Source organism: Thioalkalivibrio sp. HK1, assembly GCA_000583135.1.
In the GTDB taxonomy this organism is placed as follows: domain Bacteria; phylum Pseudomonadota; class Gammaproteobacteria; order HK1; family HK1; genus HK1.
In genome coordinates this window covers 1-55,265 of record JFBG01000040.1, presented here as the reverse complement: position 1 = coordinate 55,265, position 55,265 = coordinate 1, and the positions used below count along the sequence as shown (strand labels likewise).

The 55,265-nt window shown below is 58.1% G+C and carries 51 protein-coding genes and 2 pseudogenes; 24 read left to right on the top strand and 29 right to left on the bottom strand.

Going from position 1 to position 55,265, the window contains the following annotated elements:
- The coding region (locus BF99_RS20825; RefSeq protein WP_156013287.1) for an SDR family NAD(P)-dependent oxidoreductase at positions 1-276 on the bottom strand (276 nt) is incomplete at its 3' end.
- 383 nt (positions 277-659) lie between these two features.
- Between BF99_RS20825 and BF99_RS0111585 the strand changes: the two genes are divergently transcribed.
- Both BF99_RS0111585 and BF99_RS0111580 read left to right on the top strand, forming a co-directional pair.
- Positions 660-2,027, top strand: a complete 1,368-nt coding sequence (locus BF99_RS0111585; protein WP_025770982.1) for a selenium-binding family protein — start codon at positions 660-662, stop codon at positions 2,025-2,027.
- Between the two features lie 4 nt (positions 2,028-2,031).
- The gene (locus tag BF99_RS0111580) at positions 2,032-2,370 is read left to right on the top strand and encodes a 2Fe-2S iron-sulfur cluster-binding protein (protein ID WP_025770981.1); all 339 of its coding nucleotides are present in this window, start codon (positions 2,032-2,034) and stop codon (positions 2,368-2,370) included.
- A 69-nt stretch (positions 2,371-2,439) separates the two neighbouring features.
- Here BF99_RS0111580 and BF99_RS0111575 read toward each other — a convergent pair whose 3' ends face one another.
- Positions 2,440-3,657, bottom strand: coding sequence for a Fic family protein (locus BF99_RS0111575; protein WP_025770980.1), 1,218 nt, complete (start codon positions 3,655-3,657; stop codon positions 2,440-2,442).
- A 92-nt stretch (positions 3,658-3,749) separates the two neighbouring features.
- Here BF99_RS0111575 and BF99_RS22985 point away from each other — a divergent pair, with 92 nt between their 5' ends.
- Positions 3,750-3,989 carry a hypothetical protein gene (locus tag BF99_RS22985; RefSeq protein WP_156013286.1) on the top strand — a complete coding sequence of 80 codons (240 nt, stop codon included), beginning with the start codon at positions 3,750-3,752 and terminating at the stop codon, positions 3,987-3,989.
- On the opposite strand, the gene BF99_RS0111565 is transcribed toward BF99_RS22985, so the two are convergent.
- The 3 genes and pseudogenes from BF99_RS0111565 to BF99_RS0111555 all read right to left on the bottom strand — a co-directional run bounded on the left by BF99_RS0111565 (position 3,982) and on the right by BF99_RS0111555 (position 6,145).
- The gene (locus BF99_RS0111565) at positions 3,982-4,161 is read right to left on the bottom strand and encodes a hypothetical protein (protein WP_197019116.1); all 180 of its coding nucleotides are present in this window, start codon (positions 4,159-4,161) and stop codon (positions 3,982-3,984) included. The genes BF99_RS22985 and BF99_RS0111565 overlap by 8 nt on opposite strands.
- Before the next feature lie 53 nt (positions 4,162-4,214).
- Positions 4,215-5,462: pseudogene (locus tag BF99_RS22540) on the bottom strand (DDE-type integrase/transposase/recombinase).
- Between the two features lie 44 nt (positions 5,463-5,506).
- Complete coding sequence (locus BF99_RS0111555) at positions 5,507-6,145, bottom strand: type I restriction-modification system subunit M N-terminal domain-containing protein (protein WP_025770977.1); 639 nt, start codon at positions 6,143-6,145, stop codon at positions 5,507-5,509.
- A gap of 413 nt (positions 6,146-6,558) precedes the next feature.
- Between BF99_RS0111555 and BF99_RS0111545 the strand changes: the two genes are divergently transcribed.
- Positions 6,559-7,635 carry an HlyD family secretion protein gene (locus BF99_RS0111545; protein WP_025770975.1) on the top strand — a complete coding sequence of 359 codons (1,077 nt, stop codon included), beginning with the start codon at positions 6,559-6,561 and terminating at the stop codon, positions 7,633-7,635.
- Between the two features lie 121 nt (positions 7,636-7,756).
- Here the strand turns inward: BF99_RS0111545 and BF99_RS22980 are convergent, their stop codons facing one another.
- The 9 genes from BF99_RS22980 to BF99_RS0111490 all read right to left on the bottom strand — a co-directional run bounded on the left by BF99_RS22980 (position 7,757) and on the right by BF99_RS0111490 (position 15,544).
- Positions 7,757-8,725, bottom strand: coding sequence for a hypothetical protein (locus BF99_RS22980; protein WP_038098180.1), 969 nt, complete (start codon positions 8,723-8,725; stop codon positions 7,757-7,759).
- Positions 8,726-8,845: 120 nt separating this feature from the next.
- The gene (locus tag BF99_RS0111535; protein ID WP_025770973.1) at positions 8,846-9,784 is read right to left on the bottom strand and encodes a 3-keto-5-aminohexanoate cleavage protein; all 939 of its coding nucleotides are present in this window, start codon (positions 9,782-9,784) and stop codon (positions 8,846-8,848) included.
- 126 nt (positions 9,785-9,910) lie between these two features.
- Positions 9,911-10,819, bottom strand: a complete 909-nt coding sequence (locus BF99_RS0111530) for a hypothetical protein (RefSeq protein WP_025770972.1) — start codon at positions 10,817-10,819, stop codon at positions 9,911-9,913.
- Positions 10,820-10,822: 3 nt separating this feature from the next.
- Complete coding sequence (locus tag BF99_RS0111525; protein WP_025770971.1) at positions 10,823-11,488, bottom strand: LutC/YkgG family protein; 666 nt, start codon at positions 11,486-11,488, stop codon at positions 10,823-10,825.
- Positions 11,485-12,918: a LutB/LldF family L-lactate oxidation iron-sulfur protein gene (locus tag BF99_RS0111520; RefSeq protein ID WP_025770970.1), complete on the bottom strand. Its 1,434-nt coding sequence runs from the start codon at positions 12,916-12,918 to the stop codon at positions 11,485-11,487. The genes BF99_RS0111525 and BF99_RS0111520 overlap by 4 nt, the downstream gene beginning before the upstream one ends.
- Positions 12,915-13,724 carry a (Fe-S)-binding protein gene (locus BF99_RS0111515; RefSeq protein ID WP_025770969.1) on the bottom strand — a complete coding sequence of 270 codons (810 nt, stop codon included), beginning with the start codon at positions 13,722-13,724 and terminating at the stop codon, positions 12,915-12,917. The genes BF99_RS0111520 and BF99_RS0111515 overlap by 4 nt, the downstream gene beginning before the upstream one ends.
- Positions 13,725-14,305: 581 nt before the next feature.
- The gene (locus BF99_RS0111505; protein ID WP_025770968.1) at positions 14,306-14,602 is read right to left on the bottom strand and encodes a hypothetical protein; all 297 of its coding nucleotides are present in this window, start codon (positions 14,600-14,602) and stop codon (positions 14,306-14,308) included.
- Between the two features lie 87 nt (positions 14,603-14,689).
- A complete protein-coding gene (locus tag BF99_RS0111500) occupies positions 14,690-15,013 on the bottom strand; it encodes a hypothetical protein (protein WP_025770967.1) in 324 nt (107 codons plus the stop codon).
- A gap of 315 nt (positions 15,014-15,328) precedes the next feature.
- Complete coding sequence (locus BF99_RS0111490) at positions 15,329-15,544, bottom strand: DUF4177 domain-containing protein (protein ID WP_025770966.1); 216 nt, start codon at positions 15,542-15,544, stop codon at positions 15,329-15,331.
- Positions 15,545-15,874: 330 nt separating this feature from the next.
- Here BF99_RS0111490 and hisB point away from each other — a divergent pair, with 330 nt between their 5' ends.
- Positions 15,875-16,468: an imidazoleglycerol-phosphate dehydratase HisB gene (hisB, locus tag BF99_RS0111480; RefSeq protein WP_025770965.1), complete on the top strand. Its 594-nt coding sequence runs from the start codon at positions 15,875-15,877 to the stop codon at positions 16,466-16,468.
- Entirely contained in the window at positions 16,468-17,145 is a 678-nt protein-coding gene (gene hisH, locus BF99_RS0111475; protein ID WP_025770964.1) for an imidazole glycerol phosphate synthase subunit HisH, read from the top strand. The genes hisB and hisH overlap by 1 nt, the downstream gene beginning before the upstream one ends.
- Before the next feature lie 208 nt (positions 17,146-17,353).
- On the opposite strand, the gene purD is transcribed toward hisH, so the two are convergent.
- The 7 genes from purD to BF99_RS0111425 all read right to left on the bottom strand — a co-directional run bounded on the left by purD (position 17,354) and on the right by BF99_RS0111425 (position 25,633).
- Entirely contained in the window at positions 17,354-18,745 is a 1,392-nt protein-coding gene (purD, locus tag BF99_RS0111465) for a phosphoribosylamine--glycine ligase (RefSeq protein WP_025770962.1), read from the bottom strand.
- Positions 18,746-18,866: 121 nt separating this feature from the next.
- Positions 18,867-20,528 (bottom strand): bifunctional phosphoribosylaminoimidazolecarboxamide formyltransferase/IMP cyclohydrolase, encoded by a 1,662-nt coding sequence (gene purH, locus BF99_RS0111460; protein WP_038098176.1) that lies wholly within the window; start codon positions 20,526-20,528, stop codon positions 18,867-18,869.
- A 237-nt stretch (positions 20,529-20,765) separates the two neighbouring features.
- A complete protein-coding gene (locus BF99_RS0111455) occupies positions 20,766-20,948 on the bottom strand; it encodes a hypothetical protein (protein WP_025770960.1) in 183 nt (60 codons plus the stop codon).
- Positions 20,933-21,217 carry a hypothetical protein gene (locus BF99_RS0111450; RefSeq protein WP_025770959.1) on the bottom strand — a complete coding sequence of 95 codons (285 nt, stop codon included), beginning with the start codon at positions 21,215-21,217 and terminating at the stop codon, positions 20,933-20,935. Before BF99_RS0111450 ends, BF99_RS0111455 begins: the two co-directional genes overlap by 16 nt.
- 215 nt (positions 21,218-21,432) lie before the next feature.
- Positions 21,433-22,431 carry a tRNA dihydrouridine synthase DusB gene (gene dusB / locus BF99_RS0111440; protein WP_025770958.1) on the bottom strand — a complete coding sequence of 333 codons (999 nt, stop codon included), beginning with the start codon at positions 22,429-22,431 and terminating at the stop codon, positions 21,433-21,435.
- Between the two features lie 188 nt (positions 22,432-22,619).
- Positions 22,620-23,729, bottom strand: coding sequence for a hypothetical protein (locus BF99_RS22975; RefSeq protein WP_156013285.1), 1,110 nt, complete (start codon positions 23,727-23,729; stop codon positions 22,620-22,622).
- A 2-nt stretch (positions 23,730-23,731) separates the two neighbouring features.
- Positions 23,732-25,633 (bottom strand): DUF3696 domain-containing protein, encoded by a 1,902-nt coding sequence (locus BF99_RS0111425; protein WP_025770955.1) that lies wholly within the window; start codon positions 25,631-25,633, stop codon positions 23,732-23,734.
- Positions 25,634-26,197: 564 nt separating this feature from the next.
- Between BF99_RS0111425 and BF99_RS0111420 the strand changes: the two genes are divergently transcribed.
- From BF99_RS0111420 to mce, 6 genes are all read left to right on the top strand, one after another.
- The gene (locus BF99_RS0111420; protein ID WP_025770954.1) at positions 26,198-28,093 is read left to right on the top strand and encodes a propionyl-CoA synthetase; all 1,896 of its coding nucleotides are present in this window, start codon (positions 26,198-26,200) and stop codon (positions 28,091-28,093) included.
- 172 nt (positions 28,094-28,265) lie between these two features.
- Entirely contained in the window at positions 28,266-30,425 is a 2,160-nt protein-coding gene (gene scpA, locus BF99_RS0111415; RefSeq protein WP_025770953.1) for a methylmalonyl-CoA mutase, read from the top strand.
- A 158-nt stretch (positions 30,426-30,583) separates the two neighbouring features.
- Complete coding sequence (locus BF99_RS0111405) at positions 30,584-32,116, top strand: acyl-CoA carboxylase subunit beta (RefSeq protein ID WP_025770952.1); 1,533 nt, start codon at positions 30,584-30,586, stop codon at positions 32,114-32,116.
- 24 nt (positions 32,117-32,140) lie between these two features.
- Positions 32,141-34,135, top strand: coding sequence for an acetyl-CoA carboxylase biotin carboxylase subunit (locus tag BF99_RS0111400; protein WP_025770951.1), 1,995 nt, complete (start codon positions 32,141-32,143; stop codon positions 34,133-34,135).
- The gene (gene meaB, locus BF99_RS0111395) at positions 34,132-35,136 is read left to right on the top strand and encodes a methylmalonyl Co-A mutase-associated GTPase MeaB (protein ID WP_025770950.1); all 1,005 of its coding nucleotides are present in this window, start codon (positions 34,132-34,134) and stop codon (positions 35,134-35,136) included. Before BF99_RS0111400 ends, meaB begins: the two co-directional genes overlap by 4 nt.
- Positions 35,133-35,537 carry a methylmalonyl-CoA epimerase gene (mce, locus tag BF99_RS0111390; protein ID WP_025770949.1) on the top strand — a complete coding sequence of 135 codons (405 nt, stop codon included), beginning with the start codon at positions 35,133-35,135 and terminating at the stop codon, positions 35,535-35,537. The genes meaB and mce overlap by 4 nt, the downstream gene beginning before the upstream one ends.
- A gap of 28 nt (positions 35,538-35,565) precedes the next feature.
- Here mce and BF99_RS0111385 read toward each other — a convergent pair whose 3' ends face one another.
- The 4 genes from BF99_RS0111385 to gatC form a co-directional block, all read right to left on the bottom strand.
- On the bottom strand, positions 35,566-36,957 hold the full coding sequence (locus tag BF99_RS0111385) for a hypothetical protein (RefSeq protein WP_025770948.1): 1,392 nt from the start codon (positions 36,955-36,957) through the stop codon (positions 35,566-35,568).
- 87 nt (positions 36,958-37,044) lie between these two features.
- Complete coding sequence (gene gatB / locus BF99_RS0111375) at positions 37,045-38,514, bottom strand: Asp-tRNA(Asn)/Glu-tRNA(Gln) amidotransferase subunit GatB (protein ID WP_306699770.1); 1,470 nt, start codon at positions 38,512-38,514, stop codon at positions 37,045-37,047.
- A 36-nt stretch (positions 38,515-38,550) separates the two neighbouring features.
- Entirely contained in the window at positions 38,551-40,005 is a 1,455-nt protein-coding gene (gene gatA / locus BF99_RS0111370) for an Asp-tRNA(Asn)/Glu-tRNA(Gln) amidotransferase subunit GatA (RefSeq protein ID WP_025770946.1), read from the bottom strand.
- A gap of 132 nt (positions 40,006-40,137) precedes the next feature.
- Positions 40,138-40,425 carry an Asp-tRNA(Asn)/Glu-tRNA(Gln) amidotransferase subunit GatC gene (gatC, locus tag BF99_RS0111360; protein ID WP_025770945.1) on the bottom strand — a complete coding sequence of 96 codons (288 nt, stop codon included), beginning with the start codon at positions 40,423-40,425 and terminating at the stop codon, positions 40,138-40,140.
- A 456-nt stretch (positions 40,426-40,881) separates the two neighbouring features.
- Here gatC and BF99_RS0111350 point away from each other — a divergent pair, with 456 nt between their 5' ends.
- The 7 genes and pseudogenes from BF99_RS0111350 to BF99_RS23790 form a co-directional block, all read left to right on the top strand.
- Positions 40,882-41,931 carry a rod shape-determining protein gene (locus tag BF99_RS0111350; RefSeq protein WP_025770944.1) on the top strand — a complete coding sequence of 350 codons (1,050 nt, stop codon included), beginning with the start codon at positions 40,882-40,884 and terminating at the stop codon, positions 41,929-41,931.
- Positions 41,853-42,911, top strand: a complete 1,059-nt coding sequence (mreC, locus tag BF99_RS0111345; protein WP_156013284.1) for a rod shape-determining protein MreC — start codon at positions 41,853-41,855, stop codon at positions 42,909-42,911. The genes BF99_RS0111350 and mreC overlap by 79 nt, the downstream gene beginning before the upstream one ends.
- Positions 42,908-43,405 carry a rod shape-determining protein MreD gene (mreD, locus tag BF99_RS0111340; RefSeq protein ID WP_025770942.1) on the top strand — a complete coding sequence of 166 codons (498 nt, stop codon included), beginning with the start codon at positions 42,908-42,910 and terminating at the stop codon, positions 43,403-43,405. Before mreC ends, mreD begins: the two co-directional genes overlap by 4 nt.
- Positions 43,406-43,583: 178 nt before the next feature.
- The gene (mrdA, locus tag BF99_RS0111330; RefSeq protein ID WP_081759234.1) at positions 43,584-45,593 is read left to right on the top strand and encodes a penicillin-binding protein 2; all 2,010 of its coding nucleotides are present in this window, start codon (positions 43,584-43,586) and stop codon (positions 45,591-45,593) included.
- A complete protein-coding gene (gene rodA / locus BF99_RS0111325; protein WP_081759239.1) occupies positions 45,593-46,726 on the top strand; it encodes a rod shape-determining protein RodA in 1,134 nt (377 codons plus the stop codon). Before mrdA ends, rodA begins: the two co-directional genes overlap by 1 nt.
- A 48-nt stretch (positions 46,727-46,774) precedes the next feature.
- A complete protein-coding gene (gene mltB / locus BF99_RS0111320; protein WP_197019115.1) occupies positions 46,775-47,821 on the top strand; it encodes a lytic murein transglycosylase B in 1,047 nt (348 codons plus the stop codon).
- Positions 47,799-48,476, top strand: a pseudogene (locus tag BF99_RS23790) (septal ring lytic transglycosylase RlpA family protein); the annotation flags it as partial. The gene mltB and the pseudogene BF99_RS23790, both read left to right, overlap by 23 nt.
- Here the strand turns inward: BF99_RS23790 and BF99_RS23785 are convergent.
- Together BF99_RS23785 and BF99_RS23780 are read right to left on the bottom strand one after the other, a co-directional pair.
- On the bottom strand, positions 48,428-48,979 hold the full coding sequence (locus BF99_RS23785; protein ID WP_231471387.1) for a hypothetical protein: 552 nt from the start codon (positions 48,977-48,979) through the stop codon (positions 48,428-48,430). The pseudogene BF99_RS23790 and the gene BF99_RS23785 sit on opposite strands and share 49 nt — an antisense overlap.
- A complete protein-coding gene (locus tag BF99_RS23780; protein ID WP_231471385.1) occupies positions 48,931-49,110 on the bottom strand; it encodes a hypothetical protein in 180 nt (59 codons plus the stop codon). Before BF99_RS23780 ends, BF99_RS23785 begins: the two co-directional genes overlap by 49 nt.
- A 17-nt stretch (positions 49,111-49,127) precedes the next feature.
- Between BF99_RS23780 and BF99_RS23775 the strand changes: the two genes are divergently transcribed.
- The 5 genes from BF99_RS23775 to BF99_RS22970 all read left to right on the top strand — a co-directional run bounded on the left by BF99_RS23775 (position 49,128) and on the right by BF99_RS22970 (position 53,227).
- Positions 49,128-49,409, top strand: a complete 282-nt coding sequence (locus BF99_RS23775; RefSeq protein ID WP_231471381.1) for an SPOR domain-containing protein — start codon at positions 49,128-49,130, stop codon at positions 49,407-49,409.
- Between the two features lie 125 nt (positions 49,410-49,534).
- On the top strand, positions 49,535-50,740 hold the full coding sequence (locus BF99_RS0111305) for a D-alanyl-D-alanine carboxypeptidase family protein (RefSeq protein ID WP_051482886.1): 1,206 nt from the start codon (positions 49,535-49,537) through the stop codon (positions 50,738-50,740).
- A 62-nt stretch (positions 50,741-50,802) separates the two neighbouring features.
- Complete coding sequence (lipB, locus tag BF99_RS20805; RefSeq protein WP_025770936.1) at positions 50,803-51,525, top strand: lipoyl(octanoyl) transferase LipB; 723 nt, start codon at positions 50,803-50,805, stop codon at positions 51,523-51,525.
- Positions 51,526-51,561: 36 nt separating this feature from the next.
- Positions 51,562-52,605 carry a beta-N-acetylhexosaminidase gene (gene nagZ, locus BF99_RS0111295; protein ID WP_025770935.1) on the top strand — a complete coding sequence of 348 codons (1,044 nt, stop codon included), beginning with the start codon at positions 51,562-51,564 and terminating at the stop codon, positions 52,603-52,605.
- 418 nt (positions 52,606-53,023) lie between these two features.
- The gene (locus BF99_RS22970; RefSeq protein WP_156013283.1) at positions 53,024-53,227 is read left to right on the top strand and encodes a hypothetical protein; all 204 of its coding nucleotides are present in this window, start codon (positions 53,024-53,026) and stop codon (positions 53,225-53,227) included.
- Between the two features lie 323 nt (positions 53,228-53,550).
- Here BF99_RS22970 and coaE read toward each other — a convergent pair whose 3' ends face one another.
- Positions 53,551-54,204 carry a dephospho-CoA kinase gene (gene coaE / locus BF99_RS0111280; RefSeq protein WP_197019114.1) on the bottom strand — a complete coding sequence of 218 codons (654 nt, stop codon included), beginning with the start codon at positions 54,202-54,204 and terminating at the stop codon, positions 53,551-53,553.
- Positions 54,205-54,253: 49 nt separating this feature from the next.
- A complete protein-coding gene (locus BF99_RS0111275) occupies positions 54,254-55,087 on the bottom strand; it encodes a prepilin peptidase (protein WP_025770933.1) in 834 nt (277 codons plus the stop codon).
- Between the last annotated feature and the right edge of the window lie 178 nt (positions 55,088-55,265).

Genomic DNA, 55,265 nt, shown 5'->3' with positions numbered 1-55,265 from the left:
GATATCGATGCATCCGAGGTCTTGCACCGCCATGGCAAAGGCGCTCATCACCGCTTCGGCGTCGGTGACATCCACCGCCGAATGCCGCAGATCGCCCTCCCTGCCTTGGCGGGAGGCCAAGATCTCCTGCGAGGCGCTCTCGGCCAAGTCTCGATCCTTATCCCAGATCATCACCCTCGCCCCGGAATCGAGCAGACGCTCGGCGATGCTGCGCCCGATACCTTGAGCCCCACCGGTGACGATGGCATTGCGCGTTCGAAGATCGATGGTGTTCATCTTTTTCTCCTCCTTCTTCGCCCGCCCATATCGATCGGCAGGCATTGCCGGTGTCCCCTTCGAATGGGGATCTTGTCGCAAAGATACGATTTTCCCGCCCCTCTCGCCCGAGAGTGCCCCGAGAATGTCTCGATGATCATACACCCGACCGCCGATGTGCCCCGACGTCGTTTTTCGCTACTATCGGCAGATAAAGTCGGCCTTGCCATCCATCCACCGAACCATCCACCGAAAAAACGCGGCGCGATTTCGGTTTTTTCATGGCGTATGAATGTCGTCGGGTATGAACCGGGCCTTGCCCGAGTGCAGGCTCTCGATTTTTTTCGCCGTCGAACGATCCGCTCGGCGCATCGTTCACGAAACCCATTCAAGGAGAAGAAGCGATGAGCGACAAAGAATGTTGTGGACCGGGCTACGCCTCACCGAAGGCGGCGATTGCCGCGTCTCGCGAAAAACTGCTTTATACCACCGCGCTTTACGTAGGCACCGGCGTGGAAAAACCGGATTATCTGGCGACGATCGACGTCGACCCCGAAAGCCCTACCTATAGTCAGGTGATTCATCGTTTGGAGGTCCCCGGCATCGGCGACGAGCTGCATCATATCGGCTGGAATGCCTGCTCATCGTGCCACAAAGATGCGTCCAAGGAGCGGCGATATCTGATTGTGCCGGGGGTGCGTACCACCAATTTGCATATCGTGGACTGCGCGACCGACCCGCGTGCCCCGCGCTTGCATAAAGTGATCGACGGTGCCGAAATCAAGGCCAAAACCGATCTGTCGGCGCCGCATACGGTGCATTGTTTGGGGGCGGATATCATCATTTCGATGCTCGGCGATGCCAAAGGGGAAGCCCCGGGCGGCTTTTTGCATATCGACGAGAACTTCGAGATCGTGGGAAGGTGGGAAAACGATATTTCGCCGATGAAGTTCAACTACGATTTTTGGTATCAGCCGCGCCACAATATGATGGTCTCGTCCGAGTGGGGCGCTCCCAATACATTCATGCCGGGTTTCGATCTGGAGGATGTGAAGCAGGGAAAATACGGCGATCAAATTCACTTTTGGGATTTCGCCGAAAAGAGCATCGTCAAGACCGTCCAATTGGGCGAGGAAGGGATGATTCCCTTGGAAGTGCGCTTTCATCACGATCCCGATTCCACCCATGGTTATGTCGGCGCCACCCTATCGTCCAATATTTTTCACTGGCACAAGAACGGTGGCGGCGACTGGGAGGTCAACAAGGTGATCGATGTGCCATCGGTGAAAATCGATGGCTGGCCGATTCCGGTGCCGGGGCTTATCACCGATATCTTGGTATCGATGGACGATCGCTTTTTGTATTTTTCCAACTGGCTGCAAGGAGATGTGCGGCAATACGATATCTCCGTGCCGAGCGAACCTCGACTCGTAGGGCAAGTGTTTTTGGGTGGTCTGCCGGGGGCGCCGGGGCGCGTTAGCGAGGTCAACGGTCGTCCCGTCGCCGGTGGACCGCAGATGATTCAACTATCCTTGGATGGTCGGCGTTTATATGTGACCGACTCGCTTTTTTCCACTTGGGACAATCAGTTCTATCCGGATATGAAGGAAAAGGGCGGCTGCATGATTCAGGTGGATTGCGATATCGAAACCGGTGGCCTCAAGATCAACCCCGATTTCTTCGTGGACTTTTCGAAAGAGCCGAACGGTCCTGCCAGGTGCCACGAAATGCGCTATCCGGGTGGTGATTGCACATCGGATATTTGGCTGTAAGTGGATGTCCGCGCCTTGCTATCGGGTGACTTTGCGCAATCGCGGCGGGAGGGAATTTTCGGTATCAGCCGAAGATCCTTTGTTGGACGCCTTGGAAGCGAAAGGCATGGTGTTGCCTTATGGCTGTCGCTATGGCGGGTGTATGACCTGCGCCGGTCGATTGATATCCGGTGTGGTCGATCAGAGCGAGGGCGTTGCATTGAAGGAGGATCAAATCGCCGCGGGCTATATATTGTTATGCATCGCCCGTCCCCGCGGCCATTGCGTTTTGGATGTCGGAGTGGAAAGCCACGACGATTTATATCGCAATCCATTCCGACATCCACGCCCGGCGAGAGATTGATGGATGAATGAATCGTTATCGTTTCTTTTTTCGCCGTTTGTCGCGCTTCGCCGAGACTGTCCTTATTTGCTATTTGCTTGGAAAGAGGCCGGGCATCCAGCGCTCTGCGAGTTTTGCGGGAAAAGCGAGTTGCAATGGGGCGCGCGTGCTTGTTGATCGAAGGGCGCCGATCTCCAGCAGGGCGGATGTCACTCGGCGCGCGGTTCTTTGTGTGGCGCCCAAGATCGATGGGACTTCCGCACGGGGGATCGAACCTTGCATCGATACGGCGCGCAGAACCCTATCCGATCCGGTCGGCAGGTTCTTCGAGCGTATTTCTTCCTCGGCCCAGATCAAAATGCGATCTTGCAAACGATCGATCTTCATCAAGTCTTGCATGAAAGCGATCTGATCGATGCAAGTTTCTAAGAAAAAAGCCGTGAAGTCGGCAAGCGCGGCTTCGCTCAACGCCCCTCGCCCGTCGTGATCGCCTCGCCGGGGTTGATCGCAGGCGGCAAGATGGCTTTTATATTCCGCTTCGTTTTTCGCAAGACCGCGGGCAACCGACCAAAGCCCTTTGGTGTCGAGCGCTTGTCGTAACATCGCATAAGACATCAATCGGGCGACACGACCGTTTCCATCCAAAAAGGGATGGACCCAGAGCAAGCGGTGATGCGCACACCCGGCGGCGAGGATGGATTCGATTCGCCCCGCATGACGGTAGGCATCATGCAGCCTACCGAGAAAGCGGGGGATCGAACCGGGAGTGACCGCTACATGGTGGTTGACCTTGACATCTCGCCTTCTGATCTCTCCGGGTACCACAGGGATGCGCTCGCCGGTCGAAGGCATCTCGACGAAGAGGAGATCGTACGAGAAGAGATCGAGTGGCACCGCTTGATAAAAACGGCGATGGATCTCCCGGATCATCTCCGGCGAGGTCGGGCTTTCGCTCAATCCGCCCTCGTCGATCCATCTTTGAACGGTAATGTGCGCCTTGGCTTCGAGTTGCAGATCGCGCTTTTTCGGATCGTCGCTGTAGTCGTCATTCAGCGCCCGTTCGATATCGATCGGGTGGGTATGATGCCCCTCGATCAGGTTGCTGTAATAGCAATTCATCGAGCGGATCAGATCCGCCAGAGCGTCGGCGATGGATGCAGGCAGGCTGCCGACGAAACGAGCCGAAGCCGTTGCCAGTTCAAGCGCCATGTCGTTGAGCGGCGGGCGCATCGAAGAGCCTTCGCTGACCATCAATGGCTCGAACAGGCTGACGGTTTCGCCATCGTCCCGGGTGATTTCGTCGCTCATTGTGTCCGCTTTTCCGTCCGTGAGATAAATCGCCAATATCGTAATAATATCAGATAGATATGCATAAAGTCAGTAGCGTGATGTCCTGAAAAATGTCCGCTTATCTGTCCGCTTCGTCATTCAAGGCGAAGCATCGACAGCCGAGCCGGGTGTTTTCGGTGGGAGGCGATTTGACGGCGATGATCGATCGAAGTCGTGCGCGGGAGACCCCGGGCGAGAGCGGTTTTTCGATGGTGGCGTCGGTGTTTCCCAAGCGGCGCATTCAAGGCACTTGGGAAAAGACGGCGAGAGACAGTTCGCCCTTCGAAACGCTACGAGAGTGCGCTAGATAGGAGGCTCCTTGGGATCGGGCGGGTTTTGCGAAAAACGCTTGTAGATCTGCTCCCCCAGATACTTCGATACAACCTCTTGCAATTCAGGTTGACTCATATAGTCGGTGAATAGCTTCTCGTTCAACTCCATACGCTCTATGAAAAGCGAATTCAACTCATCTTTGAATACCATCTGAAATTTATCCATCTGTAGCGCACTAGGGTTAATGGGACACTGATTAAGGCTTACGCGGCGATCGGGGTTTCATCCATCTCGTCGCGTATGAACTGGCTTGGCGAGCGCTGTCCGTGGCGCTCGATCAGCCACTTTTCGTTGTACTCGTCCTTGAATCGCTGGAGGGCTCTTTGCAGGTCCTCGATGCACGAGTACGCTTTCAGCCAGAGCAGATTTTCCTTGGAAAAGCGGATGAATCGCTCGGCGCAGCCGTTGCCTTACGTTAGCGAACGAAGGATGGTGACGATTCGATTCCCAGCCAACGGATTTCGTCTTGGAAGGCATGGCTGACATACTGCGACCCGTTGTCGTGGCGGATGGGCAAGGCCCACAGCCACGCCTTCGCCGATGGCACCGAAGCGCTCCTTCACCCCTTGGCGAACGGGCTGCAACGCTTCGAAGCGCGTGCCTCTCTCAGGCTAAGTGCAGCCCGACGCAACTCGCCGAGAGATGGTCGATGGCCACGAAGACGGCGATTAAGCTTTCCGGTACTCAAAGCGGTTGTCGTCATGTCGGTGCCCCACATCTCATCGACTTATCGGCGGGGATGATGGTTCCGTCGTGAGCACGCGGGCCACGAGCCGGTCCCCGACAGGATTTGGCGAGCAAGCCGTTGTTCCACGCATGAGCCGCAAGACCCGCACCGGCGATGTGCGAATATCCTTGTATCGCAGGCGCGCGTGCACCTTGCGATACCCTTCACCATGGAACGGACTCCCCTCGATCACCTGCTTGATGGCTTGGGTCATCTGCGGATCGGGCATCGCGCCGTTCGGCCCTCGCCGACGACGAGGCGGCGAGTCGCCCGATGCCTCTTTCAGATGGCGATAGACGGTAGAACTGCTCATCCGCCAACCCTCGCAAACCCGTTCCACACCGTAGGGCTTTTTCCCGAAAGATCGAAACGACGAGACTCATCGCTTTGACCTCCTGCGCACAAAAGGGCGGCCGTTCTCCCAATCGCTCGATCTTCTCATCTCGGAGCTCGAGGATCATGGTGAGTTCCCCCACCTTGGACTGAAGTTCCTTGATCTGCAGGTCCCTGCCGTCGCACTCACTGTCTTTCAAAGCCCCCAGAACCGCGTAGTCCGCCTTACTTCAGCCAGCGACTGACATCGGCCGCGGGTTACATCGAAGCTTCGAGCCACCAGTTCGATGGGCTCACCCCGGTCAACTCGTTTGACAGCCTCTTGCTTGCGCTTGGCCGTCATGCGCTTTCTGCGAGTCGAACCCGGTTTCTCATCCTTCTGAATGGTCATGGAACACCTCCGTTGTCCCATAAAATCAGGGTTGGGATCAGGTCTTAAATAGTGTCCCAAATAACCCTAGGGCGGGGGAGTGCCAGCAATAGGTTAACCATAAGGCGGATCACCTCGCGCGGGGTGAAGTGATCGCCCGCCGTCTCGTTGGCGGCTTCGTTGAAGCGTCGGATCAGGTCCTCGAATACCAGCCCCATGGTGATGTTATCCACCGTCTTGGGGTGCAGATCGATCTCGGCGAATCTGGAGACCACCAGATAGAGGCGGTCGGCTTCCGCCATCTTCTCGATCTCTTTTTCGAATTCGAAGTATTCGAATATCTTGCGGATATTCTCCGAGAAGCCGCTGATGTAACTGATCAAGTTTTGCCCGATATTATCCGGATCGCCTCTGAGCGATTGGAAGTCCAAGGCGCTGTGGTTGTGAAAACCCAATGATCTGCCATCTTCGTCTTTGGCCCGATTGTTCAATATTCCATCGACGAGCTGGCTATCTTTATGTCGGTGCTTCTCGTATTCGGCGAGGACGGCCTTCTTGGAGGGGCTCAGTACGCATTCGAATCGGCGCAGCACCGTCATGGGCAGCATCACCCGCTCGTACTGCGGCGGACGGTAGAGGCCGCGCAGCAGATCGGCAACATCCCAGATGAAGTTGGAGAGTCGTTGGAAGTCGGCAGTTGTCATGGGGGAGGAATTCGGCCTTGTCGTTCAACCGGCGAAGCGGTGTTTTTTGGTCGTTCGCATCGGTCAATCTCGGTTTCGGATGGCTTTCGTGGGTGCTGGGTATAGACTAACCGAGACCGGCCGATCGACCGGACACCTGCTCGCACCGGCAAAGAGTGAGAATCATCGGCGGAAAAAACGGGAATCGAAGAGGGAATCGGCTTGCAAGGGTACATCAATCTTCGCCGAAAACGCCCTTATCGTTCGCCGATTGATGGCTCGGGGATTGGCGGGGATGGGAAATCCGATGGATTTTTGACGAGATCCGAAGAGATGCTCCGAGGTTCGGCGATGATAGAACCTGCTACCCGGCTCCCTTGCCGTCGCCCCTCGAAGTCGCTTGCCGCCAAAGAACAACGATAAAAGGAAGGACATTGCCGCTGATTCCGCGCCTTCGGCCTCGAACGCTGCGCATACTGCTGCTGGGGGTGATCCCGTGCCTTGCGGTTCTTCTATCGCTTTATTTCTACGTCAAGAGCGGGCGATATATCACCACCGAGAATGCCTACATCAAGTTCGGCATCGTCGCGATCAGCGCCGATATTTCCGGGCGGGTGGAGTGGGTCGGAGTGAGGGATAACGCCTTCGTTCGAAAGGATCAGCCGCTTTTTCGGATCGATCCAAGGCCTTTTCAGATCGCCCTCGATCAAGCCGATGCCGAGTTGGATCTGGCACGGAGCCGGATCGCCCATCTGCGGGCCGATTATCGAGAGGCGTTGGCGCAAGAAGCACAGGCGAGGGAGCGGGTGGACTTTCTTTCTCGTCGGCTCGATCGGGGCGGCGATGAGGATCGCGAACAGGCCGTGCACGAACTCGCTTTGGCGAGGGCCAAGCATCGCCTTCTATCGCAGCAGGTGGAGCGGGCTTTGAGCGATCTAGGGGGCGATGTCGAGATGCCGACCGAGACGCATCCGGCATTCTTGCAGGCTCAGGCGCTGCGGGCCAGGGCGAGTCTTGATTTGGAAAACACCCAGGTGCTCGCTCCGGCCGACGGGATCGTCAGCAATATGAGCTTGGAGCCCGGGGAATATGTGGGCGAAGGCGAGGCGATATTCAGCCTGATCGAGAAGGGAAGGGTTTGGGTCGAGGCCAACCTGAAAGAGACCCAGCTGACCCACATCGCCGAGGGTCAACCCGCCACGGTGAAGATCGACGCCTACCCCGACCTCGTTTGGAAGGCGAAGGTGAGCGCCATCGCCCCGGCGACCGGGGCGGAGTTCTCGATCCTCCCGCCGCAAAATGCCACCGGTAACTGGGTGAAGGTCGTCCAAAGGATACCGGTTCTGTTGGAGATGATACCGAGCCCGGATTTACCCTCCGATGCCGATTCGCCCGACTCCGGATATCTCGAATCCGGTTCTTTAAGGGCGGGGATGAGCGCCCGAATCTCCATCGACACCGGCCAGGAATTCGATCCGCTCCATCGCTTGGGTGCCTTTTTTCGTCGTTGATGGCCGATGCCACCAAGGAGGGCAAAGAGAGTTCCGTTAACCTTTATGGTTTGGCTGATTAACTCATGCTGAATTGGAGAGAGTAAACCCTTCGGTTGAATGACCAACTTGGAGCAATCGGTCAACGACGATAAGCCTTATCGTAGGCCCTATGAATCAAGGGTTTTGCCCGTTCGATATCTCGATCGGATCCGATGATCACTTGCAGTTTTCCGATACCCCAATGTCCTTTTCCAGTTAGGTCTCGAGTGAATCCATCTTCCAATTCCGGGATATCCCATTTTGGATCCAAACTTAAAGAGACATAAATCTGTCGTCGTCGATTCATCAATTGCAGGCTGGCGAATTTTTTCTTATTTCGGGAAAAAACTTCGATTTTGACTTTTCTGGATTGCACAATATCGGTGCCAAGAGATTGTAAGAAATCTTCCAAAACTCTATAGCGTCCGGCTTGTTCCGGGTCCATCTCTGCGTGGTGTTCTGCATGGGTTTTATCTCGGGTCATTTTTTGCTTTGATGGAATACTTTCCACGCGTCGTTGGTTGATCGAGGGTAATTCGATTTTAGAACGTTTGGTTTTAGTGCTGTCATTGTTGCTGGGCGGTCGATTCATAAATTCAAGCAGCATCAATTCATTACCGTATTTTCTGTATTTGATTAGATCGATATTGGAAATCTCATTTGACGCTCCAACATCGTACTTTCCAAAATCCGCCGCTATGCAAATTAAACGAGGCGCCGACCATTCGATGAGATCGGCTGTCTTTTTATCGATTCGACTAAAAACTTCGAAATAAAAGTCTTTCTTATGCCTTACGAGCCAATTTCTATAAGACAATCCTTGATTTATACTATGCGAGGTCATATTCCTTTTATACTCTATGATCACCGGGTTGTTCTTCTCATCAAGTCCCAGCGTATCAATACGGCCATCTCCTGCTTTAAATTCACTGCATATAAAACGAATATTCAACAGCGTATCCAGATGGTTTTCAAATAGAGTTTGAATGTCTCTTTCGAGATTCGCGGTTTTCCCGGAAATCTCCTGGACGATGGTCGATGTCGCTACGAATAGTTTGATTTCGCTCATTTTCATTCTCCGGATAGTCGGTTTTTGTTGAATACATCCGTGCCGCCGATTAGTTTACACCCAAGTTTCGCAGACTATGAAGGAAGGTGAGGTAGTTCCCTCATCGTCTGTTTTTTTGGGTCAAAAGCCCACATCATCGCCGCCTTTGAGGGCGAGCATTTCTCGGGCCTCGTTGGGGGTGGCGATATCGAGGGAGAGGTTTTCCAAGATCGAGCGTACGATCTTCACTTGTTCGGCATTGGACTTCGCGAGTTTTCCTTTGTAGGCATAGAGGCTGTCTTCCAAGCCGACGCGGACATTGCCTCCCAAAATCGCGCCCATGGTGACGAATCCGATCTGGTGTCGGCCGGCGGCGAGAACGCTCCAATGGTAGTCGTCGCCGAAGAGTTTGTCGGCGATGCGCTTTTGATGGAGGAGGTTTTCCTGGTCGGCGCCGATGCCGCCGAGGATGCCGAAGATCGTTTGTACGAAGAGCGGGGGTTTGACGAGTCCGCGATCCAGGAAATGGGCGAGGTTATAAAGATGTCCGGTGTCGTAGCATTCGAACTCGAAGCGGGTTCCGTGGGTCTCGCCCAGCTCTTTGAGCACGCGCTCGATATCTTTGAAAGTGTTGCGAAAGATGAAGTCGCGGCTGTTTTCGAGGTGGGTCCGCTCCCACTCGTATTGAAAGTGCGGGTAGCGGTCCAGCATCGGATAAAGCCCGAAATTCATCGAGCCCATATTGAGCGAGCTCATCTCGGGGCGGGCTTGCAGCGCTCCTGCCATCCTCTCTTCGAGGCTCATGCCGTGGCCGCCGCCGGTGGTGATATTGACCACCGCATCGCAGCCTTGTTTGATGCGGGGCAGGAATTCCATGAAGACTTGCGGGTCCGGTGTGGGGCGGCCATCCTCGGGGTTGCGGGCGTGCAGATGGATGATCGCCGCCCCCGCTTCGGCGGCATCGATCGATTGGCGGGCGATATCGCCAGGGGTCAGCGGCAGGTGCTCGGACATCGTCGGGGTGTGGATCGAGCCGGTGGTGGCGCAGGTGATGATCACTTTTTTCTGTTTGGCGGCCATGGTCGTTCTCCCAAGTGGTCTTACAAGCAGGTGGTCTTATAAGCAAGTGGTCTTATAAGCGGTCGATGGCGTGGGTCTTTCCCGGGTTTCCCCGGTAGCGGGACGGCGGGATCGAAAATCGCGGCTTTAGCGCCCGTCCAGAAGGCGAAAGGATTCGATGGCGTGGCGCATCGCGGCCAAAGATCTTTTCGCGAATCGCCGGTGATCTTCGAGCCGGATCAGGATCTCGCTTCGATCCCGGTAGGCGATGCGAATCTCCCCTTGCCTGTTCGTGCCTTGGCTGGCTCCCTCCCAAAGGGCGCGATGAAAGGTGATGGCCCCTTCGATGATCGCCGGCTTTTCGACGATCGCAAAACCGCGATGGCTTTTCGAGATGGTATCGAGCAGTTCCCCTAACTTGGACGCCCGCGCCTCCTCGTTCGTCTTTTCATGCGGATCGACTCGCCGGATCGTGATTTCGAGCAGCGCCGATGATTGTCGGTCGGCGTGGATGCGTTGGAAGGCGTAGCGCTCTCGATGCGTATCGATATCGCGCTCTAGCAGCAAAAATCCCGGGGGCAGGGCGATGGTGAAGCGGCCGAAGCGTTGAGGTCTCGAAAGCCGATCCGGTGGGGTATCGTCGAAACTCCCGACGCTATCGCAGCGATCACGATTGCGTATGGCGCGCCCGAAGAGCGGGATGTCGTCAAGGGATTCGCCGCGGGCGGCGCGTTGGGCCAAGGTCTCGAGTTCTTGGGGCTCGCCCTCCATGCGAAAGCGCGCGGCGGCACAGGTGCACCAAGCTTGACCCAGAAGATAGTCGTGTCCGCGGCGGCTGCGATGCCGAAGACAGCCTTGTCGGTACTGCTCCAAGAAGCCCTCCACCGTCGGGCTGTCGGCATGAGCGGGACTTGCGATCGATATCGCCATCGATGCCACCATCAAAGCCGCGCAGGCGATCGACCAAGGTGCGAGCAGGCAATGAATGAGCGGCGCAAGTCGCCTCGGCGGGGCGGGGCCGGTCTTGGGGGACCGTCGGGGATCGATATCCGGCAAGGTTCATTCTCGAACGAGGATGACGTGTAGCCGCCTCGGGCCGTGGGCGCCTTCCAAGATCGTGATCTCGATATCCCCGGTTTTCGAAGGCCCGCAGATCAAGTTGACGGTGCGCGGCATCGATTCTCGCTCCCGGCGCAGCATCGCCCAAGCGTCTTCGAGATGGGGGACGATGCGCGATTCGGCAAGAACCACGAGGTGATCGTCGGGAAGGAAGTTGAGGGTGGTCGGGCTGATCGCGCCCGAAAGGAGCATCACGCTGCCGGTTTCCGCGATCCCCGCAAAGGCGCCGGTGACACTGATTCGATCCTGCGCGGTTGCCGCCCGAGCCTCGACGGATAAACGGTTGCTCCACGGCAAATCCGAAATCTCAGGTGCGATCGCGATGGTGTTTTCGAGATCGTGCTCCTCAATATGTTGCAGCACGATATCCGAAACACCGGCGCGATCCGGCGCTCTCGAGACCTTGGTATGCACGATATCGGCTTTGCGCATGAACAGATCGATCGGATCCTCGGCAAGGGTCGGGCGCGGGTTGGGAGTCGGGTGCGTGATGCGACGATCGAGGGCGGAAACGACGCTCGAAGGCAAAGGGCCGGTGCGGCGCAAGGAGCGTCGCACCGAGCCCAGGATGGATTCCCGGCTGCCCTCGATTCCCTTTTCGCTCATCTCGTTTCGCCTTGCGTCCCGCGATCGCCTGCGGCCCAAGCGGAGATGAAACTGCGACCTTGGGGAGCGGGGAAGTCCCGGCTACCGGTCCAGCCGGAGGCGAAGGGCAGGCGGCGGAAACGACCGCGTTTTTGTCCCAAACGGCCGAGGAGGGCGGCGCCCCAGCGGCTCGCAAGCCGGTAAAGACGCGGTCTTCTCGCCACGAAACCCCAAGCCCGCAAGCCCAAGCGCACGCGCGGCGGATGCAAGCGCTTTTGGAATGAGCGTTGGCGCAGGTTGCGCATCAGATCCGGCAGGGGGATCCCCATCGGACACACCGACTTGCAGCGGCCGTTGAGGGTGCAGGCCTCGGGCAGGTCGCGCGCTTGATCGAGCCCGACCAGCAGCGGGGTCAGCACCGAACCCATCGGTCCCACATAGACCCAGCCGTAGGCTTGACCGCCGATCGCATGGTAGACAGGGCAGTGGTTCATGCACGCCCCGCAGCGGATGCAGCGCAGCATTTCGTGGAATTCGTTGCCGAGCATCTGCGAGCGACCGTTATCCAGCAAGACCACGTGGTATTCGCGCGGCCCGTCGAGGTCCTCGGCGCGCTTAGGTCCGCTCGATAGGGTGGTGTAGACGGAAGCTTCCTGTCCGGTCGCATTGCGGGCGAGAACCCGCAAGATGGTGCTCAGATCCTCCAAGTTCGGTATCACCTTCTCGATACCGGCGGTGACGATATGCACATCGGGCAGGGTGTTGGTGAGGTCGCCGTTGCCCTCGTTGGTAACGATGACGCTCGATCCGGTTTCGGCCACCAGAAAATTGGCGCCGGTGATCCCGACATCGGCGCTCGTGAATTTTTCCCGCAAGACGGAGCGGGCCTCGGCTACGAGGGCTTCCGGTTCGGTTTGACGCTCGTAGCCGTGGGGGGCGTGGTGAAGATGGAAAAGGTCGGAGACTTGATCGCGGGTCTTGTGGATTGCCGGTGCGATGATATGGCTCGGCGGCTCGTCGGCGAGCTGGATGATGTATTCGCCCAGATCGGTTTCGATCACCTCGAACCCGGCCCCTTCCAAAGCCTGGTTGACGGCGATTTCCTCGCCGACCATGGACTTGCCCTTGGTGATGCGTTTCGCCTTCGCTTTTTTGCAGATATCGACGATGATGGCTTGGGCTTCGGCGGGGGTGGCGGCCCAGTGCACTTGCCCGCCGTGTTCGCGCACCCTTTCTTCGAAGCGTTCGAGGTAATGGTCGAGATGCGAAAGGGTGTGCTCCTTGATTTCCTGGGCGCAGCGACGCAGCTCGTCGTATCCCGCCAAGGCATCGACGGCATTCGAGCGGCTGTCGATGAATCCCTTGCGCGCTCTTCCCAATGCCACCGCAAGGTTGCTGTCTTGCAGGCTTTCTCGCGCGCGGGCTTGGAAGTCGACGGCCACGGGTTTCATCGCTGTTCCTCTTTGCTGTCGGCGCGCTCGCCGATTCCGGCCCCGGCCATACCCGCAAGCACCTCCGCCGTATGCAGCACCCGCATCGGTTGACGATTGCGGGCGAGTCGCCCGGCGATATTGAGAAGGCAACCCAAGTCGCCGCCGAGCAGCAGATCGGCGCCGGTGGCGGCGGCGTTGCGGCATTTTTCGTCCACGAGTCGGGTCGAAATTTCAGGATATTTGACGCAGAAAGTGCCCCCGAAGCCGCAGCAGGCATCGGTATCTCGCATCTCCCGCAGGCTGAGCCCTTCGACGGATTCGAGCAGTCGCCGAGGCTGGGATTTGACGCCGAGCTCCCGCAAGCCGGAGCAAGAATCATGATAGGTGGCGCAGGCTTGGAGTCGCACCGGGACTTCTTTGACTTCGAGGATATCGGTCAGGAAACTTAGCAGTTCGTGGCTACGCTTGGCCAGGTTCAAGGCTCGATCGCGCCATATCGCGCTGTCTTCGAAGAGTCTTGGATAGTGCTCGCGCAGCATCCCGGCGCAGGATCCGGAAGGGGCGACCACGAAGTCGAAGGGCTCGAAGATTTCGATCGTGCGCTTGGCGATCGCCCCGGCGGTGGCCGAATCACCGCTGTTCCAAGCCGGCTGCCCGCAGCAGGTTTGGGCGATGGGAACCTCCACCCGGCAGCCGGCGTTTTCGAGCAAGCGCACGGCGGCGAAACCGACTTGCGGCCGAAAGAGATCGACCAAGCAAGTGGCGAAAAGCCCGACCTTGGGAGCGCGAGCGGGGATGTCGGGGGTGGGGGATTTTGATATCAAGTCGACGCTCTCGATGATGTTTTCGATGGAAATCGGAAGAGGGTTGTTTTTGTCGGGTGCGCAGATCGTTCGAAAAAGGGGATCATTCGAAAAAGGGATTGTCAGGCCGAGTCATCGGCATCGGCCAAGTTTGCAAAGTCATTATCCTATCTTGATAGCATACGCAGGTCATTCTTGATCATAATTCGGATAGGCGATCCCGAGGTTTTGCCCGCACCCTTTATACCATACCCATATCCCACCCCCTCTCCCGCACTCGGTCCGACGCTCTCGTTCGCTCGATCCTCGATGATCCTCGAGATTTCGGCACGATTCACCGAATGCATCTTCCGGCAATCATTGCCTCGACAACGCGCTTTTGCAGGTGGTCAAAAGCTCATGGTCTTTGCTTGCTTTTGCATGTCGGACGGGTGGGCTTTTCCGTCTTCCCCGATACATCGCTCGATGAGGGTTCAAGTGGCATTCTCATCCGAAGGTCGTTCGAAAAACTCCGTTGCGCCGAGGGTGGTTCTCCTTGGCTTTTTCTTTTTCATGACACGCTCTGCCCGTGGCTGTCCCCGATTGACCCAAGAATCACGATCTCACATTGATTTCATGATGGTTCCTATCAAAAATTCGACGAACCCTATCAGGAACATAAAGATGAAAACCAGGATTCCAAGGAGCCAAGTCATCCGCAAACGAGTCCTCCGAGTCTCTGCGATCACTACCCTCATAAAATCGTTATGGTTTTTGTATATAGAGAGAATCTCTTCTCGGGGCATTGCCCCCAGGCCGTAGTCGCGAAAGTCGTCAGAGCCCGCTCCCGAGTCGGTGGCTTCGTCTTTGCGGTCCGCACGAGCACCGGATGTTGCGGCATCGGCATTATCGGCATTCATGATCGTTCTCCCAATCTATCTCGGATGTTGTACTTCGATTTCTTGCGATGGGACGACGGGACAGACGATGATCTTCTTCTTGGGAGATTATCCCCCGAAGAAGCGGGTGATGGCATCCGGAAAGCCGAGCCATAACCCCACCACTCCGATCAAGATAGAGCCGACGCCAACCCCAATCCCCGCTCCCCAAAAGAACACCGACCGACTCGCTCGGGCTTCTGCGATCCATGTCGCTCTCATGATATCGCTGTCTTTGTTCGAAGCGATGACATCGGCTCGGTTGCGCTCATAAGAGGTCCGGGTGCGCTCGTTGGACGCGATGATATCGGCGCGCAGGTCGGCAAAGGCCACCCGCAGGTCGGCGGACTCGTCCTTGGAAATCGGACGAGAGCCCGATGTTTGTGCATTCATGATCGTTCTCCCAATCTATCTCGGATGCTGTGCTTCGCTTGCGAGGGGACGACGAAATCGGTCGAGACGGATAGCCGACGATTGCACCTTCGAGCGCCCCGATGCTCGTTCGGCGCAAAACCCGGTCCGATCACCGTATTTCGACGGGATGATATCGCCATCTCTCGTGCTTCGTCTTACGTTCCATCGGTGAAATTCCCTCGAAATTCGTCTCTTGGATGCGAAGATGGATGAACGAGTTGCAATCTTTTGAAAAGGACTGATCAAGGCACGAAAAAGGGGAAGGCATCGGTGTTCTTGGCGGATCTCCAAGTGCTAAGCGCGTCCGAAGGTAAGGATCACCGTTTCCATGCTCCAAAAGAGAAAGATTCGGCGACTTTCGATCAATTGGAAGACGATCTGCCAGCCATCTTGCGCTTCTTGGTTGAGGGTACGTTCGATTTTTTCAAGCGGCAGGGCCGATGCTCCGAGCAACACCGAGCCGACCATGCCCTCCGACAGGGCGATGACCTTGTATTCCTTGTATTTCATCGATAAGACTCCTCTCGGTCGGTGTGAACATCGGCTCGAATAGGATCAGTCAAACGAGCCTTGCTGACGAACCCTCGAAGAAGAGGGCGGGAAAGAACGCAGGCGAAGGGTACGATGCCCGCCCGAGGCTTTCGTGTTCATGTCGATACTCGTTTATGATCTATTTGGACTATCGAAGCGGGAAAATGCTCCGAATATCCTCACCGGGCTTCCCAAGCGGTATCGCCGGCGCCAAAGGCCTTTCAGGTTCTTCCGCTCCCCGATCCGCTTCTCGGCCTTCGCATCGTTCGCCAACCCCATCGTCGAAACTCTCTTAGGGAAAACCCTCTCGTGTCCTCACGCACCGCTTCGATCAAGCGCAATACCAACGAAACGCAAATCGCGCTGACCCTCGATCTGGATGGTCAGGGCAGCGCCGTTCTCGCCACCGGCATCCCCTTTTTCGAGCACATGCTCGATCAAATCGCCCGCCATGCGGTGATCGATATCGATATTCAGGCCGAAGGAGATCTGCAGATCGACGATCACCACACCGTCGAGGATATCGGCATCGTATTCGGGCAGGCGATGGCGCAATCTCTCGGCGACAAGCGCGGTATTTTCCGCTACGGCCATGCCTATGTTCCGCTGGACGAGTCGCTCTCTCGGGTGGTGATCGACTTTTCCGGTCGCCCCGGTCTTTTCTACCGCGCGACCTATCCTCGGGCTCGCATCGGGAATTTCGATGTCGATTTGATCCGGGAGTTCTTCCAAGCCTTCGCCAATGCCGCGCAAGCCACCGTGCATATCGATTCGTTGCAGACCGGCAATACCCATCATGTGGCGGAGACGATCTTCAAGGCGTTCGGTCGCGCCCTGCGCATGGCGACGGCATTGGACGATCGGGTCGCCGGGATCGTGCCTTCCACCAAGGGCGTGCTTTGATGCCCTTGGGAATCACGGTGGTCGATTACGGGATGGGGAACCTGCGCTCGGTGGCGCGGGCGGTCGAGCATGCAGCGCAAGGTCGGGCTCGGGTGGAGGTCAGCGATCGGGCTCGGGCCATCGGGCAAGCGGATCGGATCGTGCTTCCCGGACAAGGAGCGATGCGCGATTGCATGGCCGAACTCCATGCCCGTCGGCTGATCGATCCGATTCGCGAATGCCTCGGTCGCAAGCCCGTTTTAGGGATCTGCATGGGTCTGCAAGTGCTTTTCGAGTTCAGCGAGGAAGATCCCGATACCGAGGGATTCGGTTATTTGAAGGGCGATTCGGTGCGTCTTGATCCCGGGATCGACGCATCCGGTTCGCCGGTGCGAAAAATCCCCCATATCGGTTGGAATCGGGTGAGGCAAGCGAGGATCGGGTCGGGCGCCGGCGCATCCGCTGTTCATCCCTTATGGCGAGGGATCGCCGACGATGAGCGCTTTTATTTCGCGCATAGTTATCGGGTGCGCCCGAAGGATCCGGACTTGGTTGCAGGCGTTTGCGAATACGGCGGGGAATTCGCTGCCGCCGTCGCCGCCGAGCGTTTGTTCGCGGTGCAGTTCCACCCGGAAAAGAGTCAGCGCGCCGGGCTTGCGTTGCTGACCAATTTCATCGATTGGACGGGAGAGATCTGACAAGTCGCTCGGCGAGGGGTCGAGGGCCAAAGCGGGGGCTTTCGCCGAGAAGGGCTCGCCGGGGCGCGGTTACGAAGCCGAAGACAAGCGATCGAATATGAGCCGGTCGAGCGCTTTTTTGGATCCATCTTAAAAGAGAGATTTTCAGTCCGCCGGCTATCCGATATCGCTCGGATAGCGCCTCGTCCGACATCGCCCCATCCGGCAACTATCCGATTTTCTTGGCCCGCGCCTCCTCTCGGGCGATGGCGCGGTGGCCGATATCGCGGCGAAAGAAGGCGCCGGGCCATTGAATCCCGTCGGCCCGATCAAGGGCGATTCGCCGGGCTTCGCTGACATCCTTGCCCAGCGCGCAGATACATAAGACGCGTCCTCCGGAAGTGACCACCCTATCGCCTTGAAGTGCGGTGCCGGCGTGGAAGACTTTGGTGACGGGGTTATCCACCTCACCGCTTTTTCCCGATCCGCCGCTTTCCTCTCCGATGCCCTCTCCCGTTCTTTCCTGCGACTCATCGAGACCGTGGATCACATCCCCTTTTCGAGGCTTTTCGGGATAGCCCTCGGAAGCCATCACCACCCCCAACGAGGCGCGTTCGTCCCATTCGGGCGGGTTTTTAGCGGGATCGCCGGCCAATGCGGCCTCGATCAGATCGAGAAGGCTCGAGCGTAGTCTTAGCAAGATCGGCTGGGTTTCGGGATCCCCTAGCCGACAATTGAATTCGATTACATGGGGGGCGCCGTCGGGGTCGATCATCAAACCTGCGTAGAGGAATCCGGTATAGGGCATCCCCTCGGCGGCAAGGCCTTGCAGGGTCGGGTGGATGATCTCGCGCATGATGCGATCCGATAGGCGGGCATCGACCACCGGAGCCGGGGAGTAAGCGCCCATGCCGCCGGTATTCGGGCCTTCATCGCCATCCAAGAGGGTTTTGTGATCTTGCGCCGATGCCAAGGGCACCACGCCTTGGCTTCCGGCGACGCAGATGAAACTCGCTTCTTCGCCCGCCAAAAAATCCTCGATCACGATGGTGCGTCCGGCTCCCCCGAAGGCCCCGCCTTCGAGCATCTCGCGGGCGGCTTCGATGGCTTGGTTGTTCGAGCGAGCCACGATCACCCCTTTGCCCGCGGCGAGTCCGTCGGCTTTGATGACGATCGGCGCTCGGCGCTTTTCGATATAGGCCTTGGCATCCTCGATGCGGGTGAAAACGCCATGGGCGGCGGTGGGGATGCGGTGGCGGGCGAGGAAATCCTTGGCGAAGGATTTCGAGCCCTCGAGACGAGCCGCTGCCGCGCTCGGCCCGAAGATGCGAAGCCCTTGGGCCGAGAAATGATCGACGATCCCCGCCACGAGGGGTGTTTCCGGCCCGACGACGGTCAGATCCACCTTGCGCTCTTTCGCGATCAGCGCCAAGGCCTCGATATCGTGATCAGCGATGGGCAAGTTTTCGACCTTGGGCTCGTTCGATGTGCCCGCATTCCCCGGAGCCACCAACACCCTTGATACCTCGGGGCTGCGGGCCAAGCTCCACACCAGTGCATGTTCTCGCCCGCCGCCTCCGATCACGAGAAGGGTTCGGGCTCGATGAGGGGTATTCGACACGGGCGCGATTCTCCGGGGGTTCGTTTCGAATATCGAAGAGGGATCGGGATGGCGTGGGGGAAGGAGCGCTATCGACGGGGGGTTGTTCGTCTTCACCCCCGCCCTCGTCTTCAAGCACCGATCAGTGGCGGAAATGGCGAACGCCGGTGAAGACCATCGCCAGATTGTGCTCGTCGGCGGCGGCTATCACTTCATCGTCGCGCATGGAACCGCCGGGCTCGATCACCGCTTCGACTCCGGCGGCGGCCGCGGCATCGATCCCGTCTCGGAAAGGGAAGAATGCGTCCGATGCCAAGACCGACCCGCGCACCGAAAGCCCCTCGTCCTCGGCCTTGATGGCCGCGATGCGGGCGGAGTAGACCCGGCTCATTTGCCCCGCCCCGACGCCGATGGTCATCCCCTCTCGACAATAGACGATGGCATTCGATTTGACGAAGCGAACGACCTTCCAAGCGAAGAGGAGGTCGCGGATCTGATCGTCGGTTGGCGCACGTCGGGTGACGACCTTCAAATCCGAAGCCTCGATGATGCGCAGGTCACGCTCTTGCAATAAAAGCCCGCCATCGACCCAGCGGGTTTCGAGCGCTTCGACCGGGGTTGCGGCCGAAGAGGCCGAAGCGCTCTCGATCGGCAATCCCCCGCCGTCCAATAGGCGGACATCGCGTTTTTGTTTGAAGATGTCGGCGGCATCGGCATCGACTTCGGGGGCGATGACGACTTCCGCGAACTGCCGCTCGACGATCTCCTTGGCGGTGGCCCCGTCGAGTCGTCGGTTGAAGGCGATGATGCCGCCGAAAGCGGAGGTCGGATCGGTGCGAAAGGCGCGTTCGTAGGCGGTCTTGATATCGGAGCCGATGGAGACCCCGCAAGGGTTGGCGTGTTTGACGATGACGCAGGCGGGCTCGGTGAAAGTAACAACGCAGCCCCAGGCGGCGTCGGTATCGGCGATATTGTTGAAAGACAGCGCCTTGCCTTGGAGTTGCCGCGCGCCGGCGATATTGGCGAAGGTTGCATCGGCGTTCCCCGGTCCGGCGTAGAAGGCCGCTCTTTGGTGGGGGTTCTCGCCGTAGCGCATCCTTTGCTTCATCCGATACTGAAAGGTCACGGTTTCGGGGAATATCTCCTCTTCGCTCCCCTTGTCGTTATCGGCCTCTTTGCCTTCCTGCCCCCCGCTCTTGGCCACCCGAGCGCCCAAGTAGTTGGCGATCATCGCATCGTAGCCGGCGGTGTGCTCGAAGGCTCGGGTCGCGAGCATGAACCTGGAGTGATCGCTCACTCTTCCATCGCGCTCCAGTTCATCCAGCACCCGCTGATAGTCGGCGCTATCCACCACCACCGTTACCCAAGCATGATTCTTGGCCGCCGCCCGCAGCATCGCCGGCCCGCCGATATCGATATTTTCGATGGCGGTGGCCAGATCGCAATCCGGGCGGCGAGTGACGCTTGCGAAGGGATAGAGGTTGACCACGAGAAGGTCGATGTCGTCGATATCATGTTCGCGCATCGCCGGGGCATCGATATCCCGACGCCCTAAAAGTCCGCCGTGGATCTTCGGGTGCAGGGTCTTCAACCGCCCGTCCATCATCGCCGGAAAGCCGGTTCTTTCGGATACCTCCACCACCGGCACCTTCGCTTCCTCCAATAGCCGGGCGGTGCCGCCGGTGGAGATGATTTCGATGCCGAGCCGGTGCAACTCGCGGGCGAATTCGGCGATCCCGCTTTTATCGGAGACGCTGATCAATGCTCGCTTGACCGAGCCTTTGGTGCTTTCGGGGTGGGTCACGGTGGGGGTGTCCTGTTTCCAAGGGGCTTCGTTCGAATCCGAGGATGCGTGCCGGATGCATGCTGCGGAGGGAAGCCGGATGACGATGGTGCTGCCTTGCGGAATTGTAAGGGGTCGATGCTGGCTGATGGTGACGATGGCGATTCCGGCCAAGATCGGTGCGGCGAAAGATGAGTGCTGCGATGCTCGCCCCCGATGCTTGTATCGGGGGCTTAAAAGGGTGCCTTTATCGAAGCCTTATCCGTCGCCCTCTTCCTTGGGGGGACGACGCAAGACCGGAAGTCCGCCGCGTTGCATCAGTTTCGCCAATGAACCATCGATGCGTCTCACCGACGATAAAAGCGTCAAGACAAGCCATAACTGAAGGATGAAAATCCCCAAGGCAATCGCAACGAGTAGCAAAATCATTGCGTTGGACATGATTTTGTCTCCTCGTCTTCCAAGGGATTCGCTCGATGTTCTCTTGACTCCATCAATGTGCGCTCGATGCGTGTGGTCGATTCTTTGAGCGTGTAGACGTACCAAAGGGGGAATAAAAACACCGCCAAGGCAAGGGGAAAGAGGATGAATAATATCGCCCCGAGCGGCTCCGGTGGATCGAAATTCCAACTTATACCCGGTATGAAGTCGGTGATGCCTACTAATTTGTCGAAATCGATGGATATGGACCACGAGGTTTCAGTGCTCATGATCGATCCTCCCTACCTTCCATTTCCCCGGGCGAGTCCATTTGATCGTTCATCTTTGACAATATGCGCTCGATACGAAAAACCGACGCCCGCAGCGTAAAGAGCATCCATAAAAAGATGAGTTCGATACCCAGGTGACTATCAAACCTATCCAGTCCCCGATTTGCATTCCAAGTATCACTTATGTCTCTCCATGATTGATTTGTCGCCGGATGCTATGCCGCAGCCATCGAATCGGACTGCGACTCGTCCATCTTCTGGCGGAAAAAATCGCGGGTCAAGGCGATCTGCCGCTGCGGGCATTCGACATGATTGATACGCCGCCAGAATTCCTCACCGCCGGCATAAGCCCGGCAATGCCAAGAAAGATGCTTGCGGGCGATCTTCGCCCCGGTCCTTTCGCCGTGGAAATCATGCAGCGCGCGCAAGTGCTGGATCAGCACATCGGCACGCTCTTGCAGGCTAGGCAGGGGTAGAAGTGTTCCATCGTGCAAGAAGCGAGCGATTCGCCCGGGCAGCCAAGGATCGCCTTGGGCCGCGCGCCCGATCATCACCGCATCGGCACCGGTGAACCGAAGCACCCGCTGCGCTTGTTCGGGGGAGGTGATATCCCCGTTGGCGATGATCGGTATCCTCGCCTGCGCCTTGACCTTGCGAATGGTCTCGTACTCCGCCTCGCCCCGAAAGGCGCACTGACGGGTACGACCGTGGATCGCAAGCGCCCGAATACCGGACTCTTGCGCGATATGAGCGATGCGCAGCGCGTTGCGTGTTCCCGGATCGGGGCCGGTACGAATCTTGAGAGTGACCGGAGCATCGATCGAGGCCACCACCTTCTCCAAGATGCGGGCGACCAAAGCCTCGTCCGAGAGCAAAGCCGACCCCGCCGCCACATTGCAGACCTTCTTGGCCGGACAACCCATATTGATATCGATGATATCGGCCCCGCGATCGATATTGAAGCGAGCCGCATCCGCCAGCCAATCCGGATCCGCCCCGGCGATCTGCACCGACCGAGGCAAGGGCTCCCCCACATGATCGATCCGCCGCAAGGTCTTGACACTCCCCCGAAGACGAGGGTCGCTGCTCACCATCTCCGAAACCGCCAGATCCGCCCCCAACCCCCGACAAAGCGACCGAAAGGGCCGATCCGTTACCCCCGCCATCGGCGCGAGGATCACTTTGTTCGAAGCGAAAAACGAGTCGGTTAGCATGGCGCGATTCGATGTTTTGGAGTTCGAAGATAGGCTACGAGCGGTTTTTGGCGGATGTTTCGATATTTTACAAGAATCTGCGGAAAGTAGGGAATTGTTGGTGATTCCCTCGATTCCGATAATTGATCAATTGACACTCAAGTGCAATTCCATAGGCTTTCTATCGATCGATAATCGATAAGATCGGATTATCTTCGAATGGATTCATGACTATGAGGTCCTATAGAATCTAGACTAATATAGCCGTCACTTTTCTGCCAATAATGAAGACGATATCCAGAGTAAACGTTGGCGCGCTGTGCTTTATCTCGCTGTGCTTTATCTCCTGATAGGCGGGTGCGTTGAGATCCTCCTTTTTTATTTTTTTTGAGTGCATGTTTGTTACGAGTTTTGTGTTCTTTTGCGTTAAGACCGACAACGATATCTGCGATGGTACGGAACATACTAGGCATGACTTTTTTCCAGCTTTTCTCGCTTTTCTCGCAACATTTCTTGGCGCTTTCGATAAATTTTGAATCCCATAACACAGGCACGTCTATTGGCCAATCGACTTTGACGCTTTGATCAAAAGGATACTTAAATTTGAATATGGAAAATTGTAACGCCGTTTCGAAATTAGTGTTTGGATCAGATTTCCAAAATTTTGCTATATCTATCCAATCAATCGACTTAAGTAATCCAGAGAGGCTATCGCAGATAAGAATATCACCTTTGAATGTATCAGGTTGAAATGGGACATTTCCCATGTCGTCACGTTTGGGTTCAATACTACGAATAGATGCTTGGATTTCAATTTTTCCTGAATCAGGGGTATTTTTAACAAAGAGACGAATACCGCTAGTGTTGCAATAGCAATGTAAGATTGAAGCCAAGACTACACATCGCTCAAAACTTTGATCATGTACGGATGCTTCCGTCAAGCCTAATAGATCTGGGTTGGATCTGAAGTCATAGTCACGAACACAGGCATTGAAATATTCTTCAAAATGAGGCGAAGAGAATAGTAGCGAAGGAATTTTCTTGGTAGCCCAAGCAATTGTTTGCTCGTCAAATGTCTGTATTCCGTGAATTTTGATCGCTGATCGAATTGTATCCGTAGGAGAGATAAATTTACCTGCTTCATCCACAAAAACATCCCAGGAATTTTCTCTAAGTCGTACAGAAATCCATGGTTGAATTAACAATTCTCTCAAGTGTCGTAATGTATCTATATACTTATGAAAACGAGAAGGCTTGTCATTTGGGCAAGGTGGAGCGAGAATTCCTGCATCTATCAAAACTGTCAATGTCGCTTGCATGATTAGTTACCTTTGTGTGTTCTTGCACGTTTTTTGTTGATAGCTTCTTTGAGGATATTTTCGGCTTCTATGGTTGATTCATCAAAGAATCCTACAGGCCAGTTTTGAACGGCACCGTATTCATTGATGACAACTTCTTTGAATCGGGACGTTCTTTCTTTTTTCTCAACAAAGTAAATTTTCGAAATATCAGTCAATGGTTGCTCAACCGATGCTGCGGCTACACGAAATCGTATTCTATTGATTAAATGCTCGCTATGCGTCTCGACGATGCATTGTCTATTTAGTAACGCTATCGAGATAAAAAAATCGGCAAGCCTTGTCTGCACTAGCGGATGTAGATGAAGTTCCGGCTGCTCGAAAATCAGTGTCGTATCTTCTTTTGACAGAAGACCCATTACTAGAATGGGCAATACTTGGCTGACGCCTACTCCAACATGCGTCAGGTCTTGTTCCTCTGAACCATTACCTAAATCGACCTTGATCTCATGTCCTAAATTCCCACGATCAGATGTTTGTATATCCTCAGCAACTCCAAGATATTGTGCCCAGTCTCCCACCGCTTCTGCGAGTGATGTACTGGCGGTCGTCCTGTTGATTTCTGATGATTCAGAATTCGCCTCAGGGAAATTTGTCGTAGGTAAGTAGGTAACAGATGTATTACAATGAACTTGTAAAACTGCCGCGGTTTGCTCTCCTCTTAGTCCAACATCTGCAGGATCGGCCAAAGTGCCTAATGGATACAAGGCTTTTGGTTCATCCCGAAGTGGACCGAGGTATTTCACTTTCTCCGAGAAAAAACGATCGATATGTCTCATAGCAATTGGCAGATTCGAAGTGGGCCTATGAGAAATGAGTTTACGAGAAGTGATGCCTTGAGACGACATTAAATTTTCTCGTATTGTCTCGATCATTTTATTTTCTATTGAGTTGTCTGATCGAAGTCTATTACGAATGCCCTCTTTCGCTTTTGAAGAAATACTTCTAACGTAGCTAATCCAAGACATAAGGGAGATTTTTTCATCGGCGGTATCCCTAAGTTTTTTCTGTAGAGTATTATGCAGTTCAAATTGTCCATCATCTATTTTATCAAGAAAATCAATAGACTTAAGGAGTGTTGCGGGTGGTACCACTTCTTCATCCATTTCAATAGAGTGTCTCCAATGTAGATTGTATTCATTGGTGAGAGTAGAAATGAATGCCTGAGCTATTTCGGCTGCTGGATCGATATCCAGTGTCATAGCAGCAGGCAAAAAATGATGAAATTCACAACCTACGATTTCAGCGGTAGGCAGCTCTGCTCGGATTCCCGCTAAAGAATTATCATCGATATTTATATTAACTGATAGCGTATTTCTTGTTTCATCGAATCCTTCGATTTTATTAAGCAGAGATATCTTGTCTTTTTCAGCATCGATATCCAAAGAAAAAGCCTGTATCGATATGTTTTCTAGAGAATTTTCTCTATGAAGAGAATGAGAACGATCCCGGAAAAATATGTGATTTTGAATGCTAGCAGTCAAATCTAAATGGCGAAGTCGAGGTTGTAGCTGATAAATGGCTCCATCAGCAGAGCTTGGATTTGCATCAAATGACAGTTCACACTCGAATGAATCGATACGTTTTTCGCTTGGCTCGCAATACCAGCCGACTAATATGTGATCCACACCTGTCCCGTTGGATTTCAGGTCGTCGAATTTACCGAGCTTGGATAAAGATCCATTTAGAACGATGGGTTTGGAGTCGATTTTGTGTGCAAGAGTCTGGGCGATGAGCAAGATCGATTGAAGAACCGTGCTCTTGCCGCTGCTGTTGGCGCCGGCGAAGATTGTCAGTGGGGCCAATTCCAGTTCCGTTTCGTCTCGAATTGATTTGAAGTTGGCTATTTTCCATCGCTTGATCACGAGATCACCTTTGAATTCGTTTCATCTGCCATGACGGGGTCGTCCGAAATCCGTGATTGACGAAATCGTACGCTCGAATCGACAGGTTGGCTTGCATACGCATTTTGGGTAGTGTATGCGAGCGGGTCGGAGCGAGTATTGACAGGTGCATTGTAATCCGATTTCGGCCGGGGGCTTCGATCTCCTGCAAGGCAGCCTATCCGGAATCGGAAAAGGCGACCTTGGGCATCCTTATTCGGCACCGTCGGCAATCTTGCGCCACCAGAGGCTTCATGGTTGGATGATGGGGATTTTGCCAAAGTTGCGGTGGGGAGGTTGGGGGTGGCTGCGTTTTCGAGCTCTTTCGTGTCGGTTTTTGCGGGGATCGGATGGTTCGGGAGGATCGGGATCGGGGCTGGAACTCGAGGGTATGGTATATACATCCTTTCGTAGCGGTCGATCGGTGCGCCGGGGTTGCCCTGCTTGGCCCTCTTCGAGGTGCGGCGGTCGGAATGAGAAGTGCGCGAGGCCTTCGGGGTCTTGGGGGGAAGGTACATCGCGCCGGATATTCATAAGGGGGGGGTCATGGTTGGACGCTATAAGGAAGCGCATGCTCGTTCGCTTTCGGATCCCGAAGCATTTTGGGGGGAGGCGGCCGGTGATATTGCTTGGTCCAAGCCTTGGAATCGGGTGCTCGATGATTCGTCTTCTTCGAGTGCGCGCTGGTTCGTCGGGGGGGAACTCAATACCTGCTATAACGCGCTCGATGTTCATGTCGAGAGCGGGCGGGGAGGGCAAGCGGCGCTGATTTACGATAGTCCGATCACCGGCGCCGCCGGTCGATTCACTTATATCGAGTTGCGCGATGAGGTCGCCCGTTTTGCCGGGGTGCTGGCGGATCGCGGGGTCGGCAAGGGGGATCGGGTGATCATCTACATGCCGATGATCCCCCAAGCGATTGTCTCGATGCTCGCCTGTGCCCGTATCGGGGCGGTGCATTCGGTGGTCTTCGGCGGTTTTGCGGCCAATGAACTGGCGGTGCGCATCGACGATGCGAAGCCGGTGGCGATCGTCTCCGCTTCTTGCGGGGTCGAGCCCGGAAGGGTGGTGCAATACAAGCCGCTGCTTGACGGGGCGATCGATTTGGCGACCCACAAGCCGGATTTCTGCGTGATCTTTCAGCGTGATATCGCCACGTGCGAGATGGTGGCGGGGCGGGATGTCGATTGGCAAGCGGCGATGGCCGATGCCGAGCCGCACGATTGCGTTCCGGTGGCGGCCACGGATCCGCTCTATATCCTCTATACCTCGGGCACCACCGGTCAGCCCAAGGGGGTGGTGCGCGATAACGGCGGTCATGCCGTGGCATTGAAATGGACGATGAGGAATATCTATGCGGTGGAGCCGGGTGAGGTGTTCTGGGCCGCCTCCGATGTCGGTTGGGTCGTCGGTCATTCCTATATCTGCTACGCCCCCTTGTTCAACGGCAATACCACGATCCTCTACGAAGGCAAGCCGGTGGGCACCCCGGATGCCGGGGCTTTTTGGCGGGTGATCGCCGAGCATAAGGTCTCGACGCTATTTACCGCCCCCACCGCTTTTCGGGCGATCCGCCAGCAAGATCCGCAAGGCGAGTTGATCGGGAAATACGACCTTTCCGCTTTTCGCGCCCTTTTTCTCGCCGGCGAGCGTCTCGATCCCGATACCCTGCGCTGGGCGCAATCCAAACTCCAAGTCCCGGTGATCGATCATTGGTGGCAGACGGAAACCGGCTGGTCGATCTGCGCCAATTGTCTGGGCTTGGAACTGTTGCCGATCAAGGAGGGATCGCCGACTTCGCCCGCACCGGGGATGGATGTGCAGGTGGTCGATGACCGGTGTCGCCCCTTGCCTGCGGGCGAGATCGGGGCGCTGGTCATCAAGTTGCCCTTGCCCCCCGGCTCCTTGCCGACCCTGTGGAATGCGCAAGAGCGCTTCGTCGAGGCCTATCTCTCGGAGTTTCCCGGCTACTACAAGACCGGGGATGCAGGCTACATCGACGAAGACGGCTATGTCTTCGTGATGACTCGTACGGACGATGTGATCAATGTCGCCGGACATCGCCTTTCGACGGGGGCGATGGAGGAGGTGCTCGCCTCCCATCCCGATGTGGCGGAATGTGCGGTGATCGGGGTGGCGGATAGCCTCAAAGGGCAGATCCCCTTGGGCTTTTTGGTGCTCAATGCCGGGAGCGGGCGCACGCAGGAGGAGGTCGGTCAAGAGGTCGTGGGGTTGGTACGAGAGCGGATCGGGCCGGTGGCGGCTTTTCGCAAGGCGGTGGTGGTCGAGCGCTTGCCCAAGACCCGCTCGGGGAAGATCCTGCGCGGCACGATGCGCAAGATCGCCGACGGCGAGCAGTGGACGATGCCCGCAACCATCGACGATCCCGTGATTTTGGAGGAGGTGGGGGAGGTCTTGCGAAAGAACGGCTATCCGTCTTAAACGGGCACAAAGCGATCTCGCTTCGGCTTGCCTTGTAAAATCCGGGGATCGTGGCTGTTTTCGATCCCTTGGGTGCTTGGAGAGGGCGCTTGAAGCTATTCGAGCGGCGCTTCGAGAAATGAAATCCGGGGGATCTTCCATAAGGGTCTTTGAAAGGGAGCGAGGCGAATCCGTGAGCGGCGTCAGTGAATCCGAAAAGAAATGGGCGGACTCGGTCTCGAAGGAGTTGAAGGGAGGCTCTCTCGACGATCTGATCTGGCATACCCCGGAGGGGATCGAGGTCAAAGCCCTTTATACCGAGGCCGATCTCGAAGGCATCGAGCACTTGGGAAGCCTGCCCGGCATCGCCCCCTTCGTGCGAGGCCCCAGGGCGTCGATGTACGCCGGGCGCCCGTGGACGCTGCGCCAGTACGCCGGTTTTTCCACCGCCGAGGAATCGAATGCGTTTTACCGGCGCAATCTCGAGGGAGGGCAAACGGGTCTTTCGGTGGCCTTCGATCTCGCCACCCATCGGGGCTACGACTCGGATCATCCGCGGGTGATCGGGGATGTCGGCAAGGCCGGCGTCGCGATCGATTCGGTCGAGGATATGAAGGTGCTTTTCGACGGCATCCCCTTGGATCGCATGTCGGTGTCGATGACCATGAACGGGGCGGTGCTGCCGGTGATGGCGATGTATATCGTGGCCGCCGAGGAGCAAGGGGTGGCGATGTCCTCGCTTTCGGGCACTTTGCAAAACGATATCCTCAAGGAGTTCATGGTTCGCAATACCTATATCTATCCCCCCGATCCATCGATGCGCATCGTCGCCGATATCATCGCCTTCACCGCCAAGGAGATGCCCCGTTTCAATCCGATCTCGATCTCCGGATATCACATGCAGGAGGCGGGGGCGACCGCCGTGCAAGAGCTCGCCTTCACCCTTGCCGATGGCGTCGAGTATGTGCGGGCGGCTATGGAAGGAGGACTTGCGGTGGATGATTTCGCCCCCCGTCTTTCTTTCTTCTTCGGCATCGGCATGAATTTCTTCATGGAAATCGCCAAGTTGCGCGCGGCGCGGTTGCTCTGGTCGGAACTGGTGCATCGACATTTCGCCCCCGAAGACCCGCGCTCCGCCATGCTCAGAACCCACTGCCAAACCTCGGGCGTGAGTCTGACGGTGCAAGATCCGTGGAATAACATCGTTCGCACCTCGATCGAAGCCCTCGCCGCCATCTTGGGTGGCACCCAATCGCTCCATACCAACGCCTTCGACGAAGCCTTGGCGCTGCCGACCGAGGATTCCGCTCGCATCGCCCGCAATACCCAGCTGATCTTGCGAGAGGAAACCGGCATCCCCAAGGTGATCGATCCCTTGGCGGGCTCGTACTACATCGAATCCTTGACCTCGAGCCTCGCCAAAGCGGCGCGCGAGTTGATCGACGAGGTCGAGGCGATGGGGGGGATGACGCAGGCGGTCAGCGCCTCGATGCCCAAGATGCGCATCGAGGAGGCCTCGGCGCGGCGCCAAGCCCGCTTGGATCGGGGGGAGGAGATCGTCGTCGGGGTCAATCGCTTCGCTCCGGATCAGCAACCCCCGGTGGAGATCCTCGATATCGACAACGCGGCCGTGCGCCGCGCCCAGGTCGAAAGGCTCGAAGGCATCCGCGCTGCGCGCGATGCAAGCGCACATCGAGAGGCGTTGGAGGCCCTTCGCCGCTGCGCCGAATCCCCCGCGCCCGACCAAGGCCAAGGGGGGTTGCTGGCGTGTGCCGTTCGAGCCGCCAAAGCCCGGGCCACGGTGGGAGAGATATCCGATACCTTGGAGGGCGTTTGGGGCCGGCACCGGGCGATTACGCCGTCGATCACCGGGGTCTACGCCGCGGCATGCGAAGAGGACGAGGATTTCGTGCGCATTCGTCGGGAGATTCAGGTCTTCGCCGCCGACGAGGGACGAAGGCCGCGGATGTTGGTGGCCAAACTCGGTCAGGACGGGCATGATCGCGGCGCCCGGATCATCGCCACCGCCTTCGCCGATCTCGGCTTCGATGTCGATATCGGGCCGCTTTTCCAAACCCCCGAGGAAGTCGCCCGTCAAGCCATCGAAAACGATGTGCATGTCATCGGGATATCCACCCAAGCCGCCGGGCACCGCACCCTCGTTCCCGCCCTCATCGATGATTTGGATCGTCAAGGAGCGAAGGATATCGCGGTCATCTGCGGAGGGGTGATCCCCGAACAGGATCACGCCATGCTCAAAGATGCCGGGGTCAGCGCCATCTACGGCCCCGGCACCCGCATCCTATCCGCCGCCACCGAAGTGCTGAACGTGATCCGCTCTCGGGCGGCTTGAGGGCGATCATTTTTCATCGCCGAAGCCGGAGCCGATCATGGCCCGCTGATCGCCGGGTCGACAGCGACGATTTCGAAGGCACCGCTTTTCAAGGCATCGTTTTTCGGCGTTGACATTCGGTTTTCGAGATATCGATTTCAAGTCAAGGAATTGTTTCGATGCGCGAGATCATCCAAGTGTTGGAGGAAAAGCGCGAGGCCGCCCGCTCGGGAGGGGGCAAGGCGCGTTTGGAGTCCCGTCATTTGCGGGGCATTTTGAGCGCCCGAGAGCGTATCGAACTGCTCTTGGACGAGGGATCCTTCGAAGAGTGGGATATGTTCGTCGAGCACCGCTGTGCCGATTTCGGCATGGAGGAGCGGCGGGTGCCCGGGGATGGAGTCGTTACCGGTCATGGAACGATCAACGGTCGTTCGGTTTTCGTGTTCAGTCAGGATTTCACGGTTTTCGGCGGATCGCTATCCGAATCGCACGCTTGGAAAATCTGCAAGGTCATGGATCATGCGATCAAGGTCGGAGCGCCGGTGATCGGTTTGAACGACTCCGGCGGCGCGCGGATCCAAGAGGGGGTGGCATCGCTTGCGGGCTACGCCGAGGTTTTCCAGCGCAATGTATCGGCATCGGGGGTGGTGCCCCAGATATCGATGATCATGGGCCCTTGTGCCGGAGGAGCGGTCTATTCCCCGGCGATGACCGATTTCATTTTCATGGTCAAGGGCAGCGCCTATATGTATGTCACGGGTCCCGAGGTGGTCAAGACGGTAACCCGAGAAGAGGTGACGCACGAGGACTTGGGCGGAGCGCAAACGCATTCGGTTCGCTCCGGAGTTTGCGATCGATCCTTCGAAAACGATGTGGAAGCGTTGTTGATGCTCCGGCGCTTCATGAGTTTTCTTCCGGCGAATAACCGTAAGAAGGCGCCTTTTCGGGCCACGGACGATCCCCCCTCTCGCATCGAACCATCGCTCGATTCCTTGGTGCCGGACCATCCGAACAAGCCCTACGACATGCGGGAGTTGATCGTCAAAATCGCCGACGATTCGGAGTTTTTCGAACTCAAACCGGACTATGCGAAGAATCTGTTGATCGGCCTGGCCCGCATACGGGGGAATCCGGTCGGCATCGTCGCCAATCAACCGTTGGTGCTCGCCGGCTGCCTCGATATCGATTCGTCGATCAAGGCCGCGCGTTTCGTGCGCTTTTGCGACAGTTTCAATATCCCGATCATCACCTTCGTCGATGTTCCGGGATTCATGCCCGGTACCGTGCAGGAATACGGCGGCATCATTCGCCACGGCGCGAAGTTGCTCTATGCCTTCGCCGAGGCCACGGTGCCGAAGATCACCTTGATCACTCGAAAAGCCTACGGCGGGGCTTATGACGTGATGAGCTCCAAGCACTTGCGAGGCGACATCAACCTCGCTTGGCCGAGCGCGGAGATAGCGGTGATGGGGGCCAAGGGGGCGGTGGAGATCCTCCACAAAAAGGATGCCGCCGATCCGGCGAAGATCGAAGAGCATACCGAGGCTTATGCGCATGCCTTTTCCAATCCCTTGGCGGCGGCTCGCCGGGGATTCATCGACGATATCATCATGCCGAGAGATACCCGCGCCCGTCTATGCCGGGCGTTGTCGATGCTGCGCGAGAAGTCCTTGGAAAATCCGTGGAAAAAGCACGGCAACATTCCGCTTTGAAAAAGATCCCCGAGGACCTCTTCGGTGAGCAAACCCTTTAGCAAGATTCTGATCGCCAATCGCGGCGAGATCGCCTGTCGCGTCATTCGCACCGCCAAGCGGCTCGGTATCGCCACGGTGGCCGTCCATTCGGAAGCGGATCGAAGGGCGCTGCATGTCGAGCAGGCCGACGAGGCCGTGTGTATCGGGGAAGCCGAGCCCGCTCGCAGTTATCTCAAAGTGGATGCCATCTACGAGGCCTGCCGCGCCACCGGAGCCGAGGCGGTGCATCCCGGCTACGGCTTTCTTTCGGAAAATCGCGTTTTTTGCGAGACGCTGACGGCTGCGGGTATCGTCTTCATCGGGCCGCCGCCCAAGGCCATCGAAGCCATGGGCGACAAAATCACCTCCAAGCGCATTGCGGCGAAGGCCGGGGTCAGGACCATCCCGGGGCACGACGGTGTGGTCGAAGATGCCGAGGATGCGGTGCGGATCGCCCGCGATATCGGCTATCCGGTGATGCTCAAAGCCAGCGCCGGGGGCGGGGGCAAGGGGATGCGCATTGCGGGCAACGATGACGAATGTCGAGACGGTTTCGCTCGCGCCGCTTCCGAGGCCCGAACGAGCTTCGGGGACGAGCGGATCTTCATCGAAAAGTTCATCGAAGAGCCGCGCCATATCGAGATTCAGCTGCTTGCGGATCGGCATGGCAACTGCGTTTATTTGGGCGAGCGCGAATGTTCGATCCAGCGTCGCCATCAGAAGATCATCGAAGAGGCCCCCTCGCCCTTTCTCGATGATGTCGTTCGCAGGCAGATGGGAGAGCAGGCGGTGGCGTTGGCCAGAGCCACGGGCTATGAATCCGCCGGTACCGTCGAATTCGTCGTCGACGACAAACGCAATTTCTATTTTCTGGAGATGAATACGCGCTTGCAGGTCGAGCATCCGATCACCGAGATGGTGAACGGCATCGATCTCGTGGAATCGATGATCCGGATTGCCGCCGGGGAGCCGCTGGGCTTTGCGCAGGAGGATATAAAAGTTCGAGGTTGGGCGATGGAGTCCAGGGTCTGTGCGGAAAATCCCCGCCGCGGATTCGTGCCCTCCATCGGCCGACTCGTTCGCTACTCGCCCCCTCGAAGCGACGATACCGTGCGGGTGGATGCCGGGGTGTGCGAAGGCGGCGAGATTTCGATGTACTACGACTCCTTGATCGCCAAACTGATTGCAGGCGGGAAAACCCGCGCTGAGGCCATCGGCAAGATGCGGGCGGCTTTGGATGAATACCATATTCGCGGCGTGGATACGAATCTTCCCTTTCTCGCCTCGGTTTTCGCGCATCCGCGTTTTGCCTCGGGGGAGATCACCACCCATTTCATCGAGCAGGAATATCCACAAGGCTTTGTCGGGGATGCGCCCGAAGATCCGGCGATCCTGGTCGCGGTGGCGGCCATCGTGCAGCGACGATATCGTCGCCAAGCCTTGCGCCTTGGCGGGCAGATGCCGGATTTCGCACCTCCCGATGAAAGCGAGTGGATCGTGCGCTTGGGCCAAGATGCCCACTCCTGCCGCGTGCGGTTAGGTGATGACGGGCAGGATATCGTCGAACTCGATGGAAAGAGTTTTTCGATCCGCAGCGATTGGCGTTATGGCCAGATACTTTTTCGGGCGTTGATCGATGACGAGCCGGTGACGGTTCAAGTCGAGCGGCACGGAATCGGGTTTCGCCTGAGCCAAGGCGGGTCCGAGGTCGAGGTCGAGGTGCTGAGCCCTCGTCAAGCGCGGCTGCGGGCGTTGATGATCGAGGCGCCGTCCGTGGATTCCTCGCGCTTTTTGCTTTCCCCGATGCCGGGGTTGTTGATCGGCCTTGCGGTCAAGGAGGGAGACGAAGTCAAAGAAGGGCAGGAGTTGGCGGTGGTCGAGGCGATGAAGATGGAAAATGTCCTTAGAGCCGAGAGCGAAGGGAGGGTCAAGAGGCTGTGCGCGCAGGTGGGCGACAGTCTGGCGGCGGATCAGCCGATCATCGAGTTCGATGCATGAGATTGGATCATGCCGATCTGGCAAAGAGGATCGAACGAGGCGATCGGCGAGCCTTGGCGAGGGCGATCACTCTCGTCGAATCATCCCGCATCGATCACCGGGCCCAAGCCGATGATCTGATGGAGCGCTTGGGCGCTCCCGCTCGATCGCTTCGCATCGGTCTTTCCGGACCGCCCGGGGCGGGTAAATCGACCTTCATCGAATCCTTGGGGCCGGCGCTGATCAAAAAGGGGCATCGGATTGCGGTGCTCGCCATCGACCCCTCATCCGTCGTCGGCGGTGGCTCGATCTTGGGCGATAAGACCCGGATGGAGCGGCTTTCCCTGCATGCGGATGCCTTTATCCGCCCGACCCCGGCCAATACCGGTTTCGGCGGGGTCGCTCGCCGCACCCCGGAGGTGATCCGCGTGGTGGAGGCCGCCGGTTTCGATATCGTGATCGTGGAAACGGTGGGGGTGGGGCAAAGCGAAGTGGCGGTGGCGTCGATGAGCGATCTTTTCGTGCTTTTATTGTCGCCCGGGGCCGGGGACGAGCTGCAAGGGATCAAGCGCGGCATCGTCGAACTTGCCGATATGATCTTCGTCAACAAAGACGACGGGAATCTTGCGGCCGACGCCGCCCGCACCGCCGCCGATTATCGAAAGGCCCTTTCGCTGTTCATCGGCAAGAGCGAGGGTTGGCCGGTCGAAGTGCACCGCTGCTCCGCCTTGACCGGTCACGGCATCGACGATGCGGTGGATTGCATCTTGCGCTATCGAAGGTGGTACGAGGCGAGCGGGGCGCTTGATAAGCGACGCTTCGAGCAGGCGCGAGCCTGGCTGTGGAGCGAAATCACGGAGCAGTTGCGCGAGCGGGTGGAGACTCGGCCGGGGCTCGGTGATATCGTCGAATCATCGGAGCGAGCGATCGCATCGGATCGAATCTCGGCTGCGGCCGCCGCCAAGCGGGTGATCGAGCGTTATTTCGAGTCGACGATGACGAATGAGGGGGATGAACGATGATCGGCAGACTCAATCATGTGGCCATTGCCGTGCCGGATTTGGAAGCGGCGAGCGCACTTTATCGACAGACCTTGGGAGCCGAAGTCTCGCAGGCGGTGGATCTCATCGAGCACGGGGTGAGAACGGTTTTCGTCGATTTGCCCAATACGAGGATCGAACTCTTGGAGGCGCTCGGCGACGATTCCCCCATCGCCGCCTTTCTCGCTCGCAATCCCGCCGGGGGGGTGCATCATATCTGCTACGAGGTCGAGGATATCGAAGCCGCCCGCAAGCGACTCGAAGCGCAAGGGGCTAAGGTTCTCGGCGACGGACAAGCGAAGATCGGCGCCCACGGCAAGCCGGTTCTTTTTTTGCATCCGAAGGATTTTTGCGGCACGCTGATCGAGATCGAAGAGGCCTGATGTTCGCCCGAGGGTATCGTTGCCGATATCAATCGATGCTGCCCGAGTTGATGCTGCCCGAGTCGGCGCTGCCTGCGAAATATCGGTAGAGTTCGATCAGTTCGTCCGGTTGGAATTCGACGATGATGAGTTCCTGGCCGGGATGGATGCGATCGGGATTCTTGCCGATCCGATGCTCTTCGAAGTTATAGACGATGGATTGACGAACCTTCTCGTGGATGAGTTTGCCGAGAAAAGAGCTGGATCGATCGTCTAAAAGTTCATCGGAATGAAGGGGGATGTCGATTCGATAACGTTCGGTGATATCCCCGTATCCGATATTCATGCCCGCAGCGAAGTTATCGATCAGCCCGTAGTGGATGATCCCCCAGATGCCGTCGATATCCCGATCCCGAACGGTGTGTATATAAAAGACGGCATCGTCATCCTCGTCCCTTTGCCTTCCGATCAGTTGGGATAGTTCGGCGCTTTCCAAGCGATAGGGTTTTCGTACCACGCTCATTTTTTCATCCGCATCATCGACGTCGCTTTGTAACTTTTCGAGCGTGGTCACTTCGAAATGGCGTTCTTGGCGGATCAAGGAGATGGCATCCTCCTCGTCTGTTTCCATGCGCTCCAAGGCTTCGGCCACCGAGATCGATTCGACTCGGTCGTCCTCGATCACTTCCACTTGCGCCTCGAGGTCGCCTTCGTGTTCCAAAAGCAGATCGTTGGAAGAGATGCGCTCGCTTTGTTCGATATCGTGGACGATGGTCAAAGGGGTGTCGGGGGTCATATCCTCGTCGGCGTCCATATCGCTCAAAGACAGCCGTTCGATATTTTCTTTCGGTATCAAAGATATAAGACGATCGATGGTCACGAAATGCTCGGCTTCATCGACGGGGATGGGCTTTTCGAAGGGGTCGATCAAATCGTCGATATGGCGGATCGCCTCCGCCTTCGACACCTTGCCGGGGATATTCGCTCCTTCCTCGGGCTGATCGGCGAGGGCGGTGTCGGCATCTTCTTCGAGGCTCGGATCCAGCGAATCCTCATCGATCCGCTCGGACCTTTCGATGAGAGGAAGGGGGGATGCCGATGCCACGGGCGCTTCCTTCACCGCCTCGTCGGCCTTCGATACCTTGCGGGGGATATTCGATCCTTCCCTCGGACGATCGGCGGCGAGAGCGGAGTCGGCATCCTCTTCGAGGCCGGGATCCGGTGAGCCCTCATCGGTCCGCTCGGATCCCTCGGTGCGAGGAGGCGGGGATGCCGGGGCCGGGATGGGGGTCGGCGAAAGGGTTCTATCGATCGGCGCCGGCGGCGATACCGCGGGCGGCTCCTTGCCCGCATTGTCCGGTTTCGAGAGGTTCAGCAGGAAGTAGGTCCCGGCGAATATCGAAAAACCGATGACGATCAGGACGAAAACGGCTCTACGCATGGCCCGGATTCCCGCGCTTAGCCATCGCATCGAGACCCGGGGGGTTGTTGAAGGCGAAATCGCAGGCGATGTCGATCGCAGGGCTTCTCATTCGCTGGCGTCGCTCAGCTTGCGGCGCAATATCTCGTTGATACGCTTCGGGTCGGCCTGTCCGCGGCTGGCCTTCATGACCTGCCCGACGAGGAAACCGAAGACTTTTTCCTTGCCCGAGAGGTATTGCGATACCTGCTCCGGATAGTCTTCGATGACTTTATCGGCCAAGGCCTCCAAGGCATTCGAATCGGAAATCTGCGCAAGGCCCCGGGCCTCGATGATGTCATCGGGCTCGCCCTCGCCCGCCCACATCGCATCGAAGACCGTTTTCGCCATTTTCCCTGAGAGGGTGCCGTCATCGATGCGGGCGATGAGGGTTGCGAAAGACGAGGCGGGGATCGGGCAATCGAGGATATCCCGATCCTCCCGATGCAATGCCGCGGTCAGCTCTCCCAAGATCCAGTTGGCGGTCAGCTTGGCTGGGCCGGTCTGGAATCGACCGGCCTTCAAAATGGCTTCGTAATAGTCGGCGACGGACGGATCGGTTGTCAGTCTCCCGGCGTCTTTTTCGTCGAGATCGTAGGTATCGACGAGGCGCTTTTTTCTCGCCGCCGGCAGTTCGGGAAGGGCGGCTCGAATCCTGTCGATATCGCTCGGGGTGATCCGGACCGGGAGCAGATCCGGATCCGGGAAATAGCGATAGTCGTTGGCTTCCTCCTTGCTGCGCATCGCTCGGGTGGTATCGCTTCGGGCATCGTAGAGCCGGGTTTGCTGGATGACGACCCCTCCGCCCTCCAAGAGATCGATCTGGCGCTCGATCTCTCCCGTCGCCGCCCGCTCGACGAAGCGGAAGGAGTTGATGTTCTTGAGTTCGGTGCGGGTCCCCAACCGTTCGTCGCCGACCCTTCGCACCGAGATATTGGCGTCGCAGCGAAAGGAGCCCTCTTGCATATTGCCGTCGCAGATTCCGAGGTGGCGCACGAGGGCATGGACGCTGCGCATGAAGGCGACGGCCTCGGCGGGAGAGCGCATATCGGGTTCGGAGACGATCTCCAGCAGCGGGACCCCCGCCCGATTGAGGTCGATTCCGGTGCGTCCGGGAAAGGCATCGTGCAGGGATTTTCCCGCATCTTCTTCCAAATGGGCGCGGGTGATTCCGATCGAACGGGTCGAGCCGTCCTCGATCTCGATATCGATCGCTCCCCCTTCGACCACCGGCAGCTCGTATTGGCTGATCTGATAGCCCTTCGGCAGGTCGGGGTAGAAATAGTTCTTGCGGGCGAAGATCGAGCGAGGGGCGATCCGGGCCCCGATGGCCAGACCGAACATCACCGCCATGCGCAGCGCCTTTGCGTTCAAGATCGGCAACACCCCGGGAAAGCCGAGATCGATCAAGCACGCTTGGCGATTGGGCTCGGCGCCGAAGGCGGTCGGGGCGCCGGAGAAAATCTTGCTGCGGGTGGCCAGTTGGGCGTGGATCTCAAGTCCGATCACCGCCTCCCATCCATTGTTCATCGTTTCCATCTCTTTTTGGATTTCGCAATCGCGTCTTGGGGTCTTCTAAGCGAAGGCGGGCGGCGATCGTCGATGCCAATCGCTCGAGCGTTGATAGTGGTGGGCCACCTTGAGCAGACGGCCTTCCGAAAAATGGTTGCCCATCAGATGCAGCCCGATCGGCAGCCCGTCGACGAAACCGGCGGGAACCGAAAGGGCGGGGATCCCGGCAAGGTTGATGCCGCTGGTATAGATGTCGCACAGGTACATCGCCACCGGATCGTCCATCTTTTCGCCGATGGGAAAGGCGGTCATCGGCGAAGTCGGTCCCGCAAGGATATCGACCTTTTCGAAGGCGCGGGCGAAATCATCGGCGATGCGTCGGCGCAGTTGCTGGGCCTTCAGATAGTAGGCATCGTAGTAGCCGGCGGAAAGGACATAAGTGCCGATCATGATCCGCCGTTTGACTTCGGCGCCGAAACCCTCGGAGCGGGAGCGCATATAGAGATCTTCGATATCCTCGGGATCTTGCGCCCGATGGCCGAAGCGGATGCCGTCGAAGCGAGAGAGGTTCGACGATGCCTCGGCGGGGGCGATGACATAGTAGACGGGGATCGAGAGGGCGCAGTCGGGCAAGGCGATATCGCATAGCTCGGCGCCGAGACTTTCGAGCAGCGAAATCGCCTCCTGCACTCGGCTCCCGATCCGCTCGTCCAATTCGGCACCGAATTGATCGCGCACCACCCCGATGCGAAGCCCTTTCAGATCCCCTTGCAGGGCGGCGGGATAATCCTCCACCGGCTCCGAGGCGGAAGTCGAATCCTTGGGGTCGTGACCGCTCATGGCCGCGAAAGACAAAGCGATATCCTCGGCGCTGCGAGCCATCAGACCTGCTTGATCGAGGCTGGAGGCGAAGGCGATCATGCCGAATCTCGAGACGCGGCCGTAGGTCGGTTTGAGGCCGGTCAGCCCGCAAAGCGATGCCGGTTGGCGGATCGATCCCCCGGTCTCGGTGCCGGTGGCCAAGGGACAAAGTCCGGCCGCCACCGCCGCCGCCGAGCCTCCGGATGAACCTCCCGGGACGCAAGTCGGATCCCACGGATTGCTCACGGCTCCGTAGTGGCTGGTCTGATTGGACGAGCCCATGGCGAATTCGTCCATATTCGTCTTGCCCAGCATCACCGCTCCCGCCGCTCGCAGACGCTCCACCACCGTGGCGTCGTAAGGGGCGACGAAGCGATCGAGCATCTTCGAGGCGCAGGAAGTGCGAACCCCTTGGGTGCAAAAAATATCCTTGTGGGCGATGGGGATGCCGAGCAGGGGGGAGTCGTCGCCCTCTCGGATGCGGATATCCGCGCGTTCGGCCTCGGCCAAGGCGATGTCGGCGGTGGGGGTGATGAAGGCGTTGATTTCGGAATCGTATTGCTCGATGCGCGCAAGAAAATGACGCGTCAGTTCGACGCTGGAGAATTCCTTTCTCCTTAGAGCATCGCCGAGTTCTCGGACGGAGAGCGTGTGCATGTTCATCTCGATATCCAAAAGAGGTCTTGAGGGGCCGGCGTCCACCGAGCATCGATCGCTCGTTTCATTTCGCGCTTCTTCAAGGCGCTCGTTCGCTCGTCCTTCGATGGCCGCTTGGTGGTCATCGGGCGGTCATTCGATGACCTTGGGAACGAGATAAAGGCCGTCTTGGGTCGACGGAGCCAGCGTTTGCCATTCATCTCGTCGTTCGTCCTCGGTGATTTCGTCTTCTCGCAGCGGTTGGGACATGTCAAGGGGGTGAGCCATCGGCACCACCGACTCGGTATCGACGGCATTCATGCTTTCCACGAGATCCAGGATATTGGAAAGATCATCGGCGATCTTCGATAACTCCTGCGCATCGACATGCACTCGGGCCAGTCGGGCCACATCCAATACATCGCTTTCGGAAATCGGCATCGGTCAAGGCTCCTTCGGATCGGGCGGCTATCAGATCTTTGGATGGGTATTTTACCGATAGCCGAGCATGCGAACCCTTTTGGCCAAGCGATAGCCGGTGACCGAGATGGATGGAAATGGGGGGATGGAAATTTCCACCGAAGGCATCCGAAGGCCTCGGGGGGGGGCGACGATCGCGCAAAAGCGAAAAGGCGTGAAAAGAGCGAGAAGAGTGTATAGAATCTTCGGATATTCGACCGATACAGTATAAAATCCCGCATTGCGTGGTGGTTCGAAGCCCGTTGTGATAACGACGAGTCGAGAACGAGGCGGTAAAAACGAGTCTCTTTGGCAGATTTCGAGTCATCGAGCCTTTTGCTAATGCTCGGTGCGTCGTATGTCGATCGGTTTTTTTGAATCCCACCCGAATATCGAAACGAATTCTCAGCGAACCGGCCTTCGGAGCCCATCATCGTCATGTTAAAGCGCCTGCGGGGCCTGTTTTCCAACGACCTCTCCATCGATCTGGGGACCGCCAACACGCTCATCTTCGCTCGGGACAAGGGGATTGTCCTGAACGAGCCCTCGGTGGTGGCGGTACGCCAAGGTCCCTCCGGCAGCGATCGAATCGCCGCCGTCGGCAAAGAAGCCAAGGGGATGTTAGGCCGCACCCCGGGCAATATCAAAGTCATCCGCCCGTTGAAGGATGGAGTCATCGCCGACTTCACCGTCACCGAGAAGATGTTGCAGTTTTTCATCCACAAGGTCCACGAAAACCGCTTCATGCGCCCGAGCCCGAGGGTCTTGGTTTGCGTTCCGTGCGGATCGACCCAGGTCGAAAGGCGCGCGATTCGCGAATCGGCGGCCGGGGCCGGCGCGCGCGATGTCTATATCGTCGAGGAGCCGATGGCCGCCGCCATCGGAGCGGGGATGCCGGTCAGCGATGCCAGCGGATCGATGGTGCTCGATATCGGTGGCGGGACCACCGAGGTCGCGGTGATCTCCCTCAACGGCGTGGTCTATTCGGAATCGGTGCGCATCGGCGGGGACCGTTTCGACGAATCCATCATCAGCCATGTGCGCCGGATGTACGGCACGATCATCGGCGAGGCGACGGCCGAGCGCATCAAGCATCAAATCGGCAGCGCCTTTCGCAACGAAGGGGACGAGACGAAAGCGATAGAAGTCCACGGTCATAACTTGGCCGAGGGAGTCCCGCGCAAATTCATGCTCCACAGCAACGAGATTTTGGATGCTCTGCAAGAGCCTCTTTCGGGGATCGTCAGCGCGGTTCGCGCCGCCTTGGAAAAAACGCCCCCCGAGCTCGGGGCGGATGTGGCCGAGCACGGCATCGTGCTGACCGGCGGCGGCGCCTTGTTGCGCGATATCGATCGCCTGCTCTCGCAGGAAACGGGGGTGCCGGTGATCGTGGCCGACGATCCCTTGACCTGCGTGGCCCGAGGCGGAGGGCGAGCTCTGGACATGGTGGACGAAAAGGGTATCGATATCTTCGAATCGGAGCAATAGATCTCGGATTTCGCGATCCGTCGCTCGCAAAATCCGCGCGATGGAATTGCGAAATTTCGCTGTTTTCGAGCGGGAGAGCGGTCATCAAATCCGATACTTCTCTTTTCTTCGCGCGCCGACCCTTCCTGCCCCTGCGGATCGTCCTCGTCGTCGTGATCTCGATCGCGCTGATGAGCGTGGACCACCGAACGCATCGTTTGGATTCCGCACGTAGCCTGCTGGAAACGCTCCTTTATCCATTGCAGATCGTCGTCGACATGCCGCTGCGCGCAAGTCGCTGGACGGTCGAGCAGATCTCCACTCGAAGCATGCTCTTGGAGGAGAACGAATTCCTGCGCGAGCAAAATCTGCGATCCAGCGCCAGGTTGAGCAAACTCGCCGAACTGGAAGCGGAAAATCGTCGCTTGCGTGAGTTGCTCGCAAGCCCGGTCGAATTCGCGGAAAAGGTATTGGTGGCGGAGTTGATCACGGTGGGGATGGATCCCTTCATCAGTCGTTTGGTCATCAACAAGGGCAGCGCGGACGGCGTGGTGGTGGGGCAATCCTTGATCGACTCTCAAGGGGTGATGGGGCAGGTGATGGGGACCGGGCTTTTTTCCTCCACCGCCTTGTTGATCACCGATCCCGGCCATGCCCTGCCGGTACAGGTACAGCGCAACGGATTGCAGGCGGTGGCCGTCGGCGGCGGCGCCCTCGATCTCCTGCTTCTCTCCCACATCCCCAAGAGCGCCGATGTCAAGAAGGGGGATCGATTGGTCACCTCGGGGCTCGGCGGGCGATTTCCCTCGGGCTATCCGGTGGGGGTGGTGGAGAGCGTCGTTCGCGATCCGGGTCAGACTTTCGCCGATATCCGCGTTCGCCCCAGCGCATTGCTCGGTCGCAACCGGGAAGTGCTGTTGGTGTGGCGGGAGCCGATCGCGCAGGAGGAGCGAGGGACGAAAGGCCTTTCGCCCGTCGGTGAGCGAAGAGGTGGGAGGTGACCCGGACGAGGTATCGCGATTGGTGGATTATCGCCCTCACATTCGTCGTCGCATTGTTGCTGACCGCGCTTCCGCTGCCCACGGTATTGGAGATGTGGCGGCCGGCATGGGTCGCTTTGGTGCTGATTTATTGGTGTATGGCGCTGCCTGCGCGGGTGGGAATTCTGGTCGGATGGACGGCAGGTCTCTTTCTCGATGCGATGACCGGATCGCTTTTCGGTCAGCACGCTCTCGGAGCGGGGCTGGCGGCGGCCATCGTCCATCCCTTGCATCGCCGGGTGAGGGTCTTGCCCTCTTGGCAGCAGGGATTCACGATCTTCTGGATCGTATTCGTCTACCAAATACCGATCCTATGGTCCAACGGTATCCGCGATATTCCCTTCGATGTTTCCGCATACTGGCTTTCCCCGTTGACCAGCGCGGTGATGTGGCCGCTCGTTTTCCATACCCTGCGCATGATCCGGCGCCGCTACTTGGATTCGGAGGGTTCTTGACCAGGCCTTCGAGCGAAACATTCCGAGCGCGCCGAGGCAAAGGAAATTTGCCTAAACGTTCAAGGCCCGATGGATCGTTGCATCCCGCTCGCTTGTGCCTCGTCACCGGCAGCCGGTTTTTGCGTTCTCTCGATCGCTTTGCAAGACCCATGAGCCTTCGGATGGCAAGGGGCGCACGATGATCGGCAATCGTTATGTCGTTCAAGATGCCCAGCGTGAATCGAAGACGGTCTCGTCGAGGCTGATCGTGGCGTTGGTGATCGTTGCCGCGCTCGCCTTGGTCTTGGGGCTTCGCCTGGCTCATCTGCAGGTTTTCAAATATCGCCATTTCGCGATGCTCTCCGAGGATAACCGGGTGCGGATCGAGCCGGTCTCCCCGACTCGCGGCATCATCTTCGATCGCCAAGGCGAGATCCTTGCGCAGAATCTGCCGGTGTTCAGCCTCGAGGTCATCCCCGAGGTGGTCGATGACATGGATGCGATGATCGCCTCCTTGCGCCGCATCGTCGATATCAGCGACGAGGATCTGCACGCATTTCGTCTGGCGATGAAAAGCGCCAGGCGCTCCGAGAGCGTGCCTTTGCGCCTTAGGCTCGAAGATCGAGAACGGGCGCGTTTCGAGGTCAATCGTCATCTTTTCCCGGGGGTCAACGTGCGTGCGTGGCTGGCACGGCACTATCCCTTCGGTTCGGTGGGGGCGCATGTGATCGGCTATGTCGGTCGCATCGACGATCGCGATCTCAGGCGGATCGACGTCAACGCCTATCGCGGTCAATCGCGTATCGGCAAGATCGGGATCGAGAGGTCGTACGAGGATCTGCTGCGCGGGCGGGTGGGCTACGAGCATGTCGAGACCGATGTGCGCGGGCGCAAATTGCAGGTCTTGGAAAGGCGGGATCCGGTACCGGGGCAAAATCTCTTTTTGAGCATCGATATCCGCTTGCAAAAAGCGGCCGAGGAGATGCTCGAAGGGCATAAGGGGGCGGTGGTCGCCATCGAACCCGCCACCGGATTCGTGCTGGCGATGGCGAGCGCCCCGCGTTTCGATCTCAATCTTTTTAGCAGCGGCACCGTCGATGCCGATGCCTACCTTGCGCTTTCGCAATCCCCGGATCGTCCGCTTTTTCACCGCGCGATCAGCGGGCAATACCCCCCCGGCTCGACGGTCAAGCCTTTTTTGGGGCTTGCGGGCCTCGACCGAGGACTCGAACACGCCCGATCCAAGGCATGGTGTCGGGGATGGCTCACCCTGCCCGGCACCACTCGCCGATATCGCGATTGGCGGGCGGGCGGGCATGGGATCGTCGGGGTCGAGGAGGCGATCGAGCAATCCTGCGATGTCTATTTCTATGTGCTCGCCCATTCCTTGGGCATCGACAGCATGCACGAATATTTGACGGAATTCGGTTTCGGCGAGCCGACCGGCATTCGCTTGGGGAGCGAAGGAAGCGGATTGGTGCCTTCTCGCGAGTGGAAGCGGCGCACCCACGGCCAGGGATGGTATCCCGGGGAGACCTTGATCACCGGTATCGGCCAGGGCTTCATGCTGGCCACGCCTTTGCAGCTGGCATCGGCCACCGCCACCGTCGCCAACCGGGGAGAGCGTTTGCGTCCTCAGCTGATCCATCGAATCATCTCCGCGCAAAAAAGCGGCCATGCCGAATTCATGCAGGCCCAGCGGCTGTCGCCGATGCGCGCTTACAAAGAAGATGATTGGGATGAGATCATCGAGGCGATGGTCGGGGTGATGCACGATCGCCGGGGAACCGCTTACGAGGCCGGGGTCGGATTTCCGTGGAAGGTGGCGAGCAAGACCGGCACGGCACAGGTCTATTCGATCGGCCAGGATGAGGAATACGACGAGGGATCCATCGATAAAAGACTCCACGATCACGCCCTTTTCGTCGCCTTCGCCCCGGCGGATGATCCGAAGATCTCGGTGGCGGTGGTGATCGAGAACGGAGGGAGCGGGGGCGCGGTGGCGGCTCCCGTCGCCGCCGGGGTGATCCGGGAATGGCTTTCAAGGCCCCCACCGAAGCCATCACCTCAGGTAACCGAGGAAGCCATGCCCTTGGCGAGGGTATCGACGATCCGCGATCCTAATCGGATCGAATCATCTTCCGCCTCGTCCGTCCTCGTCGACGATGATCGCCTCATCTCGGGGGGCGTGCGGATCCCGACTCCATGATGTGGCGTTCCATCACCATCACCGGCCGCGGGGGCTCCTTGTTCTCCCGGCTGCCTTTCCCGCGCGAGCTGCGTTTGGATATGCCGCTGCTGTCGGGCGTGGTTTTATTGGTGTTTTTCGGCCTCGGGGTGCTTTATAGCTCGAGCGGTCAGGACGAGGCCTTGGTCCTGCGTCAGTTCATCCGCTTCATCGTCGGTTTGATGGCGATGCTGGTGCTGGCTCATATCCGTCCCGAGCGCTTGCACTATCTGATCCCCGTGATCTATGTCGGGTGCTTGCTGCTGTTGGTCGGGGTACTGTTCATCGGGGATGTGGCCCAAGGAGCGAGGCGTTGGCTGAGGGTGGGGCCGGTGGGCATTCAACCCTCGGAGCTCGCCAAGCTCGCGGTGCCGTTGATGGTTACTTATTTCGTTTGCGCAGGTTCGGTGCCGGTGCGGGCCACGAGGGTGGCCATCGCCGGATTGCTGATTGCCGTACCGGTTGCGATGATCATGGCTCAGCCCGATCTCGGCACCTCGATGCTGGTGGCGGTGGCGGGGGCTTTCGTGCTCTTTTTTGCGGGGATGAGCCGGGTTTTGATCGCGCTGCTCGGGGCGATCGCGCTGGCGGCGATGCCTTTGCTTTGGAGTATGATGCACGACTATCAGCGTCAGCGAATTCTGACCTTGCTCAATCCGCAAGACGATCCGCTCGGGGCCGGTTATCACATCATCCAATCGACGATCGCCATCGGTTCCGGTGGTCTATACGGTAAGGGTTGGCTGAACGGCACCCAATCGCGGCTCGATTTTTTGCCCGAACGCTCCACCGATTTCATCTTCGCCGTGATCAGCGAGGAGTTCGGTCTGCTCGGGGTGCTGCTCTTGTTGGTGATTTACTTTTCGGTGATAGGGCGCGGTCTGTTCATCGCCTATCATGCACAAGAGACATTCGGTCGCATATTGGCCGGGGCGTTGACCCTGACATTCTTTTGTTATGTCTTCGTCAATATCGGTATGGTGTCGGGTATCCTGCCCGTGGTCGGAATCCCGCTGCCCTTGATCAGCTACGGCGGCACGTCGATGGTGACCTTGATGGCCGGTTTCGGGATCATGATGTCGATCCATACCCATCGACGCCTGCTATCGGCCTGATCGATGTCGAGATTGCATCGATGTCGATCGAACGAAAGGAAATCTAAGGTGCTCGGATCGAATCGTCGATTGTCAGGTGGCATTCAGGCAAAGCCTGCGGCCTTGATCGCGATGGTTTGCTTGGTTTTCGCGGCCATCGATGCGCGCGCCCAAGCCTTGGATATTCGCACCGAGATCGAGCCCTTCGTGATGCGCCTATCGAGCGAGCGCTGCGTCGACGAGGAGCGAACTCGCCGCATTCTATCGGCGGCTCGGGTGAGCGATTCGGTGTTGAAGAGCATCCAGCAGCCCGCCGAGAGCATGCCGTGGCATCGTTATCGTCGGCTGCTCGTGACCGGATCCCGGGTCGAAAAGGGAGTGAAATTCGCTCGCAAGCACGCCCGGTTATTGGCGCAGGCCGATGCACGCTTCGGGGTGCCGGCGGAAATCATCACCGCGATCATCGGCATCGAGAGCGCTTACGGTGCGAATCGAGGCAGCCATCGGGTGCTCGATTCGCTGGCCACTTTGGGCTTTCGTTACCGAAATCCTCGGCGCTCCGATTTCTTTCGCTCCGAACTCGAATCCCTTTTTCTCCTTGCCTGCGAGGAGAGGATCGATCTTCTCGAGATCAAGGGCTCCTACGCCGGGGCGATCGGTATCCCGCAATTCATCCCCAGCAGTTATCGCCACTATGCGGTCGATTTCGACGAGGACGGCCATCGCGATCTCGTGAACTCATGGGCGGATGCGATCGGCAGCGTTGCCAACTACCTCGCCGAGCACGGTTGGAGTGCGAAAGCGCCGATCGCCATCGAAGCGAGGGTGGAAGGGGACGCTTTTCAAGCGATCATCGCCAAAGGAATCAAGCCGAGCATGACGGTGGCGTCGATCGAAGAGCAGGGGGTTTCGTTGGCGGGGCAAGACGGTGCCTTGCGGTACGAAAACCCAAAGGCCCTTGCGGCCTTGCTCGAGTTCGAAGTGCGAGGCGGCCTTGAATACTGGCTCGGCTTCGATAACTTCTACACCATCACCCGCTATAACCACAGCCGGCTCTATGCCCTCGCGATCTTTCAGCTATCGGAGATGATTCGTGAACGTATCGCATCCGGTTAGTCGACGAATCGGTCCAAGCGTGCTCGATCTTCGCGATCGTGGCTATCCACGGGTGCGCATCTTGGCGGCGCTTTTGGTGCTTTGCCTGCTCGGCGGTTGCACCTCGGCCCCCAAACTGCCGACAGCCCCGGCTCCCCCGACTCATTCGACTTCTCCGATTTCTCAGACCCCAACTGCGGTCGACGGTGTCCCTTCGAATCCGGGCATCGATGTCGAGGATATTCCCGATGCCGTGGTGCGGGCCGAGCCGAAAAGCCCTTATGGCAATCCGGTCTCTTATGAAATCGACAATCGGCGCTATTACCCGCTCGAGGATGCCACGGGCTTCGTCGAAAGCGGAATCGCCTCTTGGTACGGCAGCAAGTTTCATGGCCGACGCACCTCCAGCGGGGAGATCTACGATGCGTGGAAGATGACCGCGGCGCATAAAACGCTGCCCCTGCCCTCTTATGTCTCGGTGCAGGATATCGAGACCGGCAAGAAGATCGTGGTCAGGGTCAACGACCGCGGGCCCTTCTATCCGGATCGGATCATCGATCTTTCCTACGCCGCGGCGGTCAAGCTCGGCATTGCGAAAAAGGGCACGGGGTTGGTCGAGATCCGGGTTCAAACCCCCGAAGACGACCCCCCGCCGAGTCGATCCCCGGATGAGCCGGCGACGATTTTGGCATCGAAGAAGAAGGAGTCGATGGATGAGTCGATGGTGGCGTCGACGGCTACGGCATCCAAGCCCAAGGCATCCAAGCCCGCCACCGGGGTGGGCGCTGCGCTATCCGCCATCATTTCCGCTTCGAAAGCCGCTTTGAAATCCGTCATCTCCCCCGCCAAAGCCACCCCGAAGCCCGCTCCCGCCTCCGTGTCTTCGCCGAGTGTCTCCACGAAAACCGCCCCTTCCCCCTCGTCGTCGGCGGTGATCCGAAAGGAGACCCTGCCGCCGCCGACCGCACCGGTAACAATCGCATCTGCAACGTCGGCATCGGCGGCAATATCCGCATCCGCAGCACCCGCATCCGCAGCACCCGCATCTGCGGCATCGGCATCGGCAACGACCGCACCTGCGGCATCTACATCTGCGGCATCGGCATCTGCAACATCCGTACCCGCAGCATCTACATCTGCGGCATCGGCATCTGCAACACCCGCACCCGCAGCATCCACACCCGCAGCATCCACACTTGCGGCATCCACATCTGCAACGGCAGCACCTGCGGCATCCGCATCCGCATCCGCAATCGCATCCAATCCACCTTCGCCTCGCCGATCTTCGAAGCAGGGAATATCGAAGGCATCGACCGAGAAGCCTGAGATGGCGGAAGCGGCAGAGAAAATCGACTCATCGCCGAAAGAGGCTGTAAGAAATGTCTTTCTCCAGCTCGCATCTTTTCGTAGGCAGTCGAATGCCACTCGTCTACGAGACCGTCTGATCGAGATGTCGGTGGAGTCGGTGCAGATAAAGGATTTTCGCCATCGGGGACAGATTTATTACCGAGTGCGGGTGGGGCCTTTGCCTTCGAAAGGAACGGCGATGGAGGTTGCCGACAGTCTCGATTCGCTCGGCTTGGGCGCACCCCTGATCGTTTCCGAATAACGAAGATATCGGCGAAAATATCGATAAAGTATCGTCGATGCTTCGGCGGGCACCGGATCTACACCGACTCGGTGCCGGGAATTTTGAAATCCCCAATAAAAGCATAGCGAAGGATATATCGGCTCATGCCTATCCGAATCCCGTTTTTTATCTTCGATCGATGCAAAGCATTCGTCGCTCGGTCGATGCGCTCGATCCTGTTTATTGCAACGTCGGTGATCGCCGGGGGACTCTTATCCCTCCATCCCCTTTCGAACGCCGATGCCGCCGTTCCGGCTCCCCCCCAAGTCGATGCTCGCGCGTGGTATTTGATGGATGCCAATTCCGGTCAGATGTTGGTTCAAAGCCATGCCGACGAGAAGCATGCCCCGGCGAGCCTGACCAAGATGCTGACGAGCTATGTGGTTTTTGCCGAGATGGCAAGGGGGAAATTCAATCTCGAAACCCAAGTCCCGGTGAGTTGGAATGCCCGTCGGATGACGGGTTCGCGCATGTTCTTGGAAGCCGATACCTTGGTTTCCGTCGAGGCTTTGCTCAAAGGGCTGATCATTCAGTCGGGCAACGATGCAGCGGTGGCGCTTGCCGAATTCATATCCGGAGACGAGAAGTCGTTTGCGGTCCTGATGAATCGCCATGCCGCTCGTTTGGGGATGACGAGGAGTCATTTCACCAACGCCTCGGGTCTTTCCGAAACGGATCAATATTCCACGGCCCGAGATACGGCATTTCTCGCTTCCGCGCTGGTTCGCGATTTTCCCGATTATTACCCGTGGCATGCGATTCGCGAATACGAATACGGCGGCATCGTTCAGCCCAATCGAAATCCTTTGTTGGGTCTCGACCCTTCCGTCGATGGATTGAAAACCGGCTACACGGATGCCGCTCTCTTTTGCCTCGTGGCATCGGCCGAGCGCGAGGGGATGAGATTGGTGGTATCGGTGTTGGGCGCGAAATCGAACGCGGATCGACGGCGTTTCGCCAAGGCATTGCTCGATTACGGATTCGAATTCTACGAAACTCGTCTGCTTTACAGCGCAGGCCAGGAGTTGGTCGATGCCCGCATCTGGAAGGGAGAGAGCGACAAGGTGCCGCTCGGCATCAAGGAGGATCTCCATATCACCTTGCCTCGCGGGGAGCATGGTCGCATCGGCGTGAAAACGGATCTGGTTCGTATATCGGCCCCGGTGAAAGCGGACGAGATCCAAGGCTTGATACGGATCTCCCACCAAGAAAATATCGTGGCCGAGCGCCCGTTGATCGCCTTGCAAGATATCGCTCGGGGCAATCTATGGCAAGTGGCCAAAGACCAGATATTGCTTCTGATTCAATAGGTGTCGAACCCCGAGGTCTTCGTCGAGGGTCCAAGACAAGGGTCGGAATCGAGGAGCGAGCGATGTCTCCGATCGAAAAGGCAAGACAAAGACCGGGATCACCCGGGAAAAGCCCCGCCTCTTCGCCGTTGATCGTGCGAACCCTCGGATGCATACCCTACGGCGTTGCTTGGAAGGCGATGCGCGCTTTCAACGAAGGAAGGGATGCCGATTCGGCGGATGAACTATGGCTGCTCGAGCATCCCTCGGTATTCACTCTCGGCCGCGCCGCCTCTTCGAGGCATCTTTTGGCTCCCGGGGATATTCCCGTGATTCAATCCGATCGGGGAGGGCAAACGACATGGCACGGCCCGGGTCAATTGGTCGCCTATCTCCTTTGCGATCTCCGTCGCGCCGGTTCGGGGGTGCGCCGGATCGTCGAATCCCTCGAGCAAGCGGTGATCGATATGCTCGAATCGGTTTCGATCCGAGCCCGGCGGCGCTTAGGGGCTCCGGGGGTCTATGTCGAGGAGAGCAAGATCGCGGCGGTGGGGCTGCGGGTGAGCCGGAATTGCACTTCCCACGGGGTGGCGATCAATGTCGATGCCGATCTCGAGCCTTTTTCTCGCATCGATCCTTGCGGATATCCCGATCTTCGGGTGACGCGTCTTGTCGATCTCGGGGTCGGGTGGAGTGTCGATGAGACGAAGCGGCATTTCGCTCGCTTCCTCGCCGCGCAGTTGGGCCGGGAGATCAGGCAAGGCTCGGCGAAGTTGCCTTGCGCCCTCGGATCGCCTCCTTTTTAGAATTCCTTTTTAGAACGCAATGGTCGATCTTCGAAGATGGCTGCCATCGATCAACCCTACGGTCCTTTGATGGTGGGTCTTGTCGGCGAGCGCCTCGCCGAGGACGAATCCGAGATGCTGCGCCATCCCGGGGTCGGCGGGGTCATCCTTTTTAGCCGCAACTACAGCTCCCGCCCTCAACTGCGGATGCTTTGCGATGCGATTCATGCCCTTCGCCAACCCCCGCTTCCCATCGGGGTGGATCATGAAGGCGGGCGGGTGCAGCGTTTTAAAGAGGGTTTCAGCACATTGCCCGCCGCCGCTCATTACGGGATGCGATACGACATCGATCGGGGGCAGGGGCGGCGGGTGGCGCAAGCCGGCGGACGGGTGATGGCAGCGGAACTGCGGGCGGCGGGGGTCGATTTCAGTTTCTCCCCGGTACTCGATATCGATCACGGCAAGAGCCAGGTGATCGGCGATCGCGCCTTTCATCGAGACCCCGAGGTCGTGAGCGTCCTCGCCCGCGCCTTTCTTGCGGGGATGAGGGAGGCGGGTATGGCCGGGGTCGGCAAGCATTTCCCGGGGCATGGGGGGGTGGCGGAGGATTCGCATCGAGATCTGCCGGTCGATCGGCGCACCTTGGGCGATATCCGCATGAGCGATCTCCTTCCTTTCGAGCGTTTGATCGCATCGGGAGATCTCACCGGGGTGATGGCCGCTCATATCGTCTTCGATCGATTGGATGAATCCCCGGCGGGTTTTTCGCGTTATTGGATCGGCGATATCCTGCGCAACGAATTGGGCTTCGAGGGCCCCGTTTTCAGCGACGATCTCGATATGGGAGGGGTCACCGGATTCGGAGATCATGTTGCGCGCACCGAGGCGGCGTTGGAAGCCGGCTGCGATATGGCGTTGATTTGCAACGATCCGGCGGGGGCGGCGAGGGTATTGGACAGGCTCGATCTCGAACCCCACCCCCGGCGAAGCACGCGCATCGCCCGAATGCAAGGCTCCAAGCCAAGCGATCCCGCCTCGTTGGAAAAAAACATCCCCTATCGATCGGCGCTCGAAGAACTGAAGTCTTCGCTCTCGCTTTGAGGTGTGGCGTACCCTTGAGGGGAAGGGGTATCCGAATCCGGCCCGGCCAAACGCACCGTCGCCGATGAATCTCCCTCGTTCTGACCTAAGAATCCTTCGCCCTTTGAAAAAGCATCCAAAGCGATAGCGCTTGGAATGCGCGCGCTCGAACGCTTTTTGATCCTCTGCGAGCCCTTCCTTGGCAAGTCCGGTCCTCGGACCTACCCGAAAAAGCGGGGGATCTTCATATCGCGTATGAGGGGAGATGAGACGAAGGCTTGTCGTCCTCATATCTCTCCCCCGTACTTCGTACTTCTACCTCACCCCCGTAGCACTGTTGTTGACCAAGGCTCCGCCGCCTCCCCCGCCCTAGGGTTATTTGGGACACTATTTAAGACCTGATCCCAACCCTGATTTTATGGGACAACGGAGGTGTTCCATGACCATTCAGACGAATGAGAAAACGGGTTCGACTCGCAGAAAGCGCATGACGGCCAAGCGCAAGCAAGAGGCCGTCAAACGAGTTGACCGGGGTGAGTCCATCGAGCTGGTGGCTCGAAGCTTCGATGTAACCCGCGGCCGATGTCAGTCGCTGGCTGAAGAAGGCGGACTATGCGGTTTTAGGGGCTTTGAAAGACGGTGAGTGCGACGGCAGGGACCTGCAGATCAAGGAACTTCAGTCCAAGGTGGGGGAACTCACCATGATCCTCGAGCTCCGAGATGAGAAGATCGATTGTCGATCATGGCATATCGATGCGCCATGATCGTTTATTCGTCGTCGTAAGGGGGATGGCGCCCGCTCGATATCCCGACGAACGCCACATTGTCTTCTTGCCATCCCCGGGTGAGGGTGGCGCAAGGTCGGCTCATGAGCGACACCGCCGCCTCGTTCGGGCATTGCCGAGCAGGTGCGATCGAGTGTTTCGTTTCGGGCGATAAGGATTGCGAATCCCGGGGCGAGGTTTTTCAGACCCGATCTTGTTTTCGGGCCAAGCAAAGGCACTTGCGATGCGCTTGCTCGACCGAGGTATCGAGGTCTTTCATATCCCCGGAGTTTTCGATCACGATATCGGCCACCGCCAGCAGGCTCTCCCGGTCGGCTTGGGAATCGATGATGGCTTCGATGGTCTCGAGGCTCGAGCCGTCGCGCGAGCGGGCGCGTTCCACCCGCAGCGCGCGAGGGGCGTCGACGACGATCACCCGATCCATATCCTTGGCCTGTCCGGTTTCCACCAGCAAGGGGATGGCGAAGAGGATGTATGGCGAATCCGCTTTCGAAGCGGCGAAGTCGTGCATCGCCTTTCGTATCTTGGGATGCAAGATGGACTCGAGCGCCCGGCGATCGCTCGGGTGATCGAAGATGCGTTTTCGCATGCGCGCCCGATCCAGATTGCCTTCGCCGTCGAGGGCATCCTCGCCGAAGCGCCGCACGATCTCCGCCAGAGCGGGGGATCCCGGTGCGACCGTTTCTCTTGCGACATCGTCGGCATCGATCACCGGCACTCCCAAGGCCTCGAAGCGTTTAGCAACGGCGCTTTTGCCGGAAGCGATCCCCCCGGTCAGGGCGACGATCATGGGTCGTCTCGAGGGTTCGGATTCACCGGTCGGTGGGGGGCTCACGGTTTGAGAATCTCGATGAGCGATGGGTGGCTTGGTCGAGAGCGGGAGGTCAAAGGTGAAGCCCAAGCGATCGGATCAGGAGATCGAAGGGATCGCCGATATAAAGCGTATGCAGCCCGGCCAAGGCGAGGCAGGGTCCGAAGGGCAAGGAGACCTCGGTCGGTGGGCTCGAAGGGGCTCTTTTGAAGATGATGATTCCTGCGATGACGCCACCGATCAAGGAGGAGAGAAAGACGATCCCGACCAGGGATTGCCATCCGAGCCATGCCCCCAACGCCGCCAGCAACTTGAAATCCCCGAAGCCCATTCCCTCCTTGCCGGTTACCATTTCGAAGATGTGGTAGATGATCCGCAAGGAGAGATAGCCGAGCATGGCCCCGATCACCGCATCGGCGAGCGGGGTGAAGGTATCGCCGATGTTGAATACGAGCCCCAGCCACAGCAGGGGCAGGGTGATGGTATCGGGCAGGAGGCCGGTTTCGATATCGATCGCGCTCCCCGCAAGCAAGGCCCAGCCCAATAGACAAGCCCCCAAAGCCTCGATCCCGAACCCGAAATGCCATCCCGCAGCCACGGCGATCAACGCCCCGCCGAGCTCGACCAAGGGATAGCGAGGGGAGATGCGACAGCCGCCGCCGGAACAGCGTCCTCGCAGCCATAGATAGCTGAACAGGGGGATGTTCTCGAATGCTTCGATGCGATGCCGGCAAACGGGGCAAAAAGAACGAGGGCGGGCGAGATTGAAATCGGCCTTCATCGGGATCTTGCGACCGTCGGCCGTTTCCATCTCCCAGATTCCGTCGATCATGCGAGGCAGGCGATGGATGACGACATTGAGAAAACTGCCGACGATGAGCCCTACAAACAGCAGCGTGATGATCAAGTCGGGGGCGCCTCATAAACAATTCGATGGTGGAGGATCGAAGCGGCAAGCGCCCGATCGTCGTCTCCTCGTCGGCGATGCCAAGTGCGTCTGACGGCTCCCTCGGCGCTTTTTTTTCGATTGTGCCCGAGGCTCGATGAGCCCGAAGTACGAAGGGGCCCGAAGTGCGAAAGGGCCC

Coding starts and splice junctions, on each gene's coding strand:
- BF99_RS0111535 (WP_025770973.1), bottom strand. CDS start 9,784: ATGGCCGCCAAACAGAAAAAAGTGATCATCACCTGCGCCACCACCGGC.
- BF99_RS22970 (WP_156013283.1), top strand. CDS start 53,024: ATGACCATTCAGACGAATGAGAAAACGGGTTCGACTCGCAGAAAGCGC.
- BF99_RS23775 (WP_231471381.1), top strand. CDS start 49,128: ATGGCGGAAGCGGCAGAGAAAATCGACTCATCGCCGAAAGAGGCTGTA.
- BF99_RS0111455 (WP_025770960.1), bottom strand. CDS start 20,948: ATGTCCAACGCAATGATTTTGCTACTCGTTGCGATTGCCTTGGGGATT.
- BF99_RS22980 (WP_038098180.1), bottom strand. CDS start 8,725: ATGAGCGAAATCAAACTATTCGTAGCGACATCGACCATCGTCCAGGAG.
- BF99_RS0111350 (WP_025770944.1), top strand. CDS start 40,882: ATGTTAAAGCGCCTGCGGGGCCTGTTTTCCAACGACCTCTCCATCGAT.
- BF99_RS0111555 (WP_025770977.1), bottom strand. CDS start 6,145: ATGACAACTGCCGACTTCCAACGACTCTCCAACTTCATCTGGGATGTT.
- meaB (WP_025770950.1), top strand. CDS start 34,132: ATGAGATTGGATCATGCCGATCTGGCAAAGAGGATCGAACGAGGCGAT.
- BF99_RS0111580 (WP_025770981.1), top strand. CDS start 2,032: ATGTCCGCGCCTTGCTATCGGGTGACTTTGCGCAATCGCGGCGGGAGG.
- BF99_RS0111525 (WP_025770971.1), bottom strand. CDS start 11,488: ATGAGCGAAAAGGGAATCGAGGGCAGCCGGGAATCCATCCTGGGCTCG.
- BF99_RS22975 (WP_156013285.1), bottom strand. CDS start 23,729: ATGCAAGCGACATTGACAGTTTTGATAGATGCAGGAATTCTCGCTCCA.
- BF99_RS0111305 (WP_051482886.1), top strand. CDS start 49,535: ATGCCTATCCGAATCCCGTTTTTTATCTTCGATCGATGCAAAGCATTC.
- lipB (WP_025770936.1), top strand. CDS start 50,803: ATGTCTCCGATCGAAAAGGCAAGACAAAGACCGGGATCACCCGGGAAA.
- BF99_RS0111450 (WP_025770959.1), bottom strand. CDS start 21,217: ATGAGCACTGAAACCTCGTGGTCCATATCCATCGATTTCGACAAATTA.
- mce (WP_025770949.1), top strand. CDS start 35,133: ATGATCGGCAGACTCAATCATGTGGCCATTGCCGTGCCGGATTTGGAA.
- BF99_RS22985 (WP_156013286.1), top strand. CDS start 3,750: ATGTCCGCTTATCTGTCCGCTTCGTCATTCAAGGCGAAGCATCGACAG.
- mrdA (WP_081759234.1), top strand. CDS start 43,584: ATGATCGGCAATCGTTATGTCGTTCAAGATGCCCAGCGTGAATCGAAG.
- gatC (WP_025770945.1), bottom strand. CDS start 40,425: ATGCCGATTTCCGAAAGCGATGTATTGGATGTGGCCCGACTGGCCCGA.
- BF99_RS0111490 (WP_025770966.1), bottom strand. CDS start 15,544: ATGAAATACAAGGAATACAAGGTCATCGCCCTGTCGGAGGGCATGGTC.
- BF99_RS0111565 (WP_197019116.1), bottom strand. CDS start 4,161: ATGGTATTCAAAGATGAGTTGAATTCGCTTTTCATAGAGCGTATGGAG.
- BF99_RS0111575 (WP_025770980.1), bottom strand. CDS start 3,657: ATGAGCGACGAAATCACCCGGGACGATGGCGAAACCGTCAGCCTGTTC.
- BF99_RS0111420 (WP_025770954.1), top strand. CDS start 26,198: ATGGTTGGACGCTATAAGGAAGCGCATGCTCGTTCGCTTTCGGATCCC.
- nagZ (WP_025770935.1), top strand. CDS start 51,562: ATGGCTGCCATCGATCAACCCTACGGTCCTTTGATGGTGGGTCTTGTC.
- BF99_RS0111505 (WP_025770968.1), bottom strand. CDS start 14,602: ATGAATGCCGATAATGCCGATGCCGCAACATCCGGTGCTCGTGCGGAC.
- rodA (WP_081759239.1), top strand. CDS start 45,593: ATGTGGCGTTCCATCACCATCACCGGCCGCGGGGGCTCCTTGTTCTCC.
- BF99_RS23780 (WP_231471385.1), bottom strand. CDS start 49,110: ATGCCTTCGATATTCCCTGCTTCGAAGATCGGCGAGGCGAAGGTGGAT.
- BF99_RS0111520 (WP_025770970.1), bottom strand. CDS start 12,918: ATGAAACCCGTGGCCGTCGACTTCCAAGCCCGCGCGCGAGAAAGCCTG.
- gatA (WP_025770946.1), bottom strand. CDS start 40,005: ATGCACACGCTCTCCGTCCGAGAACTCGGCGATGCTCTAAGGAGAAAG.
- BF99_RS0111500 (WP_025770967.1), bottom strand. CDS start 15,013: ATGAATGCACAAACATCGGGCTCTCGTCCGATTTCCAAGGACGAGTCC.
- BF99_RS0111585 (WP_025770982.1), top strand. CDS start 660: ATGAGCGACAAAGAATGTTGTGGACCGGGCTACGCCTCACCGAAGGCG.
- BF99_RS0111385 (WP_025770948.1), bottom strand. CDS start 36,957: ATGCGTAGAGCCGTTTTCGTCCTGATCGTCATCGGTTTTTCGATATTC.
- hisH (WP_025770964.1), top strand. CDS start 16,468: ATGCCCTTGGGAATCACGGTGGTCGATTACGGGATGGGGAACCTGCGC.
- gatB (WP_306699770.1), bottom strand. CDS start 38,514: ATGGAAACGATGAACAATGGATGGGAGGCGGTGATCGGACTTGAGATC.
- BF99_RS0111405 (WP_025770952.1), top strand. CDS start 30,584: ATGCGCGAGATCATCCAAGTGTTGGAGGAAAAGCGCGAGGCCGCCCGC.
- dusB (WP_025770958.1), bottom strand. CDS start 22,431: ATGCTAACCGACTCGTTTTTCGCTTCGAACAAAGTGATCCTCGCGCCG.